The organism is Bosea sp. 685 (genome assembly GCF_031884435.1).
Taxonomy (GTDB): Bacteria; Pseudomonadota; Alphaproteobacteria; order Rhizobiales; family Beijerinckiaceae; genus Allobosea.
Genome location: NZ_CP134779.1, coordinates 2,461,323 through 2,516,296 on the forward strand (window position 1 = coordinate 2,461,323; position 54,974 = coordinate 2,516,296).

59 protein-coding genes (2 of these 59 cut by a window edge) are annotated in these 54,974 nt (G+C 65.4%); 29 read left to right on the forward strand and 30 right to left on the reverse strand.

Features of this window, described 5'->3' with window-relative positions; genetic code table 11:
• The 5 genes from RMR04_RS13055 to RMR04_RS13075 form a co-directional block, all read right to left on the reverse strand.
• A protein-coding gene (locus RMR04_RS13055; RefSeq protein ID WP_311915042.1) for an AMP-binding protein crosses the window boundary here: on the reverse strand, positions 1-1,161 show its 5' portion. Its footprint begins 369 nt before the window's first position; 1,161 of the gene's 1,530 nt are visible here — the first part of the coding sequence; the start codon lies at positions 1,159-1,161; its stop codon lies beyond the left edge, outside the window.
• Between the two features lie 29 nt (positions 1,162-1,190).
• Complete coding sequence (locus RMR04_RS13060) at positions 1,191-2,948, reverse strand: ABC transporter permease subunit (RefSeq protein ID WP_311915043.1); 1,758 nt, start codon at positions 2,946-2,948, stop codon at positions 1,191-1,193.
• Positions 2,945-4,021, reverse strand: a complete 1,077-nt coding sequence (locus RMR04_RS13065) for an ABC transporter ATP-binding protein (RefSeq protein ID WP_410492239.1) — start codon at positions 4,019-4,021, stop codon at positions 2,945-2,947. Before RMR04_RS13065 ends, RMR04_RS13060 begins: the two co-directional genes overlap by 4 nt.
• A gap of 5 nt (positions 4,022-4,026) precedes the next feature.
• Complete coding sequence (locus RMR04_RS13070) at positions 4,027-5,094, reverse strand: ABC transporter substrate-binding protein (protein ID WP_311915045.1); 1,068 nt, start codon at positions 5,092-5,094, stop codon at positions 4,027-4,029.
• Between the two features lie 75 nt (positions 5,095-5,169).
• Positions 5,170-5,943: an enoyl-CoA hydratase/isomerase family protein gene (locus tag RMR04_RS13075; RefSeq protein ID WP_311915046.1), complete on the reverse strand. Its 774-nt coding sequence runs from the start codon at positions 5,941-5,943 to the stop codon at positions 5,170-5,172.
• A gap of 124 nt (positions 5,944-6,067) precedes the next feature.
• On the opposite strand from RMR04_RS13075, the gene RMR04_RS13080 reads away from it, so the two are divergent.
• The 8 genes from RMR04_RS13080 to RMR04_RS13115 all read left to right on the forward strand — a co-directional run bounded on the left by RMR04_RS13080 (position 6,068) and on the right by RMR04_RS13115 (position 12,950).
• Entirely contained in the window at positions 6,068-6,892 is an 825-nt protein-coding gene (locus RMR04_RS13080) for an IclR family transcriptional regulator (RefSeq protein WP_311915047.1), read from the forward strand.
• Between the two features lie 98 nt (positions 6,893-6,990).
• Complete coding sequence (locus RMR04_RS13085; RefSeq protein ID WP_311915048.1) at positions 6,991-7,305, forward strand: (2Fe-2S)-binding protein; 315 nt, start codon at positions 6,991-6,993, stop codon at positions 7,303-7,305.
• Positions 7,298-8,662: an FAD-dependent oxidoreductase gene (locus RMR04_RS13090; RefSeq protein ID WP_311915049.1), complete on the forward strand. Its 1,365-nt coding sequence runs from the start codon at positions 7,298-7,300 to the stop codon at positions 8,660-8,662. The genes RMR04_RS13085 and RMR04_RS13090 overlap by 8 nt, the downstream gene beginning before the upstream one ends.
• A complete protein-coding gene (locus tag RMR04_RS13095; protein WP_311915050.1) occupies positions 8,659-9,819 on the forward strand; it encodes an NAD(P)/FAD-dependent oxidoreductase in 1,161 nt (386 codons plus the stop codon). Before RMR04_RS13090 ends, RMR04_RS13095 begins: the two co-directional genes overlap by 4 nt.
• 257 nt (positions 9,820-10,076) lie before the next feature.
• A complete protein-coding gene (locus tag RMR04_RS13100) occupies positions 10,077-10,574 on the forward strand; it encodes a peptide deformylase (RefSeq protein ID WP_311915051.1) in 498 nt (165 codons plus the stop codon).
• Positions 10,575-10,591: 17 nt separating this feature from the next.
• Positions 10,592-10,939, forward strand: a complete 348-nt coding sequence (locus RMR04_RS13105) for an ArsC family reductase (RefSeq protein WP_311915052.1) — start codon at positions 10,592-10,594, stop codon at positions 10,937-10,939.
• A 77-nt stretch (positions 10,940-11,016) separates the two neighbouring features.
• Positions 11,017-12,168 (forward strand): tRNA guanosine(34) transglycosylase Tgt, encoded by a 1,152-nt coding sequence (tgt, locus tag RMR04_RS13110; RefSeq protein WP_311915053.1) that lies wholly within the window; start codon positions 11,017-11,019, stop codon positions 12,166-12,168.
• Positions 12,165-12,950: a hypothetical protein gene (locus tag RMR04_RS13115; protein ID WP_311915054.1), complete on the forward strand. Its 786-nt coding sequence runs from the start codon at positions 12,165-12,167 to the stop codon at positions 12,948-12,950. The genes tgt and RMR04_RS13115 overlap by 4 nt, the downstream gene beginning before the upstream one ends.
• On the opposite strand, the gene RMR04_RS13120 is transcribed toward RMR04_RS13115, so the two are convergent.
• A complete protein-coding gene (locus tag RMR04_RS13120) occupies positions 12,873-13,832 on the reverse strand; it encodes a DMT family transporter (protein ID WP_311915055.1) in 960 nt (319 codons plus the stop codon). The genes RMR04_RS13115 and RMR04_RS13120 overlap by 78 nt on opposite strands.
• 228 nt (positions 13,833-14,060) lie before the next feature.
• On the opposite strand from RMR04_RS13120, the gene RMR04_RS13125 reads away from it, so the two are divergent.
• A complete protein-coding gene (locus RMR04_RS13125; protein ID WP_311915056.1) occupies positions 14,061-14,759 on the forward strand; it encodes a hypothetical protein in 699 nt (232 codons plus the stop codon).
• A gap of 90 nt (positions 14,760-14,849) precedes the next feature.
• Here RMR04_RS13125 and eno read toward each other — a convergent pair whose 3' ends face one another.
• Positions 14,850-16,133 carry a phosphopyruvate hydratase gene (eno, locus tag RMR04_RS13130; RefSeq protein WP_311915057.1) on the reverse strand — a complete coding sequence of 428 codons (1,284 nt, stop codon included), beginning with the start codon at positions 16,131-16,133 and terminating at the stop codon, positions 14,850-14,852.
• A gap of 129 nt (positions 16,134-16,262) precedes the next feature.
• On the opposite strand from eno, the gene queF reads away from it, so the two are divergent.
• Positions 16,263-16,718: a preQ(1) synthase gene (gene queF / locus RMR04_RS13135; protein ID WP_311915058.1), complete on the forward strand. Its 456-nt coding sequence runs from the start codon at positions 16,263-16,265 to the stop codon at positions 16,716-16,718.
• Here queF and RMR04_RS13140 read toward each other — a convergent pair whose 3' ends face one another.
• Positions 16,719-17,921 (reverse strand): MFS transporter, encoded by a 1,203-nt coding sequence (locus RMR04_RS13140; protein WP_311915059.1) that lies wholly within the window; start codon positions 17,919-17,921, stop codon positions 16,719-16,721. It lies immediately after the preceding gene.
• Positions 17,914-18,783, reverse strand: coding sequence for a 3-deoxy-8-phosphooctulonate synthase (gene kdsA / locus RMR04_RS13145; protein WP_311915060.1), 870 nt, complete (start codon positions 18,781-18,783; stop codon positions 17,914-17,916). The genes RMR04_RS13140 and kdsA overlap by 8 nt, the downstream gene beginning before the upstream one ends.
• Before the next feature lie 279 nt (positions 18,784-19,062).
• Here kdsA and clpS point away from each other — a divergent pair, with 279 nt between their 5' ends.
• The 3 genes from clpS (at position 19,063) to RMR04_RS13160 (ending at position 22,271) form a co-directional block, all read left to right on the forward strand.
• Positions 19,063-19,404: an ATP-dependent Clp protease adapter ClpS gene (clpS, locus tag RMR04_RS13150; RefSeq protein WP_069693843.1), complete on the forward strand. Its 342-nt coding sequence runs from the start codon at positions 19,063-19,065 to the stop codon at positions 19,402-19,404.
• A gap of 61 nt (positions 19,405-19,465) precedes the next feature.
• On the forward strand, positions 19,466-21,994 hold the full coding sequence (gene clpA / locus RMR04_RS13155; RefSeq protein ID WP_311915061.1) for an ATP-dependent Clp protease ATP-binding subunit ClpA: 2,529 nt from the start codon (positions 19,466-19,468) through the stop codon (positions 21,992-21,994).
• Between the two features lie 4 nt (positions 21,995-21,998).
• The gene (locus tag RMR04_RS13160; protein WP_311915062.1) at positions 21,999-22,271 is read left to right on the forward strand and encodes a hypothetical protein; all 273 of its coding nucleotides are present in this window, start codon (positions 21,999-22,001) and stop codon (positions 22,269-22,271) included.
• Positions 22,272-22,398: 127 nt separating this feature from the next.
• Here the strand turns inward: RMR04_RS13160 and RMR04_RS13165 are convergent, their stop codons facing one another.
• Entirely contained in the window at positions 22,399-23,463 is a 1,065-nt protein-coding gene (locus tag RMR04_RS13165) for a dienelactone hydrolase family protein (protein ID WP_311915063.1), read from the reverse strand.
• A gap of 329 nt (positions 23,464-23,792) precedes the next feature.
• On the opposite strand from RMR04_RS13165, the gene RMR04_RS13170 reads away from it, so the two are divergent.
• Complete coding sequence (locus tag RMR04_RS13170) at positions 23,793-24,518, forward strand: AzlC family ABC transporter permease (protein ID WP_311915064.1); 726 nt, start codon at positions 23,793-23,795, stop codon at positions 24,516-24,518.
• Positions 24,515-24,871 carry an AzlD domain-containing protein gene (locus tag RMR04_RS13175; RefSeq protein WP_311915065.1) on the forward strand — a complete coding sequence of 119 codons (357 nt, stop codon included), beginning with the start codon at positions 24,515-24,517 and terminating at the stop codon, positions 24,869-24,871. The genes RMR04_RS13170 and RMR04_RS13175 overlap by 4 nt, the downstream gene beginning before the upstream one ends.
• On the opposite strand, the gene RMR04_RS13180 is transcribed toward RMR04_RS13175, so the two are convergent.
• The 7 genes from RMR04_RS13180 to RMR04_RS13210 all read right to left on the reverse strand — a co-directional run bounded on the left by RMR04_RS13180 (position 24,868) and on the right by RMR04_RS13210 (position 30,073).
• Positions 24,868-25,785, reverse strand: a complete 918-nt coding sequence (locus RMR04_RS13180) for a sigma-70 family RNA polymerase sigma factor (RefSeq protein ID WP_311915066.1) — start codon at positions 25,783-25,785, stop codon at positions 24,868-24,870. The genes RMR04_RS13175 and RMR04_RS13180 overlap by 4 nt on opposite strands.
• Positions 25,782-26,246 (reverse strand): carboxymuconolactone decarboxylase family protein, encoded by a 465-nt coding sequence (locus RMR04_RS13185; protein WP_311915067.1) that lies wholly within the window; start codon positions 26,244-26,246, stop codon positions 25,782-25,784. Before RMR04_RS13185 ends, RMR04_RS13180 begins: the two co-directional genes overlap by 4 nt.
• 62 nt (positions 26,247-26,308) lie before the next feature.
• Positions 26,309-26,740 (reverse strand): HIT family protein, encoded by a 432-nt coding sequence (locus tag RMR04_RS13190; RefSeq protein ID WP_311915068.1) that lies wholly within the window; start codon positions 26,738-26,740, stop codon positions 26,309-26,311.
• A gap of 58 nt (positions 26,741-26,798) precedes the next feature.
• On the reverse strand, positions 26,799-27,584 hold the full coding sequence (locus RMR04_RS13195) for a hypothetical protein (protein ID WP_311915069.1): 786 nt from the start codon (positions 27,582-27,584) through the stop codon (positions 26,799-26,801).
• Complete coding sequence (locus RMR04_RS13200) at positions 27,577-28,842, reverse strand: GNAT family N-acetyltransferase (protein WP_311915070.1); 1,266 nt, start codon at positions 28,840-28,842, stop codon at positions 27,577-27,579. The genes RMR04_RS13195 and RMR04_RS13200 overlap by 8 nt, the downstream gene beginning before the upstream one ends.
• Entirely contained in the window at positions 28,839-29,603 is a 765-nt protein-coding gene (locus RMR04_RS13205; protein WP_311915071.1) for a glycerophosphodiester phosphodiesterase family protein, read from the reverse strand. The genes RMR04_RS13200 and RMR04_RS13205 overlap by 4 nt, the downstream gene beginning before the upstream one ends.
• A complete protein-coding gene (locus RMR04_RS13210) occupies positions 29,603-30,073 on the reverse strand; it encodes a RidA family protein (RefSeq protein WP_311915072.1) in 471 nt (156 codons plus the stop codon). The genes RMR04_RS13205 and RMR04_RS13210 overlap by 1 nt, the downstream gene beginning before the upstream one ends.
• A gap of 196 nt (positions 30,074-30,269) precedes the next feature.
• Between RMR04_RS13210 and RMR04_RS13215 the strand changes: the two genes are divergently transcribed.
• A complete protein-coding gene (locus RMR04_RS13215) occupies positions 30,270-31,121 on the forward strand; it encodes a cell envelope integrity EipB family protein (RefSeq protein WP_311915073.1) in 852 nt (283 codons plus the stop codon).
• Here RMR04_RS13215 and RMR04_RS13220 read toward each other — a convergent pair.
• The gene (locus RMR04_RS13220; RefSeq protein WP_410492240.1) at positions 31,078-32,436 is read right to left on the reverse strand and encodes a DNA polymerase IV; all 1,359 of its coding nucleotides are present in this window, start codon (positions 32,434-32,436) and stop codon (positions 31,078-31,080) included. The genes RMR04_RS13215 and RMR04_RS13220 overlap by 44 nt on opposite strands.
• On the reverse strand, positions 32,433-32,723 hold the full coding sequence (locus RMR04_RS13225) for a DUF3572 domain-containing protein (protein ID WP_311915074.1): 291 nt from the start codon (positions 32,721-32,723) through the stop codon (positions 32,433-32,435). The genes RMR04_RS13220 and RMR04_RS13225 overlap by 4 nt, the downstream gene beginning before the upstream one ends.
• Positions 32,724-32,862: 139 nt before the next feature.
• Here RMR04_RS13225 and RMR04_RS13230 point away from each other — a divergent pair, with 139 nt between their 5' ends.
• Positions 32,863-33,234, forward strand: coding sequence for a response regulator (locus RMR04_RS13230; protein ID WP_310149449.1), 372 nt, complete (start codon positions 32,863-32,865; stop codon positions 33,232-33,234).
• Between the two features lie 18 nt (positions 33,235-33,252).
• Positions 33,253-34,629: a PleD family two-component system response regulator gene (locus tag RMR04_RS13235; RefSeq protein WP_311915075.1), complete on the forward strand. Its 1,377-nt coding sequence runs from the start codon at positions 33,253-33,255 to the stop codon at positions 34,627-34,629.
• Positions 34,630-34,952: 323 nt separating this feature from the next.
• On the opposite strand, the gene RMR04_RS13240 is transcribed toward RMR04_RS13235, so the two are convergent.
• The gene (locus tag RMR04_RS13240; protein ID WP_311915076.1) at positions 34,953-35,153 is read right to left on the reverse strand and encodes a hypothetical protein; all 201 of its coding nucleotides are present in this window, start codon (positions 35,151-35,153) and stop codon (positions 34,953-34,955) included.
• Positions 35,154-35,657: 504 nt separating this feature from the next.
• Here RMR04_RS13240 and RMR04_RS13245 point away from each other — a divergent pair.
• Positions 35,658-35,813: a hypothetical protein gene (locus RMR04_RS13245; RefSeq protein WP_311915077.1), complete on the forward strand. Its 156-nt coding sequence runs from the start codon at positions 35,658-35,660 to the stop codon at positions 35,811-35,813.
• Positions 35,814-35,902: 89 nt separating this feature from the next.
• On the opposite strand, the gene rpmG is transcribed toward RMR04_RS13245, so the two are convergent.
• The 4 genes from rpmG to rnr form a co-directional block, all read right to left on the reverse strand.
• A complete protein-coding gene (rpmG, locus tag RMR04_RS13250; RefSeq protein ID WP_038367996.1) occupies positions 35,903-36,070 on the reverse strand; it encodes a 50S ribosomal protein L33 in 168 nt (55 codons plus the stop codon).
• A gap of 192 nt (positions 36,071-36,262) precedes the next feature.
• Entirely contained in the window at positions 36,263-36,997 is a 735-nt protein-coding gene (locus RMR04_RS13255; protein WP_311915078.1) for an NUDIX hydrolase, read from the reverse strand.
• The gene (locus RMR04_RS13260; protein ID WP_311915079.1) at positions 36,994-37,452 is read right to left on the reverse strand and encodes a DUF983 domain-containing protein; all 459 of its coding nucleotides are present in this window, start codon (positions 37,450-37,452) and stop codon (positions 36,994-36,996) included. Before RMR04_RS13260 ends, RMR04_RS13255 begins: the two co-directional genes overlap by 4 nt.
• Complete coding sequence (gene rnr / locus RMR04_RS13265) at positions 37,452-39,770, reverse strand: ribonuclease R (RefSeq protein ID WP_410492241.1); 2,319 nt, start codon at positions 39,768-39,770, stop codon at positions 37,452-37,454. Before rnr ends, RMR04_RS13260 begins: the two co-directional genes overlap by 1 nt.
• A gap of 656 nt (positions 39,771-40,426) precedes the next feature.
• Here rnr and urtA point away from each other — a divergent pair.
• The 5 genes from urtA to urtE all read left to right on the forward strand — a co-directional run bounded on the left by urtA (position 40,427) and on the right by urtE (position 46,087).
• Positions 40,427-41,713 (forward strand): urea ABC transporter substrate-binding protein, encoded by a 1,287-nt coding sequence (gene urtA / locus RMR04_RS13270; protein ID WP_311915080.1) that lies wholly within the window; start codon positions 40,427-40,429, stop codon positions 41,711-41,713.
• 154 nt (positions 41,714-41,867) lie between these two features.
• A complete protein-coding gene (urtB, locus tag RMR04_RS13275) occupies positions 41,868-43,481 on the forward strand; it encodes an urea ABC transporter permease subunit UrtB (protein ID WP_311915081.1) in 1,614 nt (537 codons plus the stop codon).
• The gene (gene urtC / locus RMR04_RS13280; RefSeq protein ID WP_311915082.1) at positions 43,478-44,620 is read left to right on the forward strand and encodes an urea ABC transporter permease subunit UrtC; all 1,143 of its coding nucleotides are present in this window, start codon (positions 43,478-43,480) and stop codon (positions 44,618-44,620) included. The genes urtB and urtC overlap by 4 nt, the downstream gene beginning before the upstream one ends.
• Positions 44,621-44,624: 4 nt before the next feature.
• The gene (gene urtD / locus RMR04_RS13285; RefSeq protein ID WP_311915083.1) at positions 44,625-45,389 is read left to right on the forward strand and encodes an urea ABC transporter ATP-binding protein UrtD; all 765 of its coding nucleotides are present in this window, start codon (positions 44,625-44,627) and stop codon (positions 45,387-45,389) included.
• Positions 45,390-45,391: 2 nt separating this feature from the next.
• The gene (urtE, locus tag RMR04_RS13290) at positions 45,392-46,087 is read left to right on the forward strand and encodes an urea ABC transporter ATP-binding subunit UrtE (RefSeq protein WP_311915084.1); all 696 of its coding nucleotides are present in this window, start codon (positions 45,392-45,394) and stop codon (positions 46,085-46,087) included.
• Between the two features lie 135 nt (positions 46,088-46,222).
• On the opposite strand, the gene RMR04_RS13295 is transcribed toward urtE, so the two are convergent.
• Positions 46,223-46,687 (reverse strand): Lrp/AsnC family transcriptional regulator, encoded by a 465-nt coding sequence (locus RMR04_RS13295; RefSeq protein ID WP_311915085.1) that lies wholly within the window; start codon positions 46,685-46,687, stop codon positions 46,223-46,225.
• 158 nt (positions 46,688-46,845) lie between these two features.
• Between RMR04_RS13295 and RMR04_RS13300 the strand changes: the two genes are divergently transcribed.
• A complete protein-coding gene (locus RMR04_RS13300) occupies positions 46,846-47,856 on the forward strand; it encodes a 1-aminocyclopropane-1-carboxylate deaminase (RefSeq protein ID WP_311915086.1) in 1,011 nt (336 codons plus the stop codon).
• A 6-nt stretch (positions 47,857-47,862) separates the two neighbouring features.
• A complete protein-coding gene (locus RMR04_RS13305) occupies positions 47,863-48,168 on the forward strand; it encodes a hypothetical protein (RefSeq protein ID WP_311915087.1) in 306 nt (101 codons plus the stop codon).
• 17 nt (positions 48,169-48,185) lie between these two features.
• Here the strand turns inward: RMR04_RS13305 and RMR04_RS13310 are convergent, their stop codons facing one another.
• Entirely contained in the window at positions 48,186-48,614 is a 429-nt protein-coding gene (locus tag RMR04_RS13310; RefSeq protein WP_311915088.1) for a DUF2000 family protein, read from the reverse strand.
• Between RMR04_RS13310 and RMR04_RS13315 the strand changes: the two genes are divergently transcribed.
• Positions 48,613-49,482: an AraC family transcriptional regulator gene (locus RMR04_RS13315; protein WP_311915089.1), complete on the forward strand. Its 870-nt coding sequence runs from the start codon at positions 48,613-48,615 to the stop codon at positions 49,480-49,482. The genes RMR04_RS13310 and RMR04_RS13315 overlap by 2 nt on opposite strands.
• A gap of 68 nt (positions 49,483-49,550) precedes the next feature.
• Here RMR04_RS13315 and RMR04_RS13320 read toward each other — a convergent pair whose 3' ends face one another.
• Genes RMR04_RS13320 through argH form a run of 4 tightly spaced genes read right to left on the reverse strand, consistent with a single transcriptional unit; the run spans position 49,551 to position 53,485 of the window.
• On the reverse strand, positions 49,551-50,387 hold the full coding sequence (locus tag RMR04_RS13320) for an ABC transporter substrate-binding protein (RefSeq protein WP_311915090.1): 837 nt from the start codon (positions 50,385-50,387) through the stop codon (positions 49,551-49,553).
• A gap of 32 nt (positions 50,388-50,419) precedes the next feature.
• Positions 50,420-51,202, reverse strand: coding sequence for an amino acid ABC transporter ATP-binding protein (locus RMR04_RS13325; RefSeq protein ID WP_311915091.1), 783 nt, complete (start codon positions 51,200-51,202; stop codon positions 50,420-50,422).
• Complete coding sequence (locus RMR04_RS13330; protein ID WP_410492262.1) at positions 51,195-52,049, reverse strand: amino acid ABC transporter permease; 855 nt, start codon at positions 52,047-52,049, stop codon at positions 51,195-51,197. The genes RMR04_RS13325 and RMR04_RS13330 overlap by 8 nt, the downstream gene beginning before the upstream one ends.
• Positions 52,050-52,060: 11 nt before the next feature.
• The gene (gene argH / locus RMR04_RS13335) at positions 52,061-53,485 is read right to left on the reverse strand and encodes an argininosuccinate lyase (protein WP_311915093.1); all 1,425 of its coding nucleotides are present in this window, start codon (positions 53,483-53,485) and stop codon (positions 52,061-52,063) included.
• A 136-nt stretch (positions 53,486-53,621) separates the two neighbouring features.
• Here argH and RMR04_RS13340 point away from each other — a divergent pair, with 136 nt between their 5' ends.
• Together RMR04_RS13340 and gnd are read left to right on the forward strand one after the other, a co-directional pair.
• Positions 53,622-54,557, forward strand: coding sequence for a LysR substrate-binding domain-containing protein (locus RMR04_RS13340; RefSeq protein WP_311915094.1), 936 nt, complete (start codon positions 53,622-53,624; stop codon positions 54,555-54,557).
• A 78-nt stretch (positions 54,558-54,635) separates the two neighbouring features.
• On the forward strand, positions 54,636-54,974 hold the start of the coding sequence (gnd, locus tag RMR04_RS13345) for a phosphogluconate dehydrogenase (NAD(+)-dependent, decarboxylating) (protein ID WP_311915095.1). It continues 648 nt past the right edge of the window; the window shows 339 of its 987 coding nt (coding positions 1-339); it begins with the start codon at positions 54,636-54,638; its stop codon lies off the right edge, out of view.

Here is a 54,974-nt window from a genome sequence, read left to right on the forward strand (position 1 = left end):
GGCGTCGAAGGAGCCGAGATCGCCGGTGTGCAGCCTGCCATTGCGCAGCGCCTTTGCGGTGGCCTCGGGATTGTCGAGATAACCGGGGAAGATCGCGCCGGGAATATCGGTCTCAACGACGATTTCGCCGCGCTCGCCCGGGGCGATTGGGGCTCCATCCGAGCCAAGCAAGTTGACCTTGAACCACGGCATGCAACGGCCGACGGAGCCCACCACGCCGCTGTCGTTACAGGTGGTGATGCTGGAGGCTTCCGTCATGCCGTAGCACTCGCGGATCTCGACGCCGAAGCGTTGCTGGAATTGCGGCCAGATATCGGGCGGGCAGCCGCCGCCCCAGGCGATGCGGACGCCGTGATCGCGATCGAGCGGGCCGGGCGGCTGCTTCAGCAGGATCTGCAGGATGCCGCCGAGATAATGGATATGGCTCGCGCCCTCGGCTTTGACCTGGCTCCAGAAGCGGCTGGCGCTGAAGCGCTCGACCATGGCGAGCGTGATGTCGCGGATCATCGGCAGGGGCAGCAGCTGTGCCCCACCGATATGATAGAGCGGCTCCCAGACGAACAGCACCTCTCCAGGTTTTGCAGCCGAGACGCGCCCGACGCCCTCGGCCGCCAGCCGCAGCATGCGATGCGAGACGATGACGCCCTTGGGGCGACCGGTGGTGCCCGATGTGTACATGATCGCGAACACCGCGTCGGGCGCCGGTAGCGGTTGGTCGAAAGCGCTGGTCTCGGCGAGGATGGCGTCGAGGCCGCCGCCCGGCCCGTGGACGAGGATCGTGGGCGCATCAATTGAGGGAAGCACCTCGGTGACGAGCGCGGCGAGGTCATCATCGACGATGACGAGCCGCGGGCCGGAATGGCTCAGCAGATAGCGCAATCCCTCGCCGCGCTGCTGCGCGTTGACGGGAACCCAGGCCACTCCCGCCTTGGCAAGGCCGAAAACGCAGGCGATCGTAGCGATGCTGTTGCGCATCATCACCGCGACGCACGCGCCAGGAGCGATGCCGCTTGCATGGAGATGGGCGGCGAAGGCGCAGGCCTGCCGGTCGAGCGCGCCATAGCTCACCGGTTCGCCATTGAAGCGGGCATAGATCCCGTCGGGATCGCGCAGGGCGCGCTCGTTCAGCAGACCGACAAAGCCGTCATCATCGAAAGGCATGGGACACTCTGGATCGTCGCAAATCGGGTTCAAGGTGTGCGGCGGAAGCGTTCTGCGGTCACGAGCATCACTGTGACCACCACGAAGACGACCACGGATACGGCCGCCAGGGTCGGGTTCAATTGCAGGATCATGTCGTCCCACATCTGCTTGGGCAGGGTCGTCTTGATGCCGCCGCTGACGAAGATCGCGATCGTAAGCTCGTCGAAAGAGGTGATGAAGGCGAAGAGGAAGGCGGCCACCAGGCCCCCTTTCACCAGGGGAATCGTCACACCAACCAGGGTGCGCAGGCGATTGGCGCCGAGCGTGGCGGCGGCCTGGTCGAGGCGCTGGTCGTAGCTCTTGAGCACGGCGGCGATGGTGACGAGCGTGAACGGGATCGCCAGCACGGTATGGCCGATGATGAGGCCCAGATCCGTCGCGATCAGGCCCATCCGGGCAAACAGATAGAACAGTCCAACCGCGATCACGATGCGCGGCACGATCATCGGCGCGAGAAAGAAAGCGAAGATCAGCCCACCCCAGCGCGTGCGGCTGTTGGCCAGCGCCAGCGCCGTGAAGCCGCCGACCGTCGTTGCGGCGACCGCGGTGGCGAAGGCGACGAGGAAGGAGCGGATCGTCGCCTGGATCCAGAGCGGCGAGGCGAAATAGGTCTCGAACCAGGTCAGGCTATAGCCCGGCGGTGGAAATTCGAGGAACTGCGAGGAGGTGAAGGCGAGCGGGATCACGAGCAGCGTCGGCACCACGAGGAAGGCGATCGTGACCCAGGCGAAGAGCGGCAGGATCAAACCACTGCCGCGCTTGCCGAGAACCATGCGGGTCAGCGCGGCGAGCTTGCCCGCCAGCGCCGCGATCCAGCCGAGGATGACGAGGCCGAGATCGCGGATGCGTCCTGTACTGACCTGTGCGGAGCCGCCGGCAATGGTGGAGAGGCCGAAGAGCCGGTCATAGAGCCAGCAGGAGATCAGCGCGGTTGCGAGCATCATGGCCGCCAGCGCTCCCGCGAAGGGCCAGTTCAGCAGCTCCTGGATCTGGGTGATGATGAGCTGCGCCAGCATGGTCTCGCGGCGACCGCCGAGGAATGCCGGCACGATGAAGAAGCCGAGCGAGGAGATGAAGACGAGCAGCCCCGCGGCGGCGACGCCAGGCAGCGAGAGCTTGAAATAGACCAGCCAGAAGGCGTGAGCCGGCGAGGCCCCGAGCGTCTGCGCCGCCTGGACGAGGCGCCGGTCGATGCCGGCCATGACCGGCAGAAGCGTCATCACCGCCAGCGGCACCATGGCGTGAACCATGCCGACCATGACGCCGAACTCGTTGTGGAGCAGCGCCAGCGGCTGATCGACGATCCCCGAACCCGTCGCCAGCGCGTTGATGATGCCGCTGCGGCCGAGCACGATCATCCAGGCGAAGGTCTTGACGAGATAGCTCGTCCAGAACGGCACCATGACGAAGAGCAGCATGCGGCCGCGGAACATGTCCGGCAGGCGCGCCAGCCAGTAGGCCAGGGGATAGCCGATCAGCAGCGAATACATCGCCGTGTAGCCGGCGATGCGGAAGGTGATGCCGAGGACGCGCAGATAGACATCCGTGCCGGCGATGCGCTGATAGGTGGCTATCGAGAAGGCGCCGGTCGCGGGATCGACGAGGCTCAGGCCCAGGAGCTGTGCGACCGGATAGGCGAAGAAGATGCCGAGGAAGATGACGCCGGGCAGCGCGAGCCAGAGCGGGCCTAGCCGCGGCAGCCGCCAGCCCGCCAGACGTTGCTTGGCTGCGATCGCGCCGCTCATGACACCAGCACCGCCTTGTCGCGCTGCCAGCCGGCGACGATGCGCTCGTCGAGGCCGGGAACCGTTTCGCCGGGGCCGAGGCGAAGCACGAGCGCGGCGCCGTCATCGAGCCTGGCGATGATCCGTGTCTCCGAGCCGGCATAGACGATCTCGCTGACCGTTCCGGCGACGCTGTTGCCGGCCTCGGTGCCGAGATGCAGATGCTCCGGCCGGATCACCAGGGCGCCCTTGCCGTTGTCGCAGCGCGCGCCATCGGGCAGGGAGAAAAGGCCATGCGCGGTTTCGAGCGAGCCATTGGCGGTCGCCGTGCCCCGGAAGATGTTCGAGATGCCGATGAAGTCGGCTGCGAAGGCGGTGCGCGGCCGCTCATAGATCTCGCGCGGCGTACCGAGCTGCTCGATCCTGGCATGGTTCATCAGGCAGATCCGGTCGGAAAGCGCCAGCGCCTCCTCCTGATCATGCGTGACATAGACGATGGTCGCGCCGCTTTCGCGATGCAGCCGCTTGATCTCGATCTGCATATGCTCGCGCAGCTTCTTGTCGAGCGCGCCCAGTGGCTCATCCATCAGGATGATCGAGGGCTGGTAGACGAAGCAGCGGGCAAGCGCGACCCGCTGCTGCTGTCCGCCCGATAATTCGCGCGGAAAGCGCTGGGCGAGATGGCCGAGATGGACCATCTCGAGCGTGTCTGCGACGCGCCTGGTGATCTCGGCTGCTGGCCGGCCGCGCATCTTGAGCGGAAAGGCGATGTTCTCGGCAACCGTCAGATGGGGGAACAGCGCGTAGTGCTGGAACACCAGCCCGATGTCGCGCTGATGCACCGGCGTGCGCGACTGGTCGCGCCCGTCGATGATCACGCGGCCTTCGCTGGCCTCCACGAGACCGCAGATCAACTGCAGCAACGTCGTCTTGCCGGAGCCCGAAGGGCCCAGCAGCGTGAGGAACTCGCCTTCAGCGACGCTGAGCGAGCTCGCTTCGAGGGCCGTGGTCGCGCCATAGCGCTTGCACAGCCCCTCGACGACGAGCTTGGGCGGCCTCTCGCCGCCGTGAGGCTGGATCGCTGCCACAGTCACCGGTCTCAGGTCAGCAGCCAGGCGTTGAAGCGCTCGGTCACGGCGGCGCGGTTGGCGCTCCACCAGGCCTCATTGGCGATCGCCATCAGCTTGAGGTTGTCCGGCGCGGTCGGGAGCGATTTGGCGCGCTCAGTGGGAATCGTCTTGTAAGCGTCGAGATTGGTCGGCCCATAGGCCAGGATCTCGGTGTAGACGGCTTGCGCCTGCGGCGACGAGCAGAACTTGATGAACTGCCGCGCTGCCTCGGCGCGCGGACCGCCCTTCGGCATGGCCCAGCCCTCGATCGAGTAAAGGCCCTGGTTCCAGACGATCCTGGCCGGCGTGCCGCCATCGATCGCGGCCTGGAAACGCGCATTCCAGCCGGGGATCATGTCGACCTCGCCGCTCTGCAGCAATTGCGTCGACTGGGCGCCGCCGGTCCACCAGACCGCGATATGCGGCTTGATCTTGTCGAGCACCTTGAAGGCGCGCTCGATATCGAGCGGGTAGAGCTTGTCGAGCGGCACGCCGTCGGCAAGCAGCGCCTGCTCGATCGAGTCGATCGGGTTCTTGCGCAGGGCGCGGCGGCCCGGAAATTTCTCGACGTTGAAGAAGTCGGCCCAGCTCGTCGGCGCGTTCTTCACCCGGTCGGTGCGATAGGCCAGAACGGTCGAATAGACGTCCGTGCCCATGAAGTTGTCCGAAATCGCCTCCGGCATCAATTGCGGTACGTCGGCATGCGAGAAGCCGATCGGATCGAGCAGATTCTGGGAGGCCAGGATGTCGCGCGCCGACAGCGTCAGCGTGCAGACGTCCCATGTGTAGGATTTGGTCTCGACCATCGCTTTGAACTGGGCGGTCGGCTCCGCCTCACGGGCGACGTTGACGACCTTGTTGCCGGTCGCCTTCTCGTAAGGGTCGTAGAAGGCCTTGCGGAAAGCGGGACCGAAAGGTCCACCGGGATCGGCGACCGTGATCTGCGTCGCCGCATTGGCACGCCCGATCAAGGCCGGTGCGAGCATCGCACCGGCGGCAACGCCACCTGCCAATTGCAGCAGGTCGCGCCGGTTCGGATTCATCGTCTTGCTGGTCATAGACATCTCCCCTTCACGCGGTTTTCCGCAATTTCCCCATGGGTGATCGTGACGTCAGGCTCAGGCTGCATACGTTCAGGCGCTTTTGCGCGCGGCTCTTTTTGCGAGGAATTCTTCCATCATGCGGGCGGGTTCTCCGGTGGCATAAGCCTCGCGCTGGTTGCGGATGCCGGCCTTGAGGCACTCGCGGAAGCTTGCCTCCGTAACCTCGCGGAAGCGGGCCTTGTTGAGACGCATCGCGACAGGTGGCTTTCCGGCTAGCTCCGTGGCGAGTGCCAGCGCCGCCTCCGTCACCTTCTCCTTCGCCACGATCCGGTTGATCAGGCCGATCCGGAAGCATTCGTCGGCATCCATCATCCGCCCGGTCAGGGTCAGGTCGATGGTGCGGGCGATCCCGATCATCTCGCGCATGATCCAGGGGCCGGTCACCGAGGCAATGCCGGAATTGATCTCCGGCTGGCCCATGGTGACGCCGTCATGGCCAATGCGTAGGTCGCAGAGCAAGGCGACCTGGAAGGCCGAGCCCGCCGCGACGCCGTTGAGCGCGGCGATGAGCGGCTTGGAGAGCGAGCGCAGCCGATCGTAGAGGCGCTCCCACTCGCCCATCCAGAGCTCGGCGCGGTCGGGATCGAAGGTCTTGGTCTCGTTCAGGTCCTGGCCGGCCCCGAAAGCCCGGTCGCCAGCGCCCGTCAGGATGATGGCGCGCACCGCCTCATTGGCTTCGAGCTCATCGAGCGCCTCGACCAGTCGCGCCCGCATCGGTGCGTTCCACGCATTCAGCACCTCAGGGCGGTTCAGCGTCAGAATCCCGACCGGACCGCGAACCTCGCTTAGAACGAATGCCTGCATGGATTCCGTCTCCCGATGAATTTCTATTACAATGCGATAATTTCTATTATTCAATCAACGCCAATGAGGTTACCTTGTCAACCGGGGTGGTCGCGGCCATTGATCGGGGAAGGAGAAGACCTGCATGTCCACGCTTGACGCGAGCCCCGCCGGCCGCAAACGCGCCGCCACCTCGGACGATAAGGCCGAGAGGAAAGACGACGCCTTGATGGTGATGTCGGTCGAGAAGGCCTTTCGGGTGCTCTCGGCTTTCGGCCGTCAGCACCCGACGCTGAACCTGTCGCAGGTCGCATCCGTGACCGGGATGGATCTGAGCGCGGCCCAGCGCTTCACCCATACGCTGGTCAAGCTCGGCTTCCTGAGCAAGGACAGCGAGACCAAGCGCTTCGAGCTCACCGCCAAGACGCTCGACCTCGGCTACCATTTCTTCCGCAGCAGCCGGCTGGTCGATCGGGCGATGCCTTATCTGATGCATCTCAGCAAGGAGACCGAGGAGACGGTCAACCTGACCATGCTCGAGGACACCGAGATCATCTTCGTCTCGCGCTTCCTCAGCCGGCATGTGCTGAACACGGACGTCATCATCGGCACGCGGATGCCGGCTTACTGCACGGCGCCTGGCATCGCGATGCTGTCCCGGCTGCCCGAGGCCGAGGCGCTGGCTATCATCGATCGCTCCGACCTGCAGCCCCATACCCCCTCCACGACATGGCAGCGCGAGAGCCTGGTGAGCAAGATCCGGGAGGCGAGGGCGCAGGGTTACGCGACAGCCTTCGAGGAGTTCTATCTGGGCGACGCGTCGATCGCGGCGCCGATCCTCGATCATCGCGGCCGGCCGGAAGGGGCGGTGAATGTCGCGGTGTCGTGTTCGCGCTACAGCCGCGAGGAGGTCGTGACGCGCTACTCCTCCCTGATCATCGCCGCCGCCCACGCGATCTCGCGGGTCTGAGGGAGGCTGCGCGGCACGCGGCTTGACAGTTCGGCTGCGCGTCTATCATCATCCGCATTATCTTATTGCATTGCGATAGAATGATGCGGGGGGTGGGGATGGATGATCACGCCGGCCAGTTCGTACGGGCCGTGTCTCGGCAGGGGCCACGCATCACGCTCCATTTCGACGGAGAGGCGGTAGAGGCGTCTGAAGGCGAGAGCGTGCTCGCCGCTCTGCTGACGCAGCGCTCGTTCCTGCGGCGCACGGAGTTCGGCAGCGAGCCACGCGCCGGCTTCTGCCTGATGGGGGCCTGCCAGGACTGTTGGGTCTGGTCGGATACGACTGGGCGATTGCGCGCCTGCACCACCAATGCGATGGCAGGCATGGTCTTGCGCAGCCAGCCGCCAGGGTTGGATGCCTTGCGTGGCTGAGATCGTTGTCGTCGGCGCCGGCCCAGCCGGCATCAATGCCGCCGAGCGGCTTTGCGCGCATGGCCATCGCGTCGTGCTGGTCGACGAGGGCCGGCAGGCCGGCGGCCAGGGCTATCGCCGACCGTCGCCCGGTCTCGATCTCGACATGGCGGCGCTGATGGGCACGGAGGCCGGCAAATACGAGGCGCTGCACGCCCGCTTCGCCAGGTTGTTGCCGCAGATAGACTACCGCCCGCAGACGCTGGTCTGGGCGGTCGAGGACCGTACGCTCCATGTGGTCCAGGCGGGTGTTGCCGCGACGCTGCGTTTCGACGCGCTCGTGCTCGCAACCGGCGCGATGGACAAGATCGCGCCGTTCCCGGGCTGGACGCTGCCGGGCGTGTTCACGCTGGGCGGAGCGCAGGTCGCGCTCAAGGACCAGGGGTGCCTGATCGGCCGGCGCGTCGCTTTCCTTGGCTCGTCGCCTCTGCTGGCCCTCGCGGCGGCGCAATACCGCAAGCTTGGCTGCGAGATCGTGGCCATCGCCGACACCACGCCTTTCGCGAGCAAGCTGGCGGCGCTGCCGGCCTTGGCCCGTTCGCCGCGCACGCTGTGGCGCGGCCTGTCCTATCTGGGTGGCGCGATGCTGGCAGGCGTTCCGGTCCTGCATGGTGTGACACCGGTGGAGGTGGTCGGCGACGGCCATGTCGAAGCCTTGATCCTGCGTGATAGGCGTGGGCGCGGGCGTCATTTCTCCTGCGATGCCATTGCGCTGGGCTATGGTCTTAAGCCTGAGACGCAACTGGCGGAGCTCGCCGGCGCGACGCTCCACTTTGACGAGGCCTTCCGGCTCTGGCTGCCGCAATGCGACGCTGACGGGCGCGCCGCGCCGGGCCTCTATCTCGCCGGCGACGGGGCCGCGATCGGCGGGGCTGATGCGGCCGAGACCAGCGGCGGGCTCGCGGCGATGGCGCTGCTCGTCGATCTCGGCTCGCCGGTCGATGAGCGGGCGCGCCTTGCGCTCCGCCGCAGGCTCGCTCGGCTGCGCGGCTTCCAGAAGGGGCTAGCGAAAGCTTTCGCCTGGCCGGTCGGGCAGATCCGCGCCTTGCCGGATGACGTGATGCTCTGCCGCTGCGAGGAGGTCCGCATCGGCGAGATCAGGCGGGCGATGGCGCAGCAGCTCGGCCCGGTCGAGATCAACCGGGTCAAGGCGATGACACGCTGCGGCATGGGGCGCTGCCAGGGCCGTGTCTGCGGCCCGGCGCTGCAGGAGATCGTCGCGGGCGCAGCCGGGATCGCAGGCGAACAGGCCGGCCGGCTGCGAGTCCAGGCGCCGGTCAAGCCGATCGCGCTCTGCGTGGCGGGCGAGGCGCCATGAGCAGGCATACGGCAGATGTCGTGATCGTCGGCGGCGGGTTGATCGGCGTCTGGACTGCCTTCTTCCTGGCCCGGCGCAAGCAGCGCGTCGTCTTGATCGAGAAAGGCGTCGTCGGCGCGCAATCGAGCGGCACGAATTTCGGCAATCTGCGGCTCCAGGGCCGCTTTCCCGGTCAATATCCGCTCTCGCTGCGCTCGCAGGCGCTCTGGGAGGAGATCGAGGCGCTGATCGGCGAGGATTGCGAGTTCGCGCAGACCGGCCATCTCTATCTCGCCTATGACGACGAGGAGAGAGCGAAGCTTGAAGGTTATGCGCAGGTCTCCGAATCCCATGGCCTCGCCATCGAGCGCCTGGGACCGTCCGAGTTGCGCAAGCGCTGGCCCTGGTTGAGCGAGCGGGCGGTGGCCGCGACCTTCTCGGCGCGCGATGCGACGGCCAATCCAAGGCTGGTGACGCCTGCCGTCGCGCGCGCCGCACGAGCGTTGGGCGTGAGCATCATCGAGAACGCCTGCGTCACCGATGTCGCGCGCAGCGGCGACGGTTTTGCGGTGAAGACGGCCGATGGCGGGCATTGGAACTGCGGTACTCTCGTCAATGCGGCGGGAGCCTGGGCGGTCGCGATCGCCGAGCGCTTCGGCGAAACTGCGCCGATTGTTCCGGCCGGCCCGCCGCAATTTGTCACGGAGCCCTTTCCCTATCTGATCGAGCCTTCGATCCAGGCCATCGACGGCTCGGTGATCTTCCGGCAGATCCCGCGCGGCAATATCATCCTCGCGGGCTATCCGCGGACAGTGGCCGATCCGGTCAATCATCGCGCCCCTGTCCCTCCGGCCAAGACATTGGCCGCGATGCGTGCGCTCGCCAGGGTCGCCCCCATCCTGGCGCAATGCCACGTCATCCGCGTCTGGTCCGGCATCGAGGGCTATCTGCCCGACATGATCCCGGTGATCGGCCCGAGCCTGACGATGCCGGGTCTCTTCCATGCCTTCGGCTTCTGCGGCCACGGCTTCCAGATCGGGCCGGGCGTCGGGCTTTGCCTAAGCGAAATGATCGTCGACGGAACAACACCGACGCCGCTCGAGCCCTTCTCGATCGGTCGGTTTCGCGAGAGCGTCGCGGTCAGCGAAAAATTCCGGAAGGAATTCGACGGCGCGTGAAGCGGCGAGAGGCGAGAGTGAAGCAATGTGGGCCTGCAAAGCTTGCCAATGCAAAGGCCCGGGCTATTGAGCAGCAATGAAGGGACTAGACGCCTTGGAGGGCAGGGGCTACCGGAACGCTTGCCGCGCCGGTCGTACTCAAGCCGTCAGTCCGGTTCAGATACTACGATATTCCAACAGGTTGCGATGCCTTTTGAACAGTCGAACGAGGTTGAGGTGAAGCAGCTTGCGGGTGGACGCGAAGCGATCTGCTCGCCATGACGGTGCGCCCGATCGTCCGCTATCCCGATGCGCGGCTGCGCTTGCCGGCCGAGCCGGTCGTCGATTTCGACGATGAGCTCGGCACGCTTGTCACGGATCTCATCGACACGATGCGGGACGCTCCCGGCATCGGCATCACAGCCCCGCATATCGGCAGTGCACGGCGCGTCGTCGTGATCGAGTTGCCGGGCGCGGATGGCGTTCGAGTCTATGTCAATCCGGAGATCCTCCAGGCTTCTCAGGAGATGATCCGGCACGAGGAAGGCAGCATTTCCATGCCGGGTGTGACCGAGGAGGTCGAGCGACATGCAAAGCTGTCGGTCCGCTATCGGGACCCGGACGGCAATGAGCGCTCGGAGGACACTGAGGGGTTGCTCGCGGTCTGTCTCCAGCATGAGATCGACCAGCTCGACGGCATGTTCTGGATTCACAGGCTCTCGCGCCTGAAGCGCGAGCGATTGATCAAGCGCTATGAGAAACTGGCGCGACGCTGAAGGGATTCGAGGCGGATATGACGATCACGATCTACGGCATCAAGAACTGCGACACGATGAAGAAGGCGCGCAGCTGGTTGGAGGCGCGCGGCGTCGCCCATGCCTTCCACGACTACAAGGCGAGCGGCATCGACCGCGTCTCCCTGGCGCGTTGGGTCGATGAGCATGGCTGGGAAACGGTGCTCAACCGTGCCGGCACGACCTTTCGCGCCCTGCCCGATGCCGACAAGCAGGGGCTGGATGCCGGGAAGGCGATAGCGCTGATGCTGGCCCAACCCTCGATGATCAAGCGCCCGGTGCTCGATCTCGGCGGCAAGACGCTGGTGGGCTTCAAGCCGGAGGCCTATGCAGGCGCGCTGGGCTGAGGCCGAGCCGTTGCGTCACGTCGGCCCAGCGCGCACTGCACTTCCGTCAGGCACTGTGCTGGGCTAACTCGCAGGCCATGACCTTCCAATCCACGACCACCGATTTCAGCTTCCATCTTGCCGCTCGCGATGGCGCCGCCCGCACCGGCGAGATCCGCATGCCGCGCGGCGTCATTCGGACGCCGGCCTTCATGCCGGTCGGTACCGCCGCGACCGTCAAGGGCATGTACCCTGAGCAGGTCAAGGCGCTCGGCGCCGATGTCGTGCTCGGCAACACCTATCATCTGATGCTGCGGCCGGGCGCGGAGCGCGTGGCGAAGCTCGGCGGCCTGCACAAATTCATGAACTGGCCGCACCCGATCCTGACCGATTCCGGCGGGTTCCAGGTGATGTCGCTCTCCCAGCTGCGCAAGCTGACGGAGGAGGGCGTCACCTTCCAGTCGCATATCGACGGCTCGAAGCATGTGCTCACGCCCGAGCGCTCGGTCGAGATCCAGAACCTGCTCGGCTCCGACATCGTGATGCAGCTCGATGAATGCGTCTCGCTGCCTTGCGAGGACAAGGTCGCGGAAAAAGCGATGCGTCTGTCGCTGCGCTGGGCCGAGCGCTGCAAGACGGCCTTCGGCAATCCGGCCGGGCGGGCGCTCTTCGGCATCGTCCAGGGCGGGGCGGTGCCGGCGCTCAGGATCGAGAGTGCGCGCGAGCTCGTCGCCATGGACCTCAAGGGCTACGCCATCGGCGGGCTGGCCGTCGGCGAGCCGCAGGACATCATGCTGGCGATGATCGAGACCGTCGAGCCGTATCTACCGGCGGAGAAACCGCGCTATCTGATGGGCGTCGGCACGCCCGACGATCTCGTCGAGGCGGTCTCGCGCGGCATCGACATGTTCGACTGCGTGATGCCGACGCGCGCCGGCCGCCACGGCCAGATCTTCACGCGTTTCGGCCGGATGAACCTGAAGAATGCCAAGCATGCCGACGATCCGCGGCCGATCGATCCGCAATCGTCCTGCCAGGCTGCGAATGGCTATGCGCGCGCCTATCTGCACCACCTCGTCAAGGCCGAAGAGATGCTCGGCAAGATGCTGCTGACCTGGGTCAATCTGGCTTATTATCAGGAGCTGATGGCGGGCTTGCGCGCCGCGATCGCGCAGGGGCGGCTCCAGGATTTCATCGTCGAGACCAAGGAAGGCTGGGCGCGGGGCGAAACCGCTGGCGAGCCGGCGTGATCGATCCCTGGTTCGTCCTGCTCTTCGCCAAGATGGCGGTCGCGGCGTCTGTCGTCGTCGGCTGTTCGCTGCTGGCCGAGCGCTCCGGGCCGATGGTCGCGGCGATGATCGCGACGCTGCCGATCTCGGCGGGACCGGTCTATGTCTTCCTCGCGCTGGAGCACGAGCCCGCTTTCCTGGCGGCCGGTGCGCTTGGCAGCATGTCGGCCAATCTCGCCAATACCGGGCTGTCGCTGGCCTATGTCCTGCTGGCGCAGCGCTTTGGCACGCTGCTCAGCCTTGGTGCGGCGCTGGCGGCCTGGTTGGTGGCCGCGATGACGCTGCGGGCGCTCGAACCACCTTTCATCGTCCTGACCTGCGCTACCGTCGTCGGCTTCGGCGCGCTGCACCTGCTGTTCCGGCCCTATCTCGCGGCGCGGCCGAAGGCGGTGTCGGCCCGGCCCTGGTATGCGATCCCGCTGCGCGCGGGCGCTGTCGCCATGCTGGCGGGCACGGTCACCACGCTCAGCAGCCATGTCGGCCCGGCCTGGTCAGGCGTGCTCGCGGCCTTCCCGGTCGTGCTGTCGAGCATGATCGCGATGCTGCAGCCGCGCATCGGCGGGCCGGCGATGGCGGCCGTCATCGCCAACAGCGCGCTCGGGTTGATCGGCTTCGGGCTGGCGATCGGCAGTGTGCATCTGAGCGCAGTGGCGCTCGGTTCCGGCCTATCGCTGGGGCTCGGGCTCGTCATCTGCATAGTTTGGAATCTCGGCCTGATGCAGCTCAAGCGCGGCCGGCGCTGAGCGCCGCCAGGAGGCGATGAACAAGCCGCCGATGATCAGCCCGATGCCGGCGATCTGGAGGCCGCTCGGGATTTCGCCAAGGACGGGGATGCCCAGCAGTGTGCCGATGACGGGGATCATCGGCGGGAAACGGCCGACCACGGCCGGCCCCAGCACGCGCGCGGCCCAACTCCAGATCCACAGACCCAGGATCACATTGAGCACGCCCTGATTGATGCCGTGCAGTGCGATGACCCACCAGGGCGCGACATCGAAGCCGCGAAAATAGAACAGCGCGTAGAAGGGCAGATAGGCCATCGACAGCACCGAGACGATCGCGGTCGCCTTCAGCGCATCGACGCGCCAGAGCTGGATCAGCAAGGGATAGCATCCCCAGATCAACCCGACGCCGACAAAGCAGAGATCGCCGAGAAGGATCGTGGGATTGGTGTGCGTGCTGCCCGCTATGGCGAGGCAGGCGAGCCCGAAGAGCACCGCGCCGATGCCGAGAAAGAGCTGCCGCGTCAACGCCGTGGCGAACAGGATGACGCCGCCGACGATGCCGATCACGGTCACCAATCCCGGGCCGATCGTCGCGCCATGAGCAGCCGGCGCATAGGTCAGTCCGGTCAGCAGCAGATAGCTCATCGGCAGCCCGCTCATGATCGCGAGCGTGGCGCCCCGGCCCCAGCCGATGCCGCCGCAAGTGGAGAGGCCGCCTGAAAGGAAGGTCGGCAGCAGGATGAGCCCCGCCGTGCCGAAGCGCAGCGCCAGCAGGTCATGCGGGCTGAGCCCGTTGAGGATGGCATGCCGGCTGACGACGAAGTTCGCGCCGAAGATCGCCATGGCCACGACCATGCCGCCAAAGGCGAGCCGCCAGCGCAGGCGGTCTCGCGCCAGCATGGACTCCGAAAGCGGTGCGACCTTGTGCATGCCCCCTTGTTATCGCTTCCGTCGTCTCTCCCGTTAGAGGTTACGATGCATGGGAGCTGTGCGATTTTTCGCAGCGCAGCAGAGACTTTGCGGCGCAGCAGAAACAAACTGAGATAATCGATCTTAATTGCACCTTGCTTCGGCCTTTCTCGCGCCGGCTGCAGGCGGTTCTCTGGGCAGGTTCATGGAGAACCGAATATGACCCTTTCCTCCGTCTTCGCCGGTTCGAAGCGCTTTCTCGGCCATGTCGGTAACCAGGCTGCGGTCTCGATCGTGGCGTCTGCGGTCGCGGCGGCGTTTCTCGCTCTGCCCGAGGCGGTTACGACCGCGCCTGGCCTGATCGCGGCGAAGGCCGAATCTCAGGGCTGGGTCTCTCCCGTCGCGCCTGACGGCAAGATCAGGGAGCGCCATCACGATGCGGGAGGCGGCGAGGCGCTGACACAATCGCTGAGCGGGCGCGGCCTGATCGTGCCGGCTGCTTCGGCGATGCCGATGGCGGTGGCCTGGGCGCAGCCCGAGACCGGATTGCCGCCGGCGCCTCAGCCCAGCTCGGTCGTGACCGCCGAGGTTCATGCGCGGACGGTGCAGGTGCTGCCCCCTGTCCGCAAAGCCGCGCCGGCGGGTGAGAAGACCGCGCCGGCGGGTGAGCGCTCGCGCCAGGTCGCGGAAGCGGCGCCGCAATTGATCTTGCCGGCCGTTCAGGTGGTCGAAGCCGCTTCAGTGTCGGACGGGTTCGAACCCGTGGCTGTGGCGCGGCCGGCGCCGACGATCCTCGGCCGGGCCGTGCCCGAGCCGGTCGCGCGTGTCGGCGACGTCATGTCGAGCGCCGTTGGGACTGTCGGCGCGGCGGGCTTCTGGACGCTGTCGCGGGCGTCCAGCCTGTTGCCACGCCTTTAGCCGGCTTGGCTAGAGCAATTTCCGGTCCGATTGGATCGGAAATTGCTCTAGGCCTTTGTTTTAACGCATTTTCTTCAGTGCTTTAGCCCCTCAGGCGAGGGCCTTTAGGGCGTCGCGCCCGGCATAGATCGCCTGTGCGCCCAGCTCTTCCTCGATGCGCAGGAGCTGATTGTACTTCGCCGTCCGGTCGGAGCGGGCGAGCGAGCCTGTCTTGATCTGCCCGCAATTGGTCGCGACCGAGAGATCGGCGATGGTCGAATCCTCGGTCTCGCCCGAGCGATGCGACATCACGGCGGTATAGCCGGCGCGCTGCGCCATTTCGACGGCAGCCAGCGTCTCGGTCAGCGTGCCGATCTGGTTGACCTTGACCAGGATCGAGTTGGCCGTCTTCGCCTTGATGCCGCGCGACAGGCGCGTCACGTTCGTGACGAAGAGGTCGTCGCCGACGAGCTGGCACTTCGAGCCGATCGCGTCGGTCAGCGCCTTCCAGCCCTCCCAGTCGTCCTCGGCCATGCCGTCCTCGATTGAGACGATCGGATAATTGCCGACAAGCTTGGCAAGGTATTTGGCCTGCGCCTTGGGATCGCGGGTTTTACCTTCACCTTCATAGACATAGGAGCCATCCTTGAAGAACTCGGTTGCGGCGCAGTCGAGCGCCAGCGCGATGTCCTCGCCGGGCTTGTAGCCCGCCTTCTCGACCGCCTGCATGACGAAATCGAGCGCGGCTTCGGCCGATTTCAGGTTCGGCGCAAAGCCGCCCTCATCGCCGACATTGGTGTTGTGGCCGGCGTCGTGCAGCGCCTTCTTCAGCGTGTGGAAGATCTCCGAGCCCATGCGCAGCGCCTCCGCGAAGGAGGGCGCGCCGATCGGCATGACCATGAACTCCTGGAAGTCGATCGGATTATCGGCATGGGCGCCGCCATTGACGATGTTCATCATCGGCACCGGCAGGACGCGCGCCTGCGTGCCGCCGACATAGCGGTAGAGTGCCAGGCCCGAGGCTTCGGCAGCGGCCTTGGCAACGGCGAGCGAGACGCCGAGGATGGCGTTGGCGCCGAGCTTGCTCTTGTTGGGGGTGCCGTCGAGCTCGATCATTGCCGCGTCGATGGCGACCTGATCCTCGGCGTCCATGGCGACGAGCTGTTCGGCGATCGCGACATTGACGGCCTCAACCGCCTTGAGCACGCCCTTGCCGAGATAGCGGCTCTTGTCGCCATCGCGCAGCTCGACCGCCTCATGCGCGCCGGTCGAGGCGCCGGAGGGAACGGCGGCGCGGCCCATCGAGCCGTCTTCGAGCACGACATCGACCTCGACGGTCGGGTTGCCGCGGCTGTCGAGAATCTGACGGCCGATGATGTCGATGATCGCGGTCATGGGAGGCTCCGGAGAACGGCAGGACAGGATTGATGGCGCGCTTCTAGCCAACGCAGCGCCGAACGGAAAGGGGCGGGTGGCGTTTGCGGCTCCGAGGTCATAAAAGGCCGCCTTCAAGGAGCATTCGCGATGACCCTCGACGCCTCGACCCTGCAGCTCGGCCAGCACAGCGCCTTGCCCGCCTCGCCGGAGGAGGCGCGCCTCGACCGCGTGCCCAATCCGCATGCCGGCACGAACTATCTCGCCCGCTTCACCTGCCCGGAGTTCACCTCGATCTGCCCGGTTACTGGGCAGCCCGATTTCGGCATCCTGGTGATCGACTATCTGCCGGGCGACTGGCTGGTCGAATCCAAGTCGCTGAAGCTCTATCTCGGCGCCTTCCGTAACCATGGCGCCTTCCACGAGGACTGCACCGTCAATATCGGCAAGACGCTGGTCGAGCTGCTGCAGCCGGTCTGGTTCCGCATCGGCGGCTACTGGTATCCGCGCGGCGGCATCCCGATCGACGTGTTCTGGCAGACGGACGAGCCGCCCAAGGGCCTCTGGTTGCCCGACCAGGGCGTCGCGCCCTATCGCGGTCGCTGATCAGGTTCGGCTGCCGGCCAGCGGCAGGATGCGCGGCGTGAGCTGCCCGAGCGTGGCGATCGCGATGGCGAAGATCACGATCGCGGCGCCCGTGCCGATGAGGTGCATCAGCACGCCCATCACCACCGGCCCCATCGCCTGACCAAGAAAGAAGCAGCAGGCGAACAGGGCGACCGCCGACCCGCGCACGCTCGGCGCCAGTTCAGTCGCCTGCGCCTGGAAGGTGCCGTGCAGCAGGAAGAAGCCAAAACCCTGGAAGCTGAAAAGGATGACGGCGCTCCACCAGGGCCAGTCGAAGGCAAACAGCGCGAGCGCGCAGGCGCAGATCGCCCCGCCGACGCGCGTCATCAGCGAGGGGCCGAGGCGCTCGACCAGGATCCGGGTCAGAAGCCCATAAACCAGGCAGCCGAAGCCCATGCCAGCGATGGCGAGGCCGGCTTGTGCCGGGCCGACGCCCGAGCGCTCGGCCAGGATGGCCGCGACATAGGACGGGATGCCGAAGAGCAGGATGCCTTCGGTGATGACGAGGCCGTAGAGCAGCTTCGTCTTGGGGTTTGAGAACACCGTCTTGTAGTTCGCGATCGCGCCCGCAAGGCTCAAGGGTTGACGCGTGACGTTGCGGCGCGGCTTCAGCACGAAAGCGACGAGAAGGGCGGCCAGGACCGCGATGACCGCCGCCGACAGGAAGGCCGCGCGCCAGCCGGCATGGGTCGCGATGATGCCGGAGCAGGCCGAGCCCGACATCTGCCCCACTATCATCAGCACGAGGAAGCGGCCAAGTGCGACCTGCCGCTCCTGCATTGGGGCGCGATCGCCGATCGCCGCCATCGCGATGGGAATGACGCCCCCCGAGGCGATGCCGGTCAGCGCGCGCAGCACGGTCATGGTCTCGTAGGACCAGGAGAAGGCTGCGGTGGTCGAGAGCGTGGCCAGGACGATCAGGCAGATCAGGATGGTGCGGACCTTGCCGATCGAGTCGGCGATCGGGCCGAGGAAAGGCTGGCCCAGCGCATAGGACAGCGAGAAAGCCGTCACCATCGCCACGATCTGCGGCACGGTCTGCGCGAATTCATTCGCCAGCGTCGGGATCAGCGGATCGACAATCCGCATCGTGAAGGTCGATGCGAAGCCGCAGGCTCCGAGAACGAGGATGAGCGGGCGCAGCGAGGCAGGCGTTGGTGCAGCGGCAGAGCTTTCAGACATAAGCCAGCGTAGGCAAGGGCCGTGCCTTGGCAAGCCGGTCAAAGCCTTGCAGCTCTGCGATCAGCGCAGGGAAGTCGGCGAGCGGCACCATGTTGGGGCCGTCCGAGGGCGCCTTGTCCGGGTCGGGATGGGTCTCGATGAAGACGCCGGCGACGCCGACGGCGACGGCCGCCCGGGCCAGCACCGGCACGAATTCGCGCTGCCCGCCGGAGGAGGAGCCCTTGCCGCCCGGCTGCTGCACCGAATGGGTGGCGTCGAAGATCACCGGCGCGCCGATCTCGGCCATGATCGGAAGGCTGCGCATGTCGGAGACCAGCGTGTTGTAGCCGAAGGAGGCGCCGCGCTCGGTCAGCATGACATTGGGATTGCCGCTCTCGGTGATCTTGGCGGCGACATTGACCATGTCCCAGGGCGCCAGGAACTGGCCCTTCTTGACGTTGACGACGCGGCCGGTCCTGGCGGCCGCGACCAGGAGATCGGTCTGGCGGCAGAGAAAGGCCGGGATCTGCAGCACGTCGACGATCTCGGCGACGGCGGCGCATTGGCTTGCTTCATGCACGTCGGTCAGGACGGGCATGCCGGTGCGCTCGCGGATCTCGGCGAAGACGGGCAGGGCGGCGTCGAGGCCCATGCCGCGCTGGCCCCGGGCGCTGGTGCGGTTAGCCTTGTCGAAGGAGGTCTTGAAGACGATGCCGATGTCCAGACGGTCCGAGATTTCCTTCAGGGCGAAGGCCATCTCGAGCGCATGCTCGCGGCTTTCCATCTGGCAGGGACCGGCGATCAGCGAAAGCGGCAGGCTGTTGCCGAAACGGACCGGCCGGGCGAGATCGGCGCCGATGCTGACGATGGCGTTGGCGGTCATGGGCAAGATTCCTGGGCACGGTTCCTGGGCGAGGATGCCCGCCGGGCTTAGGTCCGGGGCATGGGCGGGTCAAGCGAGAGCTGCCGTGCACCGCAATCTTGGGAGACATCACGCCAACGGACTGGCGAAGCAGCCGCGAGGTCTGTAAATTCGCGGACGAAGCATTATGTCGGGTGGGAACGCCGGGAAACGATCTTGAGAACAGCAGCGACGATGACGGGTGAGGCAAGGGGCGGCACGGATCGGTGCGCCGTGATTGCGCCACGTTCGTCCGCCGAGATGGTCGAGCGCCCCAAGCGCCCCAACGCGCCGTCAGATGGCGGCCGGGACGGGACGGGGACCGCGGTCCTGACGCGGACGCGGACGCGCAAACCCAATCTCTACCGGGTTCTGCTGCTGAACGATGACTACACGCCGATGGAGTTCGTCGTTCACGTTCTCGAGCGCTTCTTCAACAAGGACCGCGCCGAGGCGACGCTGATCATGATGCATGTGCATCAGAACGGCGTCGGCGAATGCGGAGTCTTCACATACGAGGTCGCCGAGACCAAGGTGACACTCGTCATGGATCTTGCACGCAAGCACATGCACCCGCTGCAATGCGTGATGGAGAAGAAGTAGCCTTGCGTTTGGACGATCTGGATTCGGTCTCACCTCAGACATCGGAATAGGAGCGCTATCCGTGCCGAGTTTCTCGCGCAGTCTCGAACAGGCGCTTCACCGGGCTCTTGCCCTCGCCAATGAACGCCACCACGAATATGCCACGCTGGAACATCTCCTGCTCGCACTGGTCGACGACCAGGACGCGGCGGCGGTCATGCGCGCCTGCAGCGTCGATCTCGACACGCTGCGGCGCAATCTGGTCGATTATATCGACGCGGAGCTGACCAACCTCGTCACCGACGGGCGCGACGATTCCAAGCCGACGGCGGGCTTCCAGCGCGTGATCCAGCGCGCGGTGATTCATGTCCAATCCTCGGGCCGCGAGGAGGTGACGGGCGCCAATGTGCTCGTCGCCATGTTCGCCGAGCGCGAGAGCCACGCCGCCTATTTCCTGCAGGAGCAGGACATGACCCGCTACGACGCGGTCAACTACATCAGCCATGGCATCGCCAAGCGCCCCGGCGCGAGCGAGGCCAAGCCCGTGCGCGGCGCCGAGGAAGAGCCTGAGCAGCAGCGCGATTCCCGCGCCGCCGACCAGGGCAACGACGCCGACAAGGACAAGAAGAAGAAGGAAAGCGCGCTCGACGCCTATTGCGTCAACCTCAACCGCAAGGCGCGCGACGGCCGTATCGATCCGCTGATCGGCCGCGAGGCCGAGGTCCAGCGCACCATCCAGATCCTTTGCCGCCGGCAGAAGAACAACCCGCTGCTGGTGGGCGAGCCCGGCGTCGGCAAGACCGCCATCGCCGAGGGCCTGGCGCTCAAGATCATCCGCGGCGAGGTGCCGGAGGTCCTGGAGGACGCGACCGTGTTCTCGCTCGACATGGGCACGCTGTTAGCCGGCACGCGCTATCGCGGCGATTTCGAGGAACGCCTCAAGCAGGTGATGAAGGAGATCGAGGCCCATCCCAAGGCGATCATGTTCATCGACGAGATCCATACGGTGATCGGCGCGGGCGCGACCTCGGGCGGCGCGATGGACGCCTCCAATTTGCTCAAGCCCGCGCTGGCCTCGGGCGGGCTGCGTTGCATCGGCTCGACCACCTACAAGGAATACCGCCAGTATTTCGAGAAGGACCGGGCGCTGGTGCGCCGCTTCCAGAAGATCGACGTCAACGAGCCGTCGATCCCCGATGCGATCGAGATCCTGAAGGGGCTGAAGCCCTATTTCGAAGAGTTCCACAAGCTGCGCTACACGGCCGACGCCATCAAGGCGGCGGTCGAGCTCTCGGCCCGCTATATCCATGACCGCAAGCTGCCGGACAAGGCGATCGACGTCATCGACGAGACCGGCGCTTCGCAGATGCTGGTGGCCGAAAACAAGCGCAAGAAGGTCATCGGCGTGAAAGAGGTCGAGGCCGCCATCGCGACCATGGCACGCATCCCGGCCAAGACCGTCTCCAAGGACGACGCCGAGGTGCTGCGCAATCTCGAGAGCACGCTGAAGCGCACCGTCTACGGCCAGGAAAAGGCGATCGAAGCCCTATCCTCGTCGATCAAGCTGGCGCGCGCCGGCCTGCGCGACGGCGAGAAGCCGATCGGCTGCTATCTCTTCGCTGGTCCCACCGGTGTCGGCAAGACCGAGGTCGCACGTCAGCTCGCCTTGTCGCTGGGCGTCGAGCTCGTGCGCTTCGACATGTCGGAATATATGGAGCGCCACACCGTTTCGCGGTTGATCGGCGCGCCTCCGGGCTATGTCGGCTTCGACCAGGGCGGGTTGCTGACCGACAAGATCGACCAGCATCCGCATTCCGTGCTGCTGCTCGACGAGATCGAAAAGGCCCATCCCGACCTGTTCAACATCCTGTTGCAGGTCATGGATCACGGCAAACTGACCGATAACAACGGCAAGCAGGTCGATTTCAGGAACGTCATCCTGATCATGACGACCAATGCCGGTGCCGCCGACATGGCCCGCAACGCCTATGGCTTCACCCGCCAGAAGCGCGAGGGCGACGACACCGAGGCGATCAACAAGCTGTTCGCGCCGGAGTTCCGCAACCGGCTCGATTCGGTCGTCTCCTTCAGCCATCTGCCGAAGACGGTCGTGGCCCGCGTCGTCGACAAGTTCGTGCTTCAGCTCGAAGCCCAGCTCGCCGACCGCAACGTCACGATCGAGCTCAGCGACGAGGCGCGCGAATGGCTGGTCGAGAACGGCTATGACGAGGCGATGGGCGCCCGCCCGATGGCCCGTCTGATCCAGCAGACCATCAAGACGCCGCTCGCTGACGAAGTCCTGTTCGGACGTCTGAAGAACGGTGGCGCGGTCAAGGTCGTGGTCGTCCAGTCCGAGACCGGCATCAAGGTGCTGGGGCTCGAATTCCCGGAAGGGCCCGTGAAGCCAAAGCCCGAAAAGGACGTCGCGGCGGCAGGCGAGAAGCGCGAGCGCAAGCCGCGCGCCAAGGCGGCGAGCGAGCCTGTGGCCTCGACATCGCCGAAAAGACCTGCCAAAGGCGGCTCCGCTGGCAAGCCCGGCGGAGGTCCCGAGGCGCCGAAGACGCAGCGTCTTGTCAGGACCGTGCCGAAAGTTCCTCTGACCAAGGCCTGAAACCGTGTGGTTCAAGCGAAAACCCGCCCCCCTTCTGGCGCAGGCGCCGGAATCCGCGCCGGAGGCTCCGGCGCGCAAGCAGAAGCTCGGATGGTTCGAGAAGCGTGAGCAGCGCCGCCGGCGGCGCAAGCTGTTCGAGGAGATCCTGGGCTGGATTCTCGTGCCGGCCTTCATCTACCTGATCTATCTCGGCGTGAAGGCGGTCGGTGGCGTGCCCAAGGAATTGATCGACTTCGGCAACGAGCTGATCGGCATCATCATGAAGGGCGGCCGCTGAGATCCCGCCTCCTGGCCGCCGGTCTGTTGCTGTAGAACGCTTCCAGCCCCCGCGTGAAAGCGGGGGCTGTGTGTGGGTGCCTCGCCCTGCCAGGACGATTCCGTGCGGGAGAGGGCTTGGGCGGTCTCTACTTCGTGCCGGCGGTCGATCGGACGAATTCCAGGACCGCTGCGGTTGCTGCCTTGGTGGCCTCGGGATTGAAGCCGACTGTCGGCCCGATGCTGACGCAGTCGTCGGTATAGGCGAACGGCTTCTGCGTCGCCTCGTTGAGCAGGATGGCGCTTTCGTTCTCCCGGATTTTGCACGCCCGTACAGACTGGTCGGCTTTGGTCGGCACAGGAGGGTTGGCGCCCAGCGGGTTGTCGAAGCCGTGCTCGGCGTTGGGATATTCGGTCAATTGGACATCCGCGCCAGCCTGTTTCAGACGCGCCACATAAGCCTTGCAGGGGGAGACCGGATTATAGTTGTCCGGCGAGCCGTGAAAGATCCGGATCGGCTTGCGCGAGACCTTGTCGTCGTCCCGGTATGTCGTTCCGCAATCGGGATAGAAGACCACATAAGACGCGAAATCGAGACCGCTCTTATTCCAGAGCTTCTGGAAACGCTCGACGCTGGAGTAAAGCGCCGCTTGTCCGCCGCGCGAGAAACCCACCATGACCACCTTGCTCGGGTCGACGCGCGGATGTTTGCCGAGAATTTCGAGCGACCGGTAGATGTCCAGGATGAAGTTCAGGCGTCCCAGCGATGCCTGCTTGTCGCCGACGCCGGTAAATCCGCGGCCGGTGACGCCGTCGATCACGAAGGTCGATATGCCTTCCGCATTGAACAGTCTTTTCCAGTACTGAACGTTCCCGCCGATTCCGCCAGAGCCATGCATCAGGACAGCGACCGGCAACCGCCCGCTGCCCTGGGCGATGGAGAGTTCGCCCGTGACCACGGCCGCCTGTGCATTCGGGTCGCCTGAGAGAAACTGGCTGTCGCTCAGGGTGAGCGTGGGCACGGCGTAAAGTTCGACCCTGGCGGCCAAGTCTTTCGGTGCGGCCAAGTCTTTCGGTGCGGCCTCCTGCGCCGACGCGCCCCCGACCCAGATCGTGACCGCAAATGCGATGCCCGCTATGCGTAGATACAACCCCATGTCGTCCTCCCGACTGATGCCGCTGGATTTCATTGCCTGAATCCAGTTCTCGCTCATGTCCGGGGAAGAATTGTACCGGACGGTTAATTACGTCAAGGCGACGTTCGTGGGGGGCGGCGATTTGGGCGCCGGTTCAAGGAGTGGCGGAGCCACGGCGCCGCGAAACGCGGATTGGCTCAGATTTGGCGGAGGGCGCCCCCGTCCGGCTGACCCGAGCCTCCCCGCTGCGGCTTGCCATGTCGTGGGTTGGGCAGAGTGCCCTGCATGCGACGCGGGGCCGGTCAGCTACGGGCACGCGCGCGAGCCCTGCAGGTCGCGCTAGAACGATGTCATCGTCCGATCGTCCGCAAGTTCCTTCCCTCGCCCGCAGCCTCGCAGAAATCATCATGAGCGTATCGGCAGACTGGAGCTGGCAGCGTGTGGCGCTGGCCGGCATGCGCGATGCGCTCTCCCTGCCGGCCTGGGTCGTCGGCTTCGGGCTCGTCGGAATCGGTTCATTGGCGCGGGATGTCGGCTATCCCGTCGAGGTCGCGGTGCTGTCGACCATGCTGGTCTGGGCCGGGCCGTCGCAGGTGATCTTCTTCGCTTCTATCGCCGCAGGCGCCGCCTGGAGCGCGATTGCGATCGCGATCGGCTTCGCCTCATTGCGTTTCCTGCCGATGACGGTCGCGATCCTGCCCTTGCTGCGCAGGCCTGGGCAAAGCGTCTGGCTCCAGCTTGCCTTGTCGCATTATGTCGCCGTGACCGCGTGGACCGAGGGCTTGCGGCGCTTGCCTGCCGTGCCACCGCCGCAGCGCGTCGCCTATTTCCTCGGCTTCGCCAACACCTGCATGGCCGTCAGCTCGATCGGCACCTTCGCGGGCTATTATCTCGTCAACGCCTTGCCGATTCCGTTTGCCGCAGGGCTGCTCTGCCTGACGCCGATCTTCTTCCTGGTTTCGCTGGCGGCGGGCATCCGGCATCGCGGCGATATCGTGGCCATGGTGCTGGGCCTTGCGCTGGCGCCGATCTGCGACCGTTTCATCGGCGGCGGCTTCGATCTGATCGTCGCTGGAGTGATCGCCGGCAGCATCGCCTTCTTGATTGGCCGCAGGCGCGGGAGGGCCGTATGACGCCGCCAATTCCCGGCCTCGATGGCGCCTACTGGCCCTATCTCGCCTTGCTGCTCTTCGCCGTGCTGCCGACCGAGATCTGGCGCTGGCTCGCGGTTGCGTTCGCGCGGCGGATCCAGCCTGAATCGCCCGCGCTTGAATGGGTGAGGGCGGTCGCGACCGCGCTTCTGGCTGGCGTTGTCGCCAAGCTGATCATCGTGCCGCCCGGCGCCCTGGCGGCGGCGCCCTTAGGCTTGCGGGTCGGCGCGCTCACTGTCGCGCTGGCGATCATGCTCTTCGACCGGCGCAGGGTGATGCTCGCCGTGCTCATGGGGGAGGCGACGCTGATCGCCGGGGCGTGGCTGCTGATCTAGGTCAGGCCGTCGCCTTGTTGGATCGGCGGCGAAACATGCCGCAGCTTGTCGGGGTTGCGGATGACATAGATGGCGTGAATCAGGCCGTCTCGGATATCGAGCGCGGTCGCCTGCAGGGTCTCGCCGCGTTCGAGGCTGACATAACCCGGCAGGCCGTTGATCAGCACGGGCTCATAGCGCGTGGTCGTCTGACCGAGTTTTGCGACTTTCTGGGCGATGCCCGCGAAGAAGCGCGCGACCTTGTCGAGGCCGAAGATCTGGTTGATCGAGGCCGGCACCTTGCCGCCGCCGTCGCTGTGCAGGACGACATCGCGTGCGAGCAGTTGCTGCAGCAGGGTCGGGTCAGATTGATGCGAGGCCTTGAAGAAGGCCTCGGCATAGCGCGTAGCCTCCTCGCGAGAGACGCTGTTGCGCGGCGGCAGGTCGAGCCGGACATGCTGGCGCGCCCGGGCGGCGAGCTGGCGGCAGGCGGCCTCGCTGCGTTCCAGCATGCGGGCGATTTCGGCAAATCCGATGTCGAAGATATCATGCAGCAGGAAAGCGGCCCGCTCCAGCGGCGAGAGCCGTTCGAGTGCCAGCATCAGCGCGATCGGCGCATCGAGCTCATCATCCACCGGCTCGCTGCCACCAAGGCTCTCGACGATCGGCTCCGGCAGCCAGGTTCCGACATAGAATTCGCGTCGGCTGCGGGCCGATTTCATCTGGTCGAGGCAGAGCCGCGTCACCACGCGCGCCAGATAGGCGCGCGGGTTGATGATGTCTTCCTGTCCGGCCTCGTGCCAGCGCAGCCAGGCATCCTGCACCACGTCCTCGGCATCGCTGACCGAGCCGAGCATGCGGTAGGCCAATCGGGTCAGGAATGGCCTGTGCTGCTCGAACGCGTTGCTGGATACGCTGTCGGGTCGCGCGCTCATGCGGCGGCGAGCCGGTTACGGTCCTGCGGATGCCGGGTGCGGAAGCCGGCATTGATGCGGTTCCAGATATTGATCGTACCGATCGCCACCGAAAGATTGACGCATTCGACCTCGCTGAAATGCTCACGCAATTCGGCGAAGGCCTCGTCGCTCGGGGCGCCCTCGGAAAGCCGTGTCAGCGCCTCCGTCCAGCGTAGCGCGGCGCGCTCGCGCGGGGTGTAGAGTTCCGATTCCTCCCAGGCGGTCAGCAGGTAGAGCCTCGCCTCGCTCTCGCCAGCCTTGCGGGCGTCGGCTGTGTGCATATGCAGGCAATAGGCGCAGGAGTTGATCTGGGAGGCGCGCATCTTCACCAGTTCGAGCAGGCTGTGTTCCAGTCCGCATTGTTCGACATAATTTTGCGCGCCGAGTACGGCGTTGATGGCGGCAGGGGCAATCTGCAGGGCGTTGAGGCGTTGGGTCATCTTGGTCTCCATCGAGGTTCGATGAATGCAAGACGAGACAGCGCTGGCGCTCGTGACATCGCTCAGAGATTATTTTTTAGCGCGGCCCGAATTTTTTCTGCATTCGCGGTCAAAACCTCCGGCTTCTCCATCGCGCCGGTATGGGGCCGCAGCGCCACGCCATCATGGCGCGGCATGACATGAACATGCAGGTGGAACACGACCTGCCCGCCGGCGGCCTCGTTGAACTGCTGGATCGTGACGCCATCGGCGTTGAAGGCTGATTTTACCGCCCGCGCCAGCGTCTGGACGCTGAGGGCAACGGATTTCAGCGCCTCGGGCGGCGCATCGAAGACATTGCGGCAGGCGGCCTTGGGGATGACCAGGACATGCCCGTCGGAGCGCGGCATGATGTCCATGATCGCCAGCGTCTCGGCGTCCTCATAGACCGTGTGGGAAGGCAATTCGCCGCGCAGGATCTTGGCGAAGACATTGGAGGGATCGTAGGCGCTCATCACGGGACCGGCAGGCTGGAGGCGGGAGAGCGCAACCTGTGGCTCGCCCGCCGTGCCGTCAACCCGTCGTGATGCGCGCAGCCGCAAGCGGCAGGACCTCCTCGACCACGCTGTCGAGCACGAGATCGTCGCAGGCGCCCAGGATTTCAAACGCCGTCGCCTCGAGACGCTGCAGCGGTCGGTCCCGCCAGCGCATCACGATGTCCGCCAGCGCCGCGGTCTCCCGGGCATCGAGGTCGTCCGTCAGATTGTAGAGGCCGACCAGCCAGAGATCGCCAGGCGAGCGTCCGAAGGCCTGCTGCACGGCTTGCAGCATGTTCATGCCGTCGCGTTTTTCCGGATAGGCGGCAAGATAGAGCCGGCCACGATTGACGTTGCCCGAGAACAGGCCGCGCAGTTCGACAGCGAAAGGCGGGATCGCGCGGAGCGCTCGCCGCGTCTCGTCCGCAATAGTTGGCTCCCCACCGGTTCCGAGCGAGCCGCAGACCGTCGCGTGCAGCCTGTCCTTGCGGCGCGCCAGGATATCCCAGGCGATCTTGGCGGCGAAGGGTGCGGCCTTGATCTCAGCCTCCAGCGCGAGAAAGGCGGCAGACCCTCGCAAGGCCTCGTCGCGAACCGGCAGGACAAGCGAGAAAACCGGCGGATGCCGCCCCCTCTCGTAGAACTTGCCCTCCACCCGCGGGATGACACGCGGGTGGTTCGGCGCAACGAGCGGCAGATGGGCGAGCCGATAGCTGTGATCCAGCATCAACGGCACCGAGAAATCCGTGAGGCTGCGGCGATAGCCGAGTTCGGAATCGTCGCAGAAGAGGCTGGCGCTACCCGCGGAAGCAGCCTCAGTCATCGGCGCCCCCGGTTTTCCTGAAGGGGCTTTCCGCTGCAAGCGCCTCCTGTGCCTGCGCGATATGCTGGCGCTCATTGACGAGATGGGCGGCGACGGCGCGGCGAAGCCCGGGATCGGCGAGATGATGCAGCGAGCGCGTCAGCACCGGCCGGTAGCCGCGCGCGAGCTTATGCTCGCCCTGTGCGCCGGCCTCGACGCGGCTGAGCTTATGGGCGATCGCGTAGTCGATCGCCTGATGATAGCAGAGCTCGAAATGCAGGAAGGGGTGGTCCTCGATGCAACCCCAGTTGCGGCCATAAAGCGTGTTGGCGCCGCGGAAATTGATCGCGCCGGCGATGTAGCGGCCGGCTCGCCTGGCCATCATCAGCACGATGCGCTCGCCCATTGCCGCGCTCACGGCCGAGAAGAAGGCGCGGTTGAGATAGGGCCGGCCCCATTTGCGCGAGCCGGTGTCCTCGTAGAAGGAATGGAAGTCGTCCCAGACGGCCTCAGTCAGATCTGGCCCGGACAGGACATCGACGGTGATGTCGGCCGAGAGTGCCTCGCGCCGCTCGCGCTTCAGTGCCTTGCGCTTCCGCGAGGCCAGCGTTCCCAGGAAATCGTCATAGGTTTCAAAGTCTTCGTTGCGCCAGTGAAACTGAAGGTCGTGCCGCTCCAGATAGCCGGCCTCGCGCAGCGCCGTGATGTCGGGCTCCTGCGCGAAGGTGACATGGACCGAGGAGGCGTTCGCTTGCCCGCGCAGCGCCTCCAGCCCGGCGATCAGCCCGGCGCGGGCCTCATCGGCGCGCAGGCCCTCGGCGACCAGCAGGCGCGGCCCGGTCGCGGGCGTGAAGGGGGCTGCGAGCTGGAGCTTGGGGTAGTAGCGCCCGCCGGCGCGCTCATAGGCATCGGCCCAGGCATGGTCGAAGACATATTCGCCCTGGCTGTGGCTCTTGAGGAAACTTGGCGCCGCCGCCAGCAGCGAGCCTTGCGCATCCTCGACCAGCAGATAGGCCGGGGACCAGCCGGAACGCCTGCCGACGCAACCGCTCTCCTCCAGGGCGAGCAGGAAGGCATGCGAGACGAAGGGATTGTCCTCGTCGACCGCCGAGGCGAGATCCAGGCAGGCAGGAGCCTGGGAGGTAGGGGCCGGGGAGGTTGCGGCCATGGCGGCGCGCAACGCGAGCGGGTTGGCGCAGGCGTTCCATGCGGCGGCGGGGACGGTCTTCAAAGACGTCGCGACGCGCACCCTGAGGTCGTCGCGTCCGTCAACACTCAAGGTTTGAAGCCCTCGAAGACCATCTGGTCGGCATGCAATGCGGCCCGCTCGCGATCCTGAACGTTGCGCACCGTCCAGCTCATCACCGGCAGGCCCAACGCCTCCCGACAGAGATAGGGAGCCGCGCTCGGCAAATCAGCAACCTTCCAGGACAAAAAGTCCGGCCGGCTCTCGCCGAAATGCAGCAGATTGGCCAGCGCATGTTTCTGGGTGGCGTCGAGGTGATCATAGTCGGGATAGGAATAGTCGCTCATCGCCACGATCCCGCGCGGAATGCCGGGTGCGAGCTTGCGCAATGCCGTGACGATCACGGGGTCGAAGGATTTCAGCACGATCGGCTGGCCGGCGCGCTGGTTGACGATCTCGGCCGTGCGCTGCGCCAAAGCGAGAGCGCCGTCGAAGCGGCTCTTGACCTCGATCACTAGCGGCACGCGCCCCGCGACCGCATCGAGAAAGGCGTTCAGCGTCGGAATGCGGTCACTGCTGCCCTTCAGGGCAATCCCGGCCAGCGCCTGCGCGCTCCGCTCGTTGACGAGGCCGGTCTCGGCCGTCAATCGGTCGAGCACGAAATCGTGAAACACCATCGCCTCGCCGTCTGCGCTGAGCTGGACGTCGCATTCGATGCCGAAGCCGCCAGCGATGGCGCCTTCGGCGGCGGACAGGCTGTTCTCGATCAACCCTATCTTCGCATCATGCAGGCCACGATGCGCGATTGGTCGGGCGACGAGCCAGCCGAGTCCGGATGTCGCAAGCTGCGCCATCACGCGATCTCGAACATCGCCTCGACTTCGACGGCGGCGTCGGCCGGGAGTTCGGCGACGCCGATGGTCGAGCGGGCATGGCGCCCCTTGTCGCCGAGCGCCTCGACCATCAAATCCGAGGCGCCGTTCATGATCGCCGGCAGGCCGGCGAAATGCGGCATCGCGTTGATGAAGCCCCCGAGTCGCACGCAACGGGTGATCCGGTCGAGATCGCCGAGCGCGGCCTTCGCCTGCGCCAGCACGTTGATGGCGCAAAGCCGCGCCGCCTCGATGCCGGCCTCGTTGAAGATCTCGGCACCGAGCTTGCCCTTGTGGCTGTCGGAGAGCTTGCCATCGAGGCCAAAGCAGAGCTGGCCGGAGATCACCAGCAGCTTGCCGGTGATGACATAGGGCACATAATTCGCGACCGGCGCGGCCGGAGAGGGCAGGGTGATGCCGAGTTCGGCAAGCTTGGCTTCGATTGCGCTCATGGGGCGTGCTCCGGCTCGATGGAATAAAACCTTCATGGCCGATGGCCGGGCAAGCCGCAAGCAGCCTCGATATGCTCGCAAGGCGGCTCGGCCCGGCGTTCACGAAGGCGGCCTTACGCCTTGTTTGCGCCACCGCTGCAATGCACCTAGATTCGTTCGATCACCTATTCGGTCACCTAGCAGAGCGGCAAATGTCATGAGCATGAACGGATTTGGCCTTGCGAGTACCCTGGCGGGTATCCTGAGCACGGTCGCCGTGCTGGCGAGCGTCGGCGCCTCGGCGCAGCCTCAATCGGTCGGGCGCGTGGTTCTGGCGCCCCATCGCGCGGTCTATGATCTTGTGCTCGACGACGACAAACCCGCCACCAGCATCGAGGCGGCGCGCGGTCGCATTGCCTTCGATTTCACCGGCGATGCCTGCGAGGGCTATGTACTCTCCTTTCGCCAGGTCACGCAGGTGAGCAGCAGCGAAGGCGGTCCGCGCACCATCGATGCGCGCACGACGAGCTTCGAGGCCGGCGACGGGGCGAGCTACCGCTTCAAGACCGAAAGCTCCGCGGCCGGCGCTCCGGCCGAGATCGTCGACGGCTCGGTCCAGAAATCCGGTGGCGGCTACGAGATCAAGCTCAGCGCGCCCAAGCCCGAGACGGTGCGCCAGACGACGGACGCCCTGTTCCCGAACGCGCAGATGAAGGCGGTGATCGAGGCCGCGCGCGCCGGCAAGACCACGCTGAACGTGCGCCTCTATGACGGCGCCAATAGCGGCAAGGAGGTCTATGACACGCTCTCGGTGATCGGGAAGCGGATCGAGACCAAGCCCTCCGAGGCACCGCTGCAGCGGCCGGAATTCGAGACGCTCGCGCGCTGGCCGGTGTCGATCTCCTATTTCAAGGTCGATTCCGGCGAGACCACGCCCTCCTACACCATCTCCTTCGAGCTCTATGAGAATGGCGTGACCGGCGCGATCAAGCTCGACTATGGCAGCTTCGCCCTGCGCGGCACGCTCACGCGTCTGGATCTTCTTCCGAAGCAGGATTGCGCGAAGTAGCGCTTGCGCCGCTGGCCCGCTGCGGACCGCGCAGACTGAGGCCCTTGCCGATCGACGCATCGCCGAAGCGCGCGCGCAGCGCGTCGAGCGCGCCCTCCATCGCCTTCAGCCTGGGGGTCGCGACATCGGCGAGGTCGCCATGGTCGGCTTCCTCGGGGGCGCTGAAATCGCTCGCGCCGATGCCGATCAGCCGGTAGCGCTGGCCGTTGCATTCGCGCCTGAGCAGGTCGCGCCCAGCGGCGAACAGCCTGGCCGCCAATTGTGTCGGCTCCGGCAGGCGACTGGCGCGCGTGATCGCGTGAAAATCCGCCGTCTTCAGCTTCATGGTGATGGTCCGGCCCGCGAGTGCCTGGGCCTTGAGGCGTTTCGAGGTTTTCTCGCAGAGCCGCCACAGCACCGGCTCGAGATCCTCGAAGCGCGAAAGATCGGTGTCGAGCGTGGTTTCGCTGGACACGCTCTTGGTCTCGCGGTCGGGCGTGACCTGGCGCTCGTCGATGCCGTTGGCGAGCTTCTTCAGTCGCGGCCCATCCTTGCCGGCCAGGCGGAAGAGCTTGTCGATCGGCGCTTCGCGCAGATCGCCGATCAGGCGGAAGCCGGATTCGGCGAGCTTGGCCGCACTCGCCTGGCCGACACCGGGAATGAGGCTGACCGGCTTTCTCGCCAGAAACGCGACGGCCTCCGCCCGCCCGATGACGGAGAAGCCGCGCGGCTTGTCCATGTCGGAGGCGACCTTGGCCAGGAATTTGGCATAGGACAGGCCGATGGAGATGCTGATCCCGACTTCGCCTTCGATCCGCTTGGCGAAGCGCGCGAGCGTGATGGCGGGGCTGGCGTGATGCAGCCGCTCGGTTCCGGCGAGGTCGAGAAAGGCCTCGTCGATCGAGAGCGGCTCGACCAGCGGCGTCAGCTCCTGCATTAATCGCCTGACCTCGCGCCCGGCCGCGACATATTTCGCCATGTTCGGCTTGACGACCACGGCTTCGGGGCAGGCCTCCAGGGCCTTGAACATCGGCATCGCCGAGCGCACGCCATAGGTCCGCGCGATATAGCAGGCCGTCGAGACCACGCCGCGCTTGCCGCCGCCGATGATCACCGGCTTGTCGAGCAGCGTGGGATCGTCGCGCTTCTCGATTGCCGCATAGAAGGCGTCGCAGTCGATATGGGCGAGGCTCAAGGCATCGCGCTCGGGATGGCGCAGCAGCCGCGGGGAGCCGCAAGCCGGGCAGCGGCGCAGCGCAGCGATTGCCTCCTCATGGTCGATGAGGCAATCGCGGCAGAGCACGCGCCGCGCAGGCTGCGCGGCCCGGTCGGTCACGGGGCGTCGCCCATCGGCGGTCCGGCGAGCCGTCCGCGGGCCTGAGCGACGATTTCCGGATTCAAGCTTAAATTTCCGGCAAACTCCAACAGCAGCGAATCGCTGCCGGCGAGATGATCGAGCACTGCGGCGAGGAAACCGGGCTCTTGCGCCGCTGCTCTTAGATTCGAGGGGCCGAGGCCGGTTTGCGCCAGAAACGGCTCCAGGCGCGCCGGATCTGCAGCGAGGAAGCCCAGCGCGCGCAGCGCGAGGTTTTCGGCATCCTCGACGGAGGGGGATCTTGCCATGGCGGGAGCTGCCTTCCGAATCGAGCTTCAGGTTTGCGTTTCGTCAACGGCTCTCATGCTAACGTAATCTTTGAATGAGGCCGCCAACTTGTGATGGCAGGATCGAGATGGCCTGTCAGTGGCGCGTTTGAAGGGCGGCATGATGAAGACGGTTTTGATCGTCGAGGACAATGAGCTCAACATGAAGCTCTTCAATGATTTGCTTGAAGCGCATGGCTATGCCACGCTGAAGACTGCCGATGGCATCGAGGCGATCGAACTCGCGCGCACGCATCATCCCGATCTGATTTTGATGGACATCCAGCTTCCCGAGGTCTCGGGGCTCGAAGTCACCAAATGGATCAAGGAGGATGATACCCTCAAATCCATCCCCGTTATCGCGGTGACGGCTTTTGCGATGAAGGGTGACGAAGAACGCATTCGCGAGGGAGGCTGCGAGGCTTATCTCTCCAAGCCGATCTCGGTGGCAAAATTCTTGGAGACGGTCCGCGCCTACGCTGGCCCAGCCTGAGGCTTCGAAAGCAAAACCATGTCAGCCCGTGTCCTCGTCGTCGACGACATCGTCACCAATGTGAAGCTGCTGGAGGCGAAGCTTTCAGCGGAGTATTTCGACGTCGTGACCGCGCTGAACGGAATCGAGGCGCTGGCGATCTGCGAACGCGGCGAGGCGGACATCGTCCTGCTCGACGTGATGATGCCGGGCATGGACGGCTTCGAGGTCTGCCGGCGCTTGAAGAACGGCGCGACCACGGCCCATATCCCGGTCGTGATGGTGACGGCGCTCGATCAGCCCGGCGATCGCCTGAAGGGGTTGGATGCCGGGGCTGACGATTTCCTGACCAAGCCGCTGGACGACACCGCGCTGTTTGCCCGCGTGCGCAGCCTTGTTCGCTTGAAATCCGTCACGGACGAGTTGCGCAACCGCGCTTTCGCCTCGCGCCGGCTCGGCATCGCCGATCCGCTTGCCGCCGCAGCCTCCGAGACCGGTCTGAACGGCCGCATCCTGGTGATCGAGGACCGGCCGACCGTGACCGAACGGCTGTCGAGCGCGCTTTCGGCCTTCCACGTCGTCGAGATCGAGACCGATCCGCATCAGGCCCTGGTGCGGGCTGCCGAGGGCGATTACGACAGCGTTCTCGTCAGCCTTGACCTCAAGGCCTATGACGGCCTGCGCATCTGCAGTCAGCTGCGCTCGCTCGAGCGCACCCGCAACGTCTCGGTGCTGATGCTGGGCGAGGCCGAGGACCGCACCCGCATCCTGCGCGGCCTCGAGATCGGGGCCCATGACTTCCTGATCCGTCCGGTCGACCGCAACGAGCTCCTGGCGCGCGTACGCACGCAGGTGCGCCGCAAGCGCTTTACCGAGCGGCTGCGCGACAGCGTCCAGTCGTCCATGGAAATGGCGGTGATGGATCAGCTCACCGGCCTGCATAACCGCCGTTTCATGGACAGCCGCATGGGCACGATGTTCGATGAATCGGCGCTCAGGGCCCGCTCGCTCGCCATGCTCGTCCTCGATGTCGATCGCTTCAAGGTCGTCAACGACACCTGGGGGCATGACGCTGGCGACGAGGTGCTGCGCGAATTCGCCGATCGGGTGCGCGCCTGCACGCGCGGCATCGATCTGGTCGCCCGAATGGGCGGCGAGGAGGTCGTCGTGGTGCTGCCCGATACCGCTCTGGACGCGGCCTGCGCGGTTGCAGAGCGTATCCGCGAGCGGGTCGAGGCCGAGCCTTTCAGCATCCACCGCAACACGCGCTCCATCACGGTGACGGTCTCGATCGGGGTCGCGAGCCGGCGCGCGGGCGATGCCTCGGCAGCGGAGATGATGAAGCGCGCCGATGATGCGCTCTACCGCGCCAAGGATGCCGGGCGAAACCGCGTCATCGTGGCTAATGCCGCCTAAAAACCTGCTCTAGCGGCCCGAAACGGTTAGCCGGTAAGGTTAAGCATCGATGAATATTGGTGAATCGGTCCAATTGGATTGATTCGGGAGGGCCTGCCTGTAGGGTCGATTCAACGCAGCGGCTAACTGTTGCTGCTTCGAAACGCCCTTCGGGCTCCCGGATCCGCCGCATCTCCTGGGAAACCGCTGGGCTCGGCCGGTCGGTGACGGATTTCTGGCCTCATCAGAACCGTCGCCGGCCGACCACCTCTCAAAACCTGATGCAGATGGAGGAAGCCCGGTATTCGGGCGAATGCCTGCATCCTGCGCGCCAAGAGTGGTTTTCAGAAATAGCGCGAGAACAGCGCCGGCAGTGCGTAGCCGAGCCCGGCGAAGAGCGCGAGGATCGCGAGCAGCATCAGCCCTGCCTTCAGCCGGCTGAGCGCGAAACGCGACGAATCGACTTCCACGAGCAGCTTCAGGAAGCGCCGCCACGGGCTGTGGCCTGGAGCGAGGGGCTCGACATGCTTGTCGCCGTTGGTCAAGGACGATGTCCGATCGGGGAGGAGGATAGGTTCTAATTGGCAGGCGCCGGCATCGTCTCAACGGCCCGCGCGAGCCCATAAGCCCTTCGGCCTGCAAAGATCGGGCGAGAAGTCCATGCTACGCCAGTCGTTGCCCGCGCCAAGTGACATATTCGTCGCAGGCAGACGCAAAACCCGGCCGCCCAGTTGGCCCACTATCGGCCTCGGAATTTGCAGCGCAGCAAATCAATCCACGGTAGCGCTCCGGCGTGATACCCTGATGACGATTCGCAATCCAGGCTTGTTCGGATTGCGAAGATGCTGGCCTGACATCCTCATTCTATGGAGCGACCCATGCGTACCCTCGCATTGGCGCTCTGCCTTACGGTATCACCGTTGGGCGGAGGGCTTGTCTACGCGCATAGTTGGTACCCTTACGACTGCTGCAGCGACCGCGATTGCTGGCCCATGGGAATGGACCAGGACGCCCGTGAGCCAGATCCCCGCAGCGTTCCCGGAGGCTATATGACCCATGATGGTCATTTCGTCCCGGAAAGCGCCACGCGGGTCTCGAAAGACGGGCGTTTTCACATCTGCCGGAGCGGGGGCACCCTGACCGGGACCGTGATCGCGCCGTCGCAGCGGCCCTTCTGCCTGTTCGTGCCCAAGCCGTCCTACTGAGGGCGGCATCGCGGCAGGCCGAAATGAAAAACCGCTCGGGATACGAGCGGTTTTTCGAGAGCGTTGTTATGCCTGAAGCGTAACCAGGATCACTTGATCTTGGTTTCCTTGAACTCGACGTGCTTGCGCGCGACGGGATCGTACTTCTTCTTGGACATCTTCTCGGTCATCGTGCGGGAGTTCTTCTTGGTGACATAGAAGAAACCGGTATCCGCCGTCGAGAGCAGCTTGATCTTGATGGTCACGGCCTTGGCCATGGGATTATCCTCGAGCCTGAGGGGCTGGTGAGGCCCTTTAAAAAGAAAATGGCCGGGCGGACCCGGCAAACCGTCGGGTGGGGGAATGCCGCAACGAGCCGGCGAAGTCAAGAAAGAATGGCGCGCGCCTGGCTGTTTCCGCCTTGTCGCGTCATGCGGCGTAGCATGGCGCCCCGATGGTGGGTGTGGCTTCTATAACTCCTCGCGGACGAAATGGCCGTTCTTCTCCCAATAATAGGGAACTGGCAGATAAGGCGCGAAGCCCGCGCTGAGCCGTGCGTCGACTTCTTTCAGAATCACCTGCGTGATCGTCGGCAGATCGAGCTTCTGCGCATCCGCGAAGGTCACCCAGACGAGTTCGATCAGTTCCGAATCGGGGCCTGTCACCCCCTCGACCTTCCCGGCGAGGGCGCCGTAGTCGATAGCGAAGAAGCGCGTGTCGAAGCGCTTGGGCCGGCGCGGCGGTGTTACGGCCCGCGCCACGAATGTAATGGCGCTGAGGTCGGGGAAAATCCCGTGGCTGGCGAAGCCCGCCCAGCTGCCGGCGGGTGGCTTCTCGGGCGTTCCGAGCTCGCTTGAGCCGAAGAGCAGCCCCGTCTCCTCGAAAGTCTCGCGAATGGCGGCCAGCGCCAGCGCCCGCGCCTTCATCGGGCTCGGGCGCTGCGTACGCGCCATCAGCCGGTTTTCGCAGATCTGGCCGAGTGCGCCGGTCGCCGTCATGCGGCGGTCTTCCGGATCGATCCTGCCGCCGGGAAAGACGAATTTTCCGGGCATGAACTTATGACCGGGATGGCGCTTGCCCATCAGGACGCGCGGCGTCTTCGCCGAGCGGTCGATGATCAGCACCGTCGCCGCATCCTTGGGGCGCAGATTGACCTTGACGCGCGCGCGCTCGGCCTGCGTCAGCGTGACGACATGGTCGCTCACGGGCGCAGCAACGTGGCCGCGGGCTGGCGTTCCGGCCGCGGCGGCTCGCCGTCGAAACCATTGCTGTCGAAACCATGCATGCGCATCGCCCATTGCAGGCCGATCACGCCGCCCTTCACCGGCTGCATCATCACGAGGCAGAGCAGGACCGTCAGGGCGGGCCAGATCGCCATATGCAGCGACATCGGCCAGTTGGCGTACTTCTCTGCCATCAGCAGGCCGCCGACGACGATATGGCCGACGATGGTGATGACGATATAGGGCGGCAGGTCGTCGGCGCGCTGATGATGCATCGCCTCGCCGCAGGCCTCGCAGGTATCGACCGGCTTCAGGAAGGCGCGGAACAGCTTGCCTTCGCCGCAATGCGGGCAGCGCCCCATCAGGCCGCGCCCGATGGCGCTGCGCCAGTCGCGTTCGACCGGTCGCCCCACCGCATGATTGATTTGAACAGACATCAGCGCCTCTTGCCGGGCTTCTTGCCGCCCGCCTTGCCGAAGGACGGTTTCGCCCTCGCGCGCCCTGATATAGGGGGCCGCGCCGGGCGATTGCCAGAGCGTCCCGGTGTCACATGCCGGCCTTCGGAGAGCAATTCGAAGCGCAGAGCGCCTGCCACGGGGGCGGCTTCGACGAGGCGTACATGCACCCGGTCACCCAGGCGCCAGCTCTCGCCGCTGCGCTCGCCGATCATGGCGTGGGCGGCTTCGTCGTAGCGATAATAGTCGGCGCCCAATGTCGAGGCCGGGATGAAGCCGTCGGCACCGGTACCGTCCAGCTTCACGAACAGGCCTGCCCGATTCACGCCGCCGATACGGCCATCGAAGCTGGAGCCGATCTGGTCGGCCAGGAAATGCGCGATCAGCCGGTCCGTGGTCTCGCGCTCGGCTGCCATGGCGCGGCGCTCGGCCGCCGAGATCCGGGTCGAGACCTCGCGCAATTCGGCGAGCGTTGTTGTCTTCGGCAGACCGTCATCTCCGGCCCGCATGGCGGTGATCAGCGCGCGGTGGACGACAAGGTCGGCATAGCGCCGGATCGGCGAGGTGAAATGGGCGTAGCGGCGCAGGTTCAAGCCGAAATGCCCGTAATTCTCGGCGACATATTCGGCCTGCGCCTGGGTCCGCAATACGACCTCGTTGAGGAAGAGCTCGTTCTCCGAGCCCTTGATCATGGCCAGGATGCGGTTGAACAGTACCGGCCGGAGCGCGGCCTCCTTAGGCAGCTTGATGCCGATCGAGGCCAAGACCTCGCCGAGCGCCCGCATCTTCTCCAGCGATGGCTCGTCATGGCAGCGATAGATCAGCAGGCTGCCAGCCTTCTCCAGGGTCTCGGCGGCCGCGACATTGGCGAGGATCATGAACTCCTCGATCAGCTTATGCGCCGCCAGCCGCTCGGGCACGATGACGCGGTCGACCGCGCCGTCGGGTTTCAGCACCAGCTTGCGCTCGGGCAGATCGAGATCGAGCGGCTGGCGCGCGTCGCGAGCGCGGGAGGCGACGCCATAGGCGGCCCAGAGCGGCATCAGGATGGTGTTGCGGATCGGGCCGGTGGTCTCGTCGGGCTTGCCGTCGATTGCGGCCTGCGCCTGCTGGTAGGAGAGCTTGGCGGCCGAGCGCATCAGGATGCGGTGGAAGGAATGGGTCTTCTTGGAGCCGTCCGATTTCAGCACCAGCCGTACCGCGAGAGCCGGCCGGTCTTCGCCGCCACGGAGCGAGCAGAGATCGTTCGAGATCCGCTCCGGCAGCATCGGCACGACCCGGTCGGGGAAATAGACCGAGTTGCCACGCTCTAGCGCCTCGCGGTCGAGGCTGGAGCCCGGCCGGACATAGGCTGCGACATCGGCGATGGCGACGGTAACGACATAGCCGCCGGGATTATCGGGATCGCTGTCAGGCGCGGCATGAACCGCGTCGTCATGGTCCTTGGCATCGGCGGGGTCGATCGTGATCAGCGGCAGGTCGCGCCAATCCTCGCGGCCGGCGGTGCCCGCGGGGCGCACGGCATCGGCCTCGGCGATGGTTGCCGGTGAGAAGACGTTGGGAATGCCATGGGCGTGGATCGCGATCAGGCTGACGGCGCGCTCCGACTTGATCGAGCCGAGCCGCTCGCGCACATGCGCCTCGGAAGGCCCGAAGCGCGTCTCGTTGCGCAGCGTGACGGAGACGAGGTCGCCATCCTGCGCCTCGGCCGTGCGGCCCTTCGGAATCAGCGCCTCGCGGCCTTGCGCCTTCTTGTCGATCGGGATCAGGCGGCCGCTGCCATCGGGCAGGGCGCGGAAGATGCCGAGCACCTGGGCCTTGCCCTTGCCCATGATCTTCAGCACGCGGCCGGAATAGGCGAAGCCGTCGACGCCCTTCAAACGGGTCAGCTTGAGCAGGACCTGATCGCCGACACCGGCTGCCGGAGCCGCATTGCGCTTGGCGCGGAACTCTCGCGCCCGCTCGATCAGGATGCGCGGCGCCACGCCCTGGTCGGCCTCGTTCCATTCCAGCGGGGCCGCGACGAGGTCGCCGTCGCGATCCTTGGCCTTGATCTCGCTCAGCAGGACGGGGGGCAAGGCGCCGCGCGGATGCCCAGCCAGCGCCCCATTTCCGGGAGCGTCGACAGCCTGATCCTCCTGGATCTCCTTCAACAGCCGCTTCAGCCAGATCTTGCCGCCACCGGACAGCCCGAAGGCACGCGCGATCTCGCGGCGGCTGGCATCGCGGCCGGCGGCACGCTCGGTCTCGATGAAGTCCAGGATCGCCTCACGGCTCGGCTCAGGCACGGGCGATGACACGATATCGGCTCGTCAAAACGGGGGAGGGCGAAGAAAACACAGTTCCTGTCTGCCATGAGCGCCGCGCCGACGCCAGAACCGGTATCGCCGCATCCTCCGATGAAAGCATCCCAAATGAAAGAAGGGCTGCCCTTGCGGGCAGCCCTTCCATTGTCGAACCGCGGCCCGGCGAGCCGGACCCAAAGGCGCGAAAACTCACGCGGAACAAGAACCCCATTGGGAATGAGTCCAGGTCCGCCCGCTTTGCACCAGCGGTTGATGACAATGAGACACTGGATCACCTCCTTTCAGTTGTTACCGACAAGGACAGGCTAGGGCGATTCTCGGGCCGGCGTAAATGTCAAAAAAAGCGCTTCCTTCGTCAGGCGAAATGCCGCGACAGCCGGCAAAATGAAGGCCCTTGGATCGCCTGCCGAAAAGATGGGCGGAAAATTTGCGCAATAAATAAGCAAATACACTCGTCTCGCATCATCCTTGCGTGCATGGCGGCTCATCTCGCAGGAAATTCGGCAAAAGCTGCCCCTGCGGCAGAGATTTGCGGGCCGAAGCGCCGCAAAAGGCTCGTTGGCATGTCGCTTGCGAGCCCGCTCCTTCGGGCCGGGGAGGCCTGTCGGCGCCCACTCAAGGGTGCATTCAACAGGATTGGTTCGGGGGACATGTCCGTGAGCAATACTCGTCGCGTTATTTTGGGCGCTGCACTTGCAAGCGCCGCTTTTCTGGGGACGCTCCTGCCGGCCGCAGCGCAGGAGACCATCAAGGTCGGCATCCTGCATTCGCTCTCCGGCACGATGGCGATCTCCGAGACGACGTTGAAGGACGTCATGCTCATGCTAATCGACGAGCAGAACAAGAAGGGCGGCGTGCTCGGCAAGAAGCTCGAGGCCGTCGTCGTCGACCCGGCTTCGAACTGGCCGCTCTTCGCCGAGAAGGCGCGCGAGCTGATCGCCAAGGACAAGGTCTCGGCCGTGTTCGGCTGCTGGACCTCCGTGTCGCGCAAATCCGTGCTGCCGGTCTTCAAGGAGCTGAATTCGATCCTGTTCTACCCCGTCCAGTACGAGGGCGAGGAGTCGGAACGCAATGTCTTCTACACCGGCGCCGCGCCGAACCAGCAGGCCATTCCCGCGGTCGATTACCTCGCCAAGGAAGAGAAGGTTCAGCGCTGGGTGCTCGCCGGCACGGACTATGTCTATCCGCGCACGACCAACAAGATCCTCGAGGCCTACCTTCTGTCGAAGGGCGTGGCCAAGGAGGATATCATGATCAACTACACGCCGTTCGGTCATTCCGACTGGCAGACGATCGTCTCCGACATCAAGAAGTTCGGCTCGGCCGGCAAGAAGACCGCCGTGGTCTCGACCATCAATGGCGACGCCAACGTGCCGTTCTACAAGGAACTCGGCAACCAGGGCATCAAGGCGACCGATATCCCGGTCGTGGCCTTCTCGGTGGGCGAGGAAGAGCTCGCCGGTATCGACACCAAGCCGCTGCTCGGCCATCTCGCCGCCTGGAACTACTTCCAGTCGGTGAAGACGCCGGAGAACGAGGCCTTCATCAAGCAGTGGAAGGCCTACAAGAAGAACGACAAGGCCGTCACCAACGATCCGATGGAAGCCCATGTCATCGGCTTCGCCATGTGGGTGAAGGCGGTCGAGAAGGCCAAGAGCTTCGATCCCGACAAGGTCATCGATGCGCTGCCCGGCATCGAGGCGCCGAACCTCACCGGCGGCATCTCCAAGATGCTCCCGAACCACCACATCACCAAGCCCGTGCTGATCGGCGAGATCAAGGCCGACGGCCAGTTCGACGTGGTCTCGAAGACCGGTCTCGTCGCCGGCGACGCCTGGTCGAAGGAGCTCGACGGCTCCAAGGATCTGATCGGCGACTGGGTCGAGAAGAAGTGCGGCAACTTCAACGTCAAGACCGGCAAGTGCGGCGGCGCGTGAGGTCATGAGGGGGAGGGACGGCACGGGCGGATAAGCCCGACCGTCCCTTGGAATTCGGCGAGACGCCTCCGTTTGTTCGAACTGGGGGCGTCCGTCACTGCCCAAGTCCTTCACTGCCAAGCAAACTACCGAGCCGCGAACCCGAAACGAGCCCATGCGAATTGTGTCCTGCCTTCTGCGCATGATTGCGCTAGCGACGCTGCTTGCGCTCCAGCCGGGCGCTGCTTCAGCCCAAAGTTCGGCCCCGGCCGCCGACGAGGCCTTCATCAAGCTCGGCGCCGACAGTTTCTCCGATACCAACCGCGCCATCGAGATTTTGATCGCGAACGCTCATCCGCAGGCCGCTGTCATCATCGAGGCGTTAGCCGATGGCCGGCTTCTGGCTGGGGGCGGTGCGGTCGTCGTGAAGACCAAAGACGGCAAACTGCTTGACGCCAAGACCGGCGCTGCACTTGCCTCCGAGCCTCCGGGCTTGAGCGCAGTGCGCCTCAATAACGGCGTGCGCCGTACCATCCAGGCGGCTCTTGGTGGTCTGGGGTTGCTCAATCCCGATGCCGGCAAGCGCATCGCCGCCGCCGAGGCGGTGTTCAAGTCGCGCGACGCTTCCTTGCTGCCGGTGCTCGAAGGCGCCATCGCCAAGGAGAGCGATGCCCGGGCGAAGGCGGCGCTGCGTCAGGCCCAGGCCGCGATCCTCATCGCCAAACCCGACGCGCCACCCTTTGACAGGATCGCTGCCGTCGACGTGCTGCGCGAACGCGGCGACCAGGATGCGCTGGCGACCCTGCGCTCCCTGCCGGGCGATTCCTCGGCAGGGCTGAGGGAGGCGCAAGGCCGCGCGGTCTCAGCCATCGAGAGCAAGCTCGCGCTGTGGCGTGCCGGACAAAACCTCTGGTACGGCCTCTCGCTTGGCTCGGTGCTGTTGCTGGCGGCTATCGGGCTGGCCATCACCTTCGGCGTCATGGGCGTGATCAATATGGCCCATGGCGAGATGGTGATGCTCGGGGCCTACACCACTTTCATCGTGCAGGAGATTATTCGGACCCGCTTTCCCGGCCTGTTCGACTACTCCTTGTTGATCGCCGTGCCGCTGGCTTTCCTGGCCGCCGGCCTCGTCGGGATCGCGATCGAGCGCGGCGTCATCCGGTTTCTCTATGGCCGTCCCCTTGAGACGCTGCTCGCGACCTGGGGCATCAGCCTGATCCTGCAGCAGGCGGTTCGTACCGCCTTTGGCCCGACGAACCGCGAGGTCGGCGCGCCCAATTTCATGTCCGGCGCCTTCGAGATCGGCCAGCTCGCCATCACCTGGAACCGGCTCTGGATCATCGTCTTCGCAGGCCTCGTCTTCGCCGCGCTGCTGGCGATCCTGAAATTGACGCCGATTGGCCTGCAGATGCGCGCCGTCACCCAGAACCGGCGCATGGCCTCGGCGATGGGCATTCGTACGGGCCGTGTCGATGCCTTGACCTTCGGGCTGGGCTCGGGTGTGGCGGGCTTGGCCGGTGTCGCGCTCTCGCAGATCGACAATGTCAGCCCCAATCTCGGCCAGAGCTACATCATCGACAGCTTCATGGTCGTGGTCTTCGGCGGCGTCGGCAATCTCTGGGGCACGCTGGTCGGCGCGATGACGCTCGGCATCGCCAACAAGCTGCTCGAACCCTATGCCGGCGCGGTGCTCGGCAAGATCGCGCTGCTCGTCTTCATCATCCTGTTCATTCAGAAGCGCCCGCGCGGCCTGTTCGCGCAAAAGGGCAGGGCGGTGGAAGCATGATCACCCGCTTCCTCATCCAGGGCATGGACAAGCGCGGCCTCGTCTTCCTCGCCGTGCTCGTGGCGCTGGCGGTTCTCGTCCCGCTCGCCAATCTGCTGCTGCCGCCGGGTTCGGTCCTGCATGTGCCGACCTCGACCATGTCGCTCTGGGGCAAATATCTCTGCTACGCGCTGCTGGCGATCTCGCTCGATCTGGTCTGGGGTTATTGCGGCATCCTGAGCCTCGGCCACGGCGCCTTCTTCGCGCTCGGCGGCTACGCCATGGGCATGTATTTGATGCGCCAGATCGGCTCGCGCGGAACCTATGGCAACCCGATCCTGCCCGATTTCATGGTCTTCCTGAACTGGAGCGAATTGCCCTGGTACTGGTACGGTTTCTCCTCCTTTCCCTTCGCCATGCTGATGGTCCTGGCTGTGCCGGGTCTGCTCGCCTTCGTCTTCGGCTGGTTCGCCTTCCGCTCCCGCGTCACCGGCGTCTATCTCTCGATCATCACCCAGGCACTGACCTATGCGCTGCTGCTCGCCTTTTTCCGCAACGATATGGGCTTTGGCGGCAATAACGGCCTGACAGATTTCAAGGAGATCGTCGGCTTCAACGTCCAGGCGCAGTCGACGCGCGCGGCGCTGTTCTCGATGACCTGCGTCATGCTGATCGCCGGCTTCCTGATCGCGCGCGGCATCGTCTCGTCGAAGCTCGGCAAGGTGGTGATCGCGATCCGCGATGCTGAATCCCGCACGCGCTTCCTCGGTTACCGGGTCGACCGCTTCAAGCTCTTCGTCTTCACCGTCTCGGCCTGCATGGCGGGCGTCGCAGGCGCGCTTTATGTGCCGCAGGTCGGCATCATCAATCCCAGCGAATTCGCGCCCGCGAACTCGATCGAGACCGTGATCTGGGTCGCTGTAGGTGGGCGTGGCACGCTGGTCGGCGCGGCGCTCGGCGCGGTCGTCGTCAACTACGCCAAGACCGTCTTCACCTCGGGCTTCATGGCGCCGTACTGGCTGTTCGCGCTGGGCGCGCTCTTCGTCTTCGTGACGATCTTCATGCCCAAGGGCATCCTGGGCACGGCGCAGGATTGGTGGACCAGGCGCAAGGCGCCGCCGGAGCCGTCGCCAGCGGCCGAACCGGCCCCGGCGGAGTGACGACATGAACGCTCCCGTTCCCGGCGCACTCACCTCTTCGCTGCTCTATCTCGACGGCGTCAGCGTCTCCTTCGACGGTTTCAAGGCGATTCGCGGCCTGTCGCTGACCATCGCGCCAGGCGAGATGCGCGCCATCATCGGCCCCAACGGCGCCGGCAAGACCACGATGATGGACATCATCACCGGCAAGACAAAGCCCGATGTCGGCACGGTGATGTTTGGCGGCTCTGTCGACCTGACCAAGCTCGACGAGGCGGCGATCGCCAATCTCGGCATCGGTCGCAAATTCCAGAAGCCGACGGTGTTCGATTTCCACACCATCGAGGACAACATCCTGTTGGCGCTGAAATCGAAGCGCACGGTGGCAAGGACCCTGTTCTGGAAGACGGCGGCTGCGGATGCCAAGCGCATCGACGACATCCTCGGCATCATCAAGCTCGGCGATGCGCGCGACCGGCTCGCGGGCTCGCTCTCGCACGGCCAGAAGCAGTGGCTCGAGATCGGCATGCTCTTGGCGCAGGATCCAAAACTCCTGCTGGTCGATGAGCCTGCCGCCGGCATGACCGATGGCGAGACGGCCGAGACGGCCGTCCTCCTCAAGGAGATCGCCAAGGATCATTCGGTCATCGTGGTCGAACACGACATGGGCTTCATCCGCGAACTCGGCGTGAAGGTGACGGTGCTGCATGAGGGCTCGGTGCTGGCGGAGGGCCCGCTCGACCAGGTCAGCGCCAATGAGCGCGTCGTCGAAGTGTATCTGGGACGATGACAATGCTCAGTGTCGACGCCATCGATCTCCACTACGGCGCAGCCCAGGCGCTCCGCCGCGTCTCGGTCACGGCCGAGATCGGCAAGGTCACCTGCGTGATGGGCCGCAACGGCGTCGGCAAGACCTCGCTGATGCGCGCCATCGTCGGCCACCAGGCGATCTCGGGCGGAAAGATCAGCTTCGGCGGCGAGGACATCTCGAAGCTGCGCAGCGAGGATCGCGCGCGCGCCGGCATCGCCTATGTACCGCAGGGGCGGGAGGTGTTCCCGCTGCTGAGCGTGAAGGAAAATCTGGAGACGGGCTATGCGCCCTTGCCCCGCAAGGAGCGCTACGTTCCCGGTGAACTGTTTGACCTATTCCCCGTGCTGAAGTCGATGTTGGGGCGGCGCGGCGGAGACCTCTCGGGTGGCCAGCAACAGCAACTCGCCATCGCGCGGGCGCTGGTCACCCGGCCCAAATTGCTGGTGCTGGACGAGCCGACCGAGGGCATTCAGCCCTCGATCATCAAGGATATCGGCCGCGCGATCGATTATCTGCGCTCCAAGGGCGACATGGCGATCGTGCTGGTCGAGCAATATTTCGACTTCGCCCGCGATCTCGCCGACACGATGTTCGTGATGGAGCGCGGCGAGGTCGTGCTGTCGGGGCCGATGGCCGAGCTCGACGCCAATCAGGTGCAGAGGCTGATCCAGGTATGACGGCTGCGCCGTCATGCTCGGGCTTGCCCCGAGCATCGCAGACCGCATGGGGCGCCAGGCGCCGCCTTCTCGTCAGGAGATTCTCGGGTCCGCGCTTCGCTTCGCCCGAGAATGACGGCGAGGCCGCGGGCGTCCTCAAAACGCCAGCGGGGCGTTGTCGACGACCTCCTTCATCACGAAGAAGGTCCGCGTCTGCCGCACACCGGGCAGCGCGATCAGCTTGTCGGCGTGCAACTTATTGAAATCGGCCATGTCCCTAACGCGGATCTTGAGGAAATAGTCGAAATCGCCGGCGACGATGTGGCAATCGAGGACGGTGGGCATGCTCCGGACGGCGGCCTCGAAGTCGCCGAAGCTTTCGGGCGTGGAGCGATCCAGCACGACGCCGACAAAGGCCAGTGTGCCCATCTCGACATGTTGCGGCGAAACCTGCGCGCGCACCGAGGAAATATAGCCCTCGCTGAACAGGCGCTGGATCCGCCGATGGCAGGTGGCGGGGCTGGTATTGACCCGTTTGGCGATCTCGGCATTGCCGAGCCGCCCGTCAGCCTGCAGCAGGCGCAGGATTTTGAGGTCGGTTCTGTCGAGTTTTTCAGTCATGAAAGAAACGTCCGTTTTTATGCCGATTTTCGGAACCGAATGCGTATCGATCCGATAATTGCGGAAGCTTCAGGAAAAACAAGCGCTCACTTTGGAAGGACGTCTCAACTGAGATTCGGTATTTTTCCCCGATCATTTTCGAGGGAGACGAGCCTGCCATGTTGAGCAAATTCGAACGCTATCCGCTGACCTTCGGCCCCACGCCGATCGAGAAACTGTCGCGCCTGTCCGCCCATCTCGGCGGCCATGTCGAGATCTTCGCCAAGCGCGAGGATTGCAATTCGGGCCTGGCCTTCGGCGGCAACAAGCTGCGCAAGCTCGAATATATCGTGCCCGATGCCATCGCCAGCAACGCCGATACGCTGGTCTCGATCGGCGGCGTGCAGTCGAACCACACCCGCATGGTCGCCGCGACCGCGGCCAAGATCGGCATGAAGTGCCGCCTGATCCAGGAAAGCTGGGTGCCGCATGAGGACGCCGTCTATGACCGCGTCGGCAACATCCTGATGTCGCGCGTCATGGGCGCCGAGGTCCAGCTCGTCGACGAGGGCTTCGATATCGGCATCCGCGAGAGCTGGGAAAAGGCGCTTGCCGATGTGAAGGCCAAGGGCGGCAAGCCCTATGCGATTCCCGCCGGCGCCTCGGTCCATAAATTCGGCGGCCTCGGCTATGTCGGCTTCGCCGAGGAAGTCCGGGCCCAGGAAGCCGAGCTCGGCTTCAAATTCGACTACGTCATCGTCTGCACGGTCACCGGCTCGACCCATGCCGGCATGGTCGTCGGCTTCGCCAAAGATGGCCGCCAGCGCAACGTCATCGGCATCGACGCCTCCTTCACGCCGGCCCAGACGCGCGCTCAGGTCCTCGATATCGCCCAGAAGACCTCGGCCCTGGTTGGCGGCAAGGACATCACCAACGAGGATATCGTCCTGAACGAGGACTACGCCTACCCGGTCTATGGCGTGCCCTCGCAGGAGACGATCGAGGCGATCCGCCTCTCGGCCCGTCTTGAAGGCATGATGACCGACCCCGTCTATGAGGGGAAATCCATGCAGGGAATGATCGATCTGGTGAAGAAGGGCTTCTTCCCGGCCGGCTCGAAGGTGCTCTACGCGCATCTTGGCGGCGTGCCGGCGATCAATGGCTACAGCTATACCTTCCGCAACGGCTGAGCCGCCATGGAAGCCGTCGTCTTCTTCGAATTCGCCTCCGAAGCGTCCGGCGTCCGGTCAGGCTTGCTTGACCGGATCGGACCCATCGCCCTGTCGGGCGATGGCCGGCTCAATTTCGTCGGGACGGAGCGCGACGAGCGTGGCCGGCCAGTCTCCGAGGTCATCGCGCTCGGCTTCAAGAGCGCGGAGACGGCGCAGGCGGTCATGCTGCGCTGGCGCGGCGACCCGGCCTTTCCGGCCGGGGTGAAGACGCGATTGATGCGGATCGAGCCGATCTGGTCGATCGAGCCCTTGGCGATGATGTTCCCCTGAGGCCAGGGTCTGTCGCTTCAGTCGTGAAGCGACAGACCCTTGGTGATCTTGTCGGCCTCCTTGCGCTCGGCATGGACCGCCAGGCCGACGAGATCGAGCGCCGCTGTCGCGACAGCGGCGACGGCGGCGCGATTGTCGCCATCATTGCCCGTCGCGAACAGCTCCTGCGTGTAGAGATGCGGTCGCACGCCGCGCTGCTGTGCCCGCTGGAGCATCAATCTGAGCTGCTCGCCGTTCGCGCTGAAGATCAGGACGGGCTGGCGGATCAGCGGGCCGTAGAATCGGTCCGATGCATCGTTGTAGTCCTCGCCCTTCAGTTCGGGGTAAGCTCCGACGAGGCCGCCGGCGAGGAAGCTGGCGACGTTGAGTTTTTGCCAGGTGGCGAGATCCTCGCGCACCGCTATGGCGATCTTGGTGTCGTAACGGGTCTTGGTGTCGTAACGCATGGCGCAATCGATAAACGAGCCAGGGCCGGGCGGTCTTGAACGATCGTGCGGCCCCTCACACGGTGATTGGCTGCGCGCGGGACCGGGCTCTGACGGCATCGAGCGGATCGAGGCCTTCTTCAGCGGCCACGCTTATGACCCGCACAGGCACGACACCTACGCGCTGGGCCTGACGCTGAGCGGCGTGCAGAGCTTCGACTACCGCGGCAGTCGGCAGGATAGCCGCGCGGGCAATGCGATCGTCCTGCATCCAGACGAGATTCATAATGGCCGCGCCGGCGTCGAATCCGGCTTCCGCTACCGCATGCTGTATCTGGAGCCCCGGCTCTTGCGCGCGGCGCTGGGCGATGAGGCGCGTGCGCTGCCCTTCATCTCGGCAGCCGTCTCGTCTGATCCGCGTCTCGTCCGGGCGATTGCGCGCGGCTTGCGCGCGATCGACGCGCCATTGGCGGCCGACGAAGCCGAGGACATCGTCCTGGGGTTGGCCGAGGCCCTGCTGGCGCTCGATCCATCGGCGGCGCGCCCGGTGGGCTCGCGCCATGCCCAGGCGGCCTCGGAGCGCGTCAGGCGGTTTCTTGATGCTCAGCGGGAGCGGGTCGTCACATCAGGAGAGCTGGAAGCCGTCGCCGGGCTCGATCGTTTCGCGCTCGCCCGCCATTTCCGCGCGAGCTTCGGCACGAGCCCCTATAATTATCTCGTCATGCGCCGGCTCGATCGGGCTCGCGCCATGCTGCGGTCGGGGCTGGAAATCGCCGATGTCGCGGCCGCCTGCGGTTTCGCTGACCAGAGCCATCTGACACGCCAGTTCCGCCGGGCTTTCGGCGTCACGCCGGGGCGGTGGCGCAACCTGCATCGCCATCCGGAGTGAGCGGCGGCCACGGGCCGTTCTCCCCCCGGATGTTCGACTATGCAGGCCTATTTGCCTTCGTTGCAGGCCTACTTACCTTCGTTGATCGTGATCTTCGGCAAGGCACTGCTGGGCAAACCATATTTCACGAAGATCGCGTCATAGGTGCCCTTGGCCTTGAGCCGGTCGAGCGCGCCCTTGACCGCGTCGCGCAACTGGTTGCCCTCGGGGGTCTTCACGAAGGGAATGCCGGCGCGCACATCGGTGAAGGGCGCGCCGATCGGCACATAGGTGTTGGGCTCGAGCTTGAGGAAATAGGGCATCACCTCGCTGCCCTGGACGGCAGCCTGGAGGCGCTGGGTCTTGAGCTGGGTGCGGGCATCGACCGAGCCTTCCGTGCCGACGATCGTCAGCGCCGGTTTGCCCTTGGCGACGCAGTTTTCCTTGCTCCAGTCTTCCATCTCATTCAGCCAGCTCGTCGCGCGGCTGGCGCCGACCGTCTTGCCGCAGAGATCCTCCATCGTCTTCAGGCCCGGGGCCAGCGCCGTGATGGTGTAGAATTGCGCGCCCGACGAGAAGTAGTCGATGAAATCGGCGGTTTCGCGCCGAGCCGGCTTATCCGACATTCCGGCCATGACCATATCGACGCGGCCCGTCTGGAGCGAAGGCAGCATCTGCGCGAAGGCGGTCTCCTGCCACTCGATCGCGACGCCGAGTTCCTTGCCGATCGCTTCGCCGATTTCGATGTCGAGCCCGGCCAGGGTGTTGGTCGCCGGGTCCTTGAAGATGATCGGCGGATAGTTCGGCTGCGTCGCGACGATGATCTTGCCAGCGGTCTTGATCCGGGCCGGCAGTTCCTGGGCGGAAACCGCCGCGGGCAGGCAGAACGCCAAAGCGGCGAGCAGGCTTCGTGACGTCAGGGTCATGGCAATCCTCCAGATCGGTTCAGGGCAAGGGTTCAAGGCAGGACCGCGGCGATGAAGTCGCGGGTACGGGGATGTTCGGGTGCGCTCAGCACCTGGGCAGGAGGCCCCTGTTCGATCAGGCGGCCTTGATCCATGAAGACGACGCGGTCGGCGACCTCGCGCGCGAAACCGAGCTCATGCGTCACCACGATCATCGTCATGCCGCTCTTGGCCAGGTCGCGCATCACGGCGAGCACCTCGCCGACGAGTTCGGGATCGAGCGCCGAGGTCGGTTCGTCGAACAGCATCAGCCTGGGCTTCGTCGCGAGCGCGCGGGCGATCGCGACGCGCTGCTGCTGGCCCCCGGAAAGCTCGGACGGGTAGGCGCCGCTCTTCTCGGCCAGGCCGACCCGCGCCAGCAGGCGCTCGGCCTCGGCGATGGCGGCGGCCCTGGGCTGCTTCAGCACGGTCACCGGCCCCTCGATCACGTTCTGCAGCGCCGTCATATGGCCGAAGAGGTTGAAGCGCTGGAAGACCATTCCGCTGGCGAGGCGCTGGCGCGCGATCTCCTTGTCGGTCAACTCGATCAACCGGTCGCTGGTGCGCCGGAAGCCGGCGAGTTCGCCATCGACCCAGATCGCGCCGCCATCGATGCGTTCGAGCTGGTTGATGCAGCGCAAGAGCGTGCTCTTGCCGGAGCCGGAGGGGCCGATGATGCAGACCACTTCACCAGCCGCGACGTCGAGTGAGACGGAATCGAGCGCCGCGAGACTGCCGAAGCGCTTCGTCAACGACAGCGCCTGGACCATGGGGCGGTTCGCTGGAGCCTCAACCATTGCGCGCTCCCGCACCGGCGCGGCCCTTGGCGAAATGCCGCTCCAGCACGACCTGCCCGAGCGAGAGGATCGAGACCACGATCAGATACCAGCCTGCCGCGACGATCAGCAATTCGATCACCCGGGCATTGGCGTAATAGATCGTCTGGGCGTTGCGCAGGATCTCGGAGAACTGGATCACGCTGGCGATCGAGGTCAGCTTGACCATGCTCACTACCTCATTGCCGACAGGCGGGATGATCACCCGCATCGATTGCGGCAGCACGATCCGGCGCAAAGTCGTCAGCCTGGTCATGCCGATCGCCTTGGCCGCTTCGACCTGACCGTGATCGACGGAGAGGATGCCGGAGCGCACAACCTCGGCTGTATAGGCGCCCTGGTTGATCCCCAGGCCCAGCAGCGTCGCCATGAAGGGACCGATCAGGTCGATCGTCCGTGCCGAGAACAGGCCTGGAATGCCGATCGTCGGGAAGACCAGCGCGAGGTTGAACCAGATCAGCAATTGCAGGATCAGCGGCGTGCCACGGAAGAACCAGATGTAGAACGCCGCAGAACCGCGCATCACGGCGTTGGGCGACATCGCCATGATCGCGAAGAGGACGCCGAGCGCGATGCCCAGCGCCATGGCGCAGGCCGTCATGATCACGGTGTTGACGAGGCCGCCCAGGATGGCGGGCGCGGTGAAGAACTGGCCGACGACCTTCCAGGCGATGTCGCCCTCGGCGAAGGCCTTCACCACGAGAGCGAGCGCGAGCAGGACCAGGGCCGCGGAAACCCAGCGTCCGACATGCAGCCTGCCGACACGGGGCAGGCTGAGGATCGTGGGGTCGAGCGCCGTCCCCGGCATCTGGCTTGAAGTCATGGTTGCGGTCCCCGGTATCCGTCGGCCCAGTCACGCTGCACGGCGAGGCGCTGCGTCAGCCTGTCGATCTGCTCGGCCACGCGTGCAGGCGACGTGCCACCTTTGGCCATACGCGCATCGAGTGCCGCCTCCAATGTCAGATGCTCCTTGATATCGGGCGTGAGGCGGGGGTCGATCGAGGCCAGCCCGGCATTGTCGATCTCGTGCAACTGGCAGGATTTCTCCTCGCAGAGGCGCACCAGCGCGCCGGTGATCTCATGCGCCTCGCTGAAGGCTACGCCCCTGCGCGCCAGGAAATCGGCGACCTCGGTTGCCAGCGTGAAACCTCGGGAAGCAGCGTCCCGCACGGTCGCGACATTGACCGTCATGGTGGCGACCAGGCCGGCCATGGCGGGAAGCGCCAGCGCCAAGCCTTCGACCGCATCGCAACAGGCGTTCTTATCCTCGGCGAGGTCACGGTTATAGGACAGGGGCAGGCTCTTCAGCGCCGCCAGCATCGTCATCAGCCCGCCGATCAGCCGCGCCGAGCGGCCGCGCGTCAATTCGGCGATGTCGGGATTCTTCTTCTGCGGCATGATCGAGGATCCGGTCGCGAAGGAATCATGCAGCGAAATCCAGCGATAAGGCTGCGTGCACCAGATCACGATCTCCTCGGCTAGCCTGGAGAGATTGACCGCATGCATGGCCGTGACGAACAGGAACTCCGCGACATGGTCGCGCGAGCCGACGGCATCGACCGAGTTCTCGAACGAGCCGTCATAGCCGAGCTCTTCGGCGACAAGCTCGGGGTTGAGCGCGATCGCGGAACCCGCCAGTGCTGCGGCGCCGAGCGGGGAGACGGCATTGCGCCTGTCCCAGTCGATCAACCGCTCGGCATCGCGAGCGAAGGCCTGGGCATGGGCCATCAGATGATGGCCGAAGGTGATCGGCTGTGCCGCCTGAAGATGCGTCACGCCCGGCACCGGCGTCGCGACATGTTCGAGGGCCTGCGCGACGATGGCGTCCTGCAGGCTCAGCAGATCCTTCATCAGCCTACGGGCGTGGTGGCGCAGGTACAGTTTGAGGTCGTTGGCGGCCTGGTCGTTGCGCGAGCGCCCGGCGCGGATCTTGCCACCGAGAGGACCAAGCCGCTGCGTCAGGACGCGTTCGAGGAAGGTCTGGACATCTTCGTCCTCCGGCCAGGGCTCGATCAGCCCTGTCGCATGGAGTTTTTCGACTGCGTCGATCTCCCTCTGGATCGTTGCGGTCTCGGCGTCGTCGAGCAGGCCGGCGCGGCCGAGCTCGCGGATATGGGCGCGCGAGCCGGCAAGATCATAGGGCGCGAGGCTGAAATCGCTGGCCTCCGAGCGGGAGAGGCGGGTCAAGGCGGGGTCAGGCTCGGCGGTGAAGCGACCTCCCCACAGGCGCAATGGCTGGTTCACGCTAGCTCTCCGCTCTGACGTTACGCCAGGCAGGTTAGTGCGCATGCGTTTGCGCCGGCAAAGGAGATGATTTCCGACGATCATTCCATTTTGGAATAGCTCTTTCGCAGCGTGCTGTCGTGGACTAGTATGAGCGATGCTTTCGGAGTCACCCTCGCTCCTCTCGGCGCCGCTGCCGCGGCGACTGCCTTCGACCATGGGCCTGCGCGTCGTCGAGGCGGTTGCGCGTCACGGCTCCTGCTCGGGCGCTGCCGACGAACTGAATTTGACCCAGAGCGCTGTCAGCAAGCAGTTGCGCGGCGTCGAGCAGATCGTCGGCGCGAGCCTGTTTGCGCGCAATCGGCGTGGCCTGGAGCCGACCGAGGCCGGCCACGCTTTCATCGGTCCGGCCAGGGAGGTGCTCGTCGCTTTGGCGTCGGCGGTCGGCGGTGTTGCCGGTTTTCGCCAGGAGCAGCCGATGCTCAGGCTGCATGTGTTGCCGATCCTTGGCGATCGCTGGCTGGTACCGCGGTTCTCGCGCTTCGCAGAGGAGCATCCCGAGCTCGAGGTCCAGTTCACCAACTTCGTCGCCCATGGCACGGCCGAAGCTGCGGACGCGACCTTTCGGTTCGGTGAGGGTGACTGGCCTGGGCAGCAGGCGGATTATCTGTTTGGGCGCGATGTCGCGCTGGTGGCGGCGCCGGACCTTCTGGCGCGCCTCGGACCGATCGGCGAGGTCAGGGATGTCGCCCGGTTCCCGGTGCTCGACCATCCACCCACGCCGCTGCGCTGGGGCGCGTTCGCCGAGGCCAATACCGTGGCTGAGCTTGTTCCACAGCGCGTGATCCGCTTCGGCTTCTATGCCTTGGTCATCCGCGCGGCGATCGCGGGGCAGGGGCTGGCGCTGGTGCCGCGTGCGCTGGTCGTGGAGGAGCTCTCGGGGGGGAGACTCGTCAACCCGGCGGGGCTCGGTTTTCGCAGCCGGTATGGCTATTGGCTGACCCGCCCGGCGGATCGGCCACCGAGCCCGGCGCTCGTCCTGCTGCGTGACTGGCTTGTCGCGGAGGCGGTCGGGATGCAAGAAGCGCGGTGAACAGGAAGCGCCAAGAAACGGACCGGCGCATGAAACGGACCGGCGGTCGAGATGCCCCGGCCATGAAGGGTTGAAACGATGCAGCTAGGAATGGTCGGCCTCGGCCGGATGGGTGCGAACATCGTGCGCAGGCTGATGCAGGCCGGGCATGATTGCGTGGTCTATGATCGTGATCCCAAGCCCGGCGCTGCGCTTGCCGAGAAGGGGGCGGTCGTCGCCTCCGACCTGAAGGACATGGTCGCCAAGCTTGCCGCGCCGCGCGCCATCTGGGTCATGCTGCCGGCTGGCGAGATCACCGAGGCGACGCTGACCGAATTGTCCGGCCTGCTGCAACCCGGCGACACGCTGATCGACGGTGGCAACGCCTTCTGGAAGGACGATGTCCGGCGCGGGCAGGAGCTTTCGGCCAAGGGCCTG

Coding starts and splice junctions, on each gene's coding strand:
- RMR04_RS13060 (WP_311915043.1), bottom strand. CDS start 2,948: ATGAGCGGCGCGATCGCAGCCAAGCAACGTCTGGCGGGCTGGCGGCTG.
- RMR04_RS13070 (WP_311915045.1), bottom strand. CDS start 5,094: ATGACCAGCAAGACGATGAATCCGAACCGGCGCGACCTGCTGCAATTG.
- RMR04_RS13075 (WP_311915046.1), bottom strand. CDS start 5,943: ATGCAGGCATTCGTTCTAAGCGAGGTTCGCGGTCCGGTCGGGATTCTG.
- RMR04_RS13080 (WP_311915047.1), top strand. CDS start 6,068: ATGTCCACGCTTGACGCGAGCCCCGCCGGCCGCAAACGCGCCGCCACC.
- RMR04_RS13085 (WP_311915048.1), top strand. CDS start 6,991: ATGGATGATCACGCCGGCCAGTTCGTACGGGCCGTGTCTCGGCAGGGG.
- RMR04_RS13095 (WP_311915050.1), top strand. CDS start 8,659: ATGAGCAGGCATACGGCAGATGTCGTGATCGTCGGCGGCGGGTTGATC.
- RMR04_RS13100 (WP_311915051.1), top strand. CDS start 10,077: ATGACGGTGCGCCCGATCGTCCGCTATCCCGATGCGCGGCTGCGCTTG.
- RMR04_RS13105 (WP_311915052.1), top strand. CDS start 10,592: ATGACGATCACGATCTACGGCATCAAGAACTGCGACACGATGAAGAAG.
- tgt (WP_311915053.1), top strand. CDS start 11,017: ATGACCTTCCAATCCACGACCACCGATTTCAGCTTCCATCTTGCCGCT.
- RMR04_RS13120 (WP_311915055.1), bottom strand. CDS start 13,832: ATGCTGGCGCGAGACCGCCTGCGCTGGCGGCTCGCCTTTGGCGGCATG.
- RMR04_RS13125 (WP_311915056.1), top strand. CDS start 14,061: ATGACCCTTTCCTCCGTCTTCGCCGGTTCGAAGCGCTTTCTCGGCCAT.
- eno (WP_311915057.1), bottom strand. CDS start 16,133: ATGACCGCGATCATCGACATCATCGGCCGTCAGATTCTCGACAGCCGC.
- queF (WP_311915058.1), top strand. CDS start 16,263: ATGACCCTCGACGCCTCGACCCTGCAGCTCGGCCAGCACAGCGCCTTG.
- RMR04_RS13140 (WP_311915059.1), bottom strand. CDS start 17,921: ATGTCTGAAAGCTCTGCCGCTGCACCAACGCCTGCCTCGCTGCGCCCG.
- kdsA (WP_311915060.1), bottom strand. CDS start 18,783: ATGACCGCCAACGCCATCGTCAGCATCGGCGCCGATCTCGCCCGGCCG.
- clpS (WP_069693843.1), top strand. CDS start 19,063: ATGGTCGAGCGCCCCAAGCGCCCCAACGCGCCGTCAGATGGCGGCCGG.
- RMR04_RS13165 (WP_311915063.1), bottom strand. CDS start 23,463: ATGAGCGAGAACTGGATTCAGGCAATGAAATCCAGCGGCATCAGTCGG.
- RMR04_RS13170 (WP_311915064.1), top strand. CDS start 23,793: ATGAGCGTATCGGCAGACTGGAGCTGGCAGCGTGTGGCGCTGGCCGGC.
- RMR04_RS13175 (WP_311915065.1), top strand. CDS start 24,515: ATGACGCCGCCAATTCCCGGCCTCGATGGCGCCTACTGGCCCTATCTC.
- RMR04_RS13180 (WP_311915066.1), bottom strand. CDS start 25,785: ATGAGCGCGCGACCCGACAGCGTATCCAGCAACGCGTTCGAGCAGCAC.
- RMR04_RS13185 (WP_311915067.1), bottom strand. CDS start 26,246: ATGACCCAACGCCTCAACGCCCTGCAGATTGCCCCTGCCGCCATCAAC.
- RMR04_RS13190 (WP_311915068.1), bottom strand. CDS start 26,740: ATGAGCGCCTACGATCCCTCCAATGTCTTCGCCAAGATCCTGCGCGGC.
- RMR04_RS13195 (WP_311915069.1), bottom strand. CDS start 27,584: ATGACTGAGGCTGCTTCCGCGGGTAGCGCCAGCCTCTTCTGCGACGAT.
- RMR04_RS13205 (WP_311915071.1), bottom strand. CDS start 29,603: ATGGCGCAGCTTGCGACATCCGGACTCGGCTGGCTCGTCGCCCGACCA.
- RMR04_RS13210 (WP_311915072.1), bottom strand. CDS start 30,073: ATGAGCGCAATCGAAGCCAAGCTTGCCGAACTCGGCATCACCCTGCCC.
- RMR04_RS13215 (WP_311915073.1), top strand. CDS start 30,270: ATGAGCATGAACGGATTTGGCCTTGCGAGTACCCTGGCGGGTATCCTG.
- RMR04_RS13225 (WP_311915074.1), bottom strand. CDS start 32,723: ATGGCAAGATCCCCCTCCGTCGAGGATGCCGAAAACCTCGCGCTGCGC.
- RMR04_RS13230 (WP_310149449.1), top strand. CDS start 32,863: ATGATGAAGACGGTTTTGATCGTCGAGGACAATGAGCTCAACATGAAG.
- RMR04_RS13235 (WP_311915075.1), top strand. CDS start 33,253: ATGTCAGCCCGTGTCCTCGTCGTCGACGACATCGTCACCAATGTGAAG.
- RMR04_RS13245 (WP_311915077.1), top strand. CDS start 35,658: ATGACCCATGATGGTCATTTCGTCCCGGAAAGCGCCACGCGGGTCTCG.
- rpmG (WP_038367996.1), bottom strand. CDS start 36,070: ATGGCCAAGGCCGTGACCATCAAGATCAAGCTGCTCTCGACGGCGGAT.
- RMR04_RS13260 (WP_311915079.1), bottom strand. CDS start 37,452: ATGTCTGTTCAAATCAATCATGCGGTGGGGCGACCGGTCGAACGCGAC.
- urtA (WP_311915080.1), top strand. CDS start 40,427: ATGTCCGTGAGCAATACTCGTCGCGTTATTTTGGGCGCTGCACTTGCA.
- urtB (WP_311915081.1), top strand. CDS start 41,868: ATGCGAATTGTGTCCTGCCTTCTGCGCATGATTGCGCTAGCGACGCTG.
- urtC (WP_311915082.1), top strand. CDS start 43,478: ATGATCACCCGCTTCCTCATCCAGGGCATGGACAAGCGCGGCCTCGTC.
- urtD (WP_311915083.1), top strand. CDS start 44,625: ATGAACGCTCCCGTTCCCGGCGCACTCACCTCTTCGCTGCTCTATCTC.
- urtE (WP_311915084.1), top strand. CDS start 45,392: ATGCTCAGTGTCGACGCCATCGATCTCCACTACGGCGCAGCCCAGGCG.
- RMR04_RS13295 (WP_311915085.1), bottom strand. CDS start 46,687: ATGACTGAAAAACTCGACAGAACCGACCTCAAAATCCTGCGCCTGCTG.
- RMR04_RS13300 (WP_311915086.1), top strand. CDS start 46,846: ATGTTGAGCAAATTCGAACGCTATCCGCTGACCTTCGGCCCCACGCCG.
- RMR04_RS13305 (WP_311915087.1), top strand. CDS start 47,863: ATGGAAGCCGTCGTCTTCTTCGAATTCGCCTCCGAAGCGTCCGGCGTC.
- RMR04_RS13315 (WP_311915089.1), top strand. CDS start 48,613: ATGGCGCAATCGATAAACGAGCCAGGGCCGGGCGGTCTTGAACGATCG.
- RMR04_RS13310 (WP_311915088.1), bottom strand. CDS start 48,614: ATGCGTTACGACACCAAGACCCGTTACGACACCAAGATCGCCATAGCG.
- RMR04_RS13320 (WP_311915090.1), bottom strand. CDS start 50,387: ATGACCCTGACGTCACGAAGCCTGCTCGCCGCTTTGGCGTTCTGCCTG.
- RMR04_RS13325 (WP_311915091.1), bottom strand. CDS start 51,202: ATGGTTGAGGCTCCAGCGAACCGCCCCATGGTCCAGGCGCTGTCGTTG.
- RMR04_RS13330 (WP_410492262.1), bottom strand. CDS start 52,049: ATGCCGGGGACGGCGCTCGACCCCACGATCCTCAGCCTGCCCCGTGTC.
- RMR04_RS13340 (WP_311915094.1), top strand. CDS start 53,622: ATGCTTTCGGAGTCACCCTCGCTCCTCTCGGCGCCGCTGCCGCGGCGA.